General features: G+C 68.7%; 44 protein-coding genes, 1 tRNA gene and 1 pseudogene (1 of these 46 running past the window's edge). 35 read left to right on the top strand and 11 right to left on the bottom strand.

Annotated features, from left to right (window positions below):
- The 21 genes in view from ACIQ09_RS02165 to ACIQ09_RS02065 are tightly spaced (at most 57 nt apart) and all read left to right on the top strand, a layout consistent with a single transcriptional unit that may run on beyond the window.
- Positions 1 to 1,583: the 3' portion of a phage tail sheath family protein gene (locus ACIQ09_RS02165; RefSeq protein ID WP_398305414.1), read on the top strand. The gene continues 259 nt to the left of window position 1, outside the view; 1,583 of the gene's 1,842 nt are visible here — the last part of the coding sequence; the start codon falls outside the window, past its left edge; the stop codon is at positions 1,581 to 1,583.
- Positions 1,584 to 1,629: 46 nt separating this feature from the next.
- On the top strand, positions 1,630 to 2,085 hold the full coding sequence (locus ACIQ09_RS02160) for a phage tail protein (protein ID WP_296404825.1): 456 nt from the start codon (positions 1,630 to 1,632) through the stop codon (positions 2,083 to 2,085).
- A gap of 27 nt (positions 2,086 to 2,112) precedes the next feature.
- Entirely contained in the window at positions 2,113 to 4,194 is a 2,082-nt protein-coding gene (locus tag ACIQ09_RS02155; RefSeq protein WP_398305410.1) for a phage tail sheath family protein, read from the top strand.
- The gene (locus ACIQ09_RS02150) at positions 4,194 to 4,676 is read left to right on the top strand and encodes a phage tail protein (RefSeq protein ID WP_296404829.1); all 483 of its coding nucleotides are present in this window, start codon (positions 4,194 to 4,196) and stop codon (positions 4,674 to 4,676) included. The genes ACIQ09_RS02155 and ACIQ09_RS02150 overlap by 1 nt, the downstream gene beginning before the upstream one ends.
- A complete protein-coding gene (locus ACIQ09_RS02145; protein ID WP_324462214.1) occupies positions 4,673 to 5,935 on the top strand; it encodes a hypothetical protein in 1,263 nt (420 codons plus the stop codon). The genes ACIQ09_RS02150 and ACIQ09_RS02145 overlap by 4 nt, the downstream gene beginning before the upstream one ends.
- 2 nt (positions 5,936 to 5,937) lie before the next feature.
- Positions 5,938 to 6,132, top strand: a complete 195-nt coding sequence (locus ACIQ09_RS02140) for a hypothetical protein (RefSeq protein ID WP_398305405.1) — start codon at positions 5,938 to 5,940, stop codon at positions 6,130 to 6,132.
- Positions 6,129 to 7,211 (top strand): phage late control D family protein, encoded by a 1,083-nt coding sequence (locus ACIQ09_RS02135; protein WP_398305402.1) that lies wholly within the window; start codon positions 6,129 to 6,131, stop codon positions 7,209 to 7,211. Before ACIQ09_RS02140 ends, ACIQ09_RS02135 begins: the two co-directional genes overlap by 4 nt.
- Complete coding sequence (locus tag ACIQ09_RS02130; protein WP_398305399.1) at positions 7,208 to 7,906, top strand: phage baseplate assembly protein V; 699 nt, start codon at positions 7,208 to 7,210, stop codon at positions 7,904 to 7,906. Before ACIQ09_RS02135 ends, ACIQ09_RS02130 begins: the two co-directional genes overlap by 4 nt.
- A complete protein-coding gene (locus tag ACIQ09_RS02125; protein ID WP_398305396.1) occupies positions 7,900 to 10,422 on the top strand; it encodes a hypothetical protein in 2,523 nt (840 codons plus the stop codon). Before ACIQ09_RS02130 ends, ACIQ09_RS02125 begins: the two co-directional genes overlap by 7 nt.
- Entirely contained in the window at positions 10,419 to 10,808 is a 390-nt protein-coding gene (locus ACIQ09_RS02120) for a GPW/gp25 family protein (protein ID WP_398305393.1), read from the top strand. The genes ACIQ09_RS02125 and ACIQ09_RS02120 overlap by 4 nt, the downstream gene beginning before the upstream one ends.
- A gap of 1 nt (position 10,809) precedes the next feature.
- Positions 10,810 to 13,110, top strand: a complete 2,301-nt coding sequence (locus ACIQ09_RS02115; protein WP_398305390.1) for a putative baseplate assembly protein — start codon at positions 10,810 to 10,812, stop codon at positions 13,108 to 13,110.
- Complete coding sequence (locus ACIQ09_RS02110; RefSeq protein WP_398305387.1) at positions 13,110 to 15,530, top strand: phage tail protein; 2,421 nt, start codon at positions 13,110 to 13,112, stop codon at positions 15,528 to 15,530. The genes ACIQ09_RS02115 and ACIQ09_RS02110 overlap by 1 nt, the downstream gene beginning before the upstream one ends.
- The gene (locus tag ACIQ09_RS02105; protein ID WP_398305384.1) at positions 15,527 to 16,765 is read left to right on the top strand and encodes a hypothetical protein; all 1,239 of its coding nucleotides are present in this window, start codon (positions 15,527 to 15,529) and stop codon (positions 16,763 to 16,765) included. The genes ACIQ09_RS02110 and ACIQ09_RS02105 overlap by 4 nt, the downstream gene beginning before the upstream one ends.
- Before the next feature lie 13 nt (positions 16,766 to 16,778).
- Entirely contained in the window at positions 16,779 to 19,616 is a 2,838-nt protein-coding gene (locus ACIQ09_RS02100; RefSeq protein WP_398305381.1) for a hypothetical protein, read from the top strand.
- Positions 19,617 to 19,626: 10 nt separating this feature from the next.
- Entirely contained in the window at positions 19,627 to 21,213 is a 1,587-nt protein-coding gene (locus tag ACIQ09_RS02095) for a hypothetical protein (RefSeq protein ID WP_398305378.1), read from the top strand.
- The gene (locus tag ACIQ09_RS02090) at positions 21,210 to 23,120 is read left to right on the top strand and encodes an ATP-binding protein (RefSeq protein WP_398305375.1); all 1,911 of its coding nucleotides are present in this window, start codon (positions 21,210 to 21,212) and stop codon (positions 23,118 to 23,120) included. Before ACIQ09_RS02095 ends, ACIQ09_RS02090 begins: the two co-directional genes overlap by 4 nt.
- On the top strand, positions 23,117 to 24,013 hold the full coding sequence (locus ACIQ09_RS02085; RefSeq protein WP_398305372.1) for a hypothetical protein: 897 nt from the start codon (positions 23,117 to 23,119) through the stop codon (positions 24,011 to 24,013). The genes ACIQ09_RS02090 and ACIQ09_RS02085 overlap by 4 nt, the downstream gene beginning before the upstream one ends.
- 37 nt (positions 24,014 to 24,050) lie before the next feature.
- Positions 24,051 to 28,994 carry a polymorphic toxin type 4 domain-containing protein gene (locus tag ACIQ09_RS02080; RefSeq protein WP_398305369.1) on the top strand — a complete coding sequence of 1,648 codons (4,944 nt, stop codon included), beginning with the start codon at positions 24,051 to 24,053 and terminating at the stop codon, positions 28,992 to 28,994.
- Between the two features lie 45 nt (positions 28,995 to 29,039).
- Positions 29,040 to 30,176 (top strand): DUF4157 domain-containing protein, encoded by a 1,137-nt coding sequence (locus tag ACIQ09_RS02075; protein WP_398305366.1) that lies wholly within the window; start codon positions 29,040 to 29,042, stop codon positions 30,174 to 30,176.
- A 57-nt stretch (positions 30,177 to 30,233) separates the two neighbouring features.
- Positions 30,234 to 33,752, top strand: coding sequence for a DUF4157 domain-containing protein (locus ACIQ09_RS02070; RefSeq protein WP_398305363.1), 3,519 nt, complete (start codon positions 30,234 to 30,236; stop codon positions 33,750 to 33,752).
- A gap of 13 nt (positions 33,753 to 33,765) precedes the next feature.
- Positions 33,766 to 34,386 (top strand): SMI1/KNR4 family protein, encoded by a 621-nt coding sequence (locus ACIQ09_RS02065; protein ID WP_398305360.1) that lies wholly within the window; start codon positions 33,766 to 33,768, stop codon positions 34,384 to 34,386.
- 119 nt (positions 34,387 to 34,505) lie between these two features.
- Here the strand turns inward: ACIQ09_RS02065 and ACIQ09_RS02060 are convergent.
- From ACIQ09_RS02060 to ACIQ09_RS02045, 4 genes are all read right to left on the bottom strand, one after another.
- Positions 34,506 to 34,582: transfer RNA gene (locus tag ACIQ09_RS02060), tRNA-Pro, on the bottom strand.
- Between the two features lie 110 nt (positions 34,583 to 34,692).
- Positions 34,693 to 35,661: an octaprenyl diphosphate synthase gene (gene ispB / locus ACIQ09_RS02055; RefSeq protein WP_398305357.1), complete on the bottom strand. Its 969-nt coding sequence runs from the start codon at positions 35,659 to 35,661 to the stop codon at positions 34,693 to 34,695.
- A 76-nt stretch (positions 35,662 to 35,737) separates the two neighbouring features.
- On the bottom strand, positions 35,738 to 36,493 hold the full coding sequence (ugpQ, locus tag ACIQ09_RS02050) for a glycerophosphodiester phosphodiesterase (protein ID WP_398305354.1): 756 nt from the start codon (positions 36,491 to 36,493) through the stop codon (positions 35,738 to 35,740).
- A gap of 8 nt (positions 36,494 to 36,501) precedes the next feature.
- The gene (locus tag ACIQ09_RS02045; RefSeq protein WP_398305351.1) at positions 36,502 to 37,794 is read right to left on the bottom strand and encodes an extracellular solute-binding protein; all 1,293 of its coding nucleotides are present in this window, start codon (positions 37,792 to 37,794) and stop codon (positions 36,502 to 36,504) included.
- Positions 37,795 to 37,943: 149 nt separating this feature from the next.
- Here ACIQ09_RS02045 and ACIQ09_RS02040 point away from each other — a divergent pair, with 149 nt between their 5' ends.
- Entirely contained in the window at positions 37,944 to 38,426 is a 483-nt protein-coding gene (locus ACIQ09_RS02040; RefSeq protein ID WP_398305348.1) for a hypothetical protein, read from the top strand.
- 18 nt (positions 38,427 to 38,444) lie between these two features.
- On the opposite strand, the gene ACIQ09_RS02035 is transcribed toward ACIQ09_RS02040, so the two are convergent.
- Genes ACIQ09_RS02035 through ACIQ09_RS02025 form a run of 3 tightly spaced genes read right to left on the bottom strand, consistent with a single transcriptional unit; the run spans position 38,445 to position 42,880 of the window.
- Positions 38,445 to 40,253, bottom strand: a complete 1,809-nt coding sequence (locus ACIQ09_RS02035; protein ID WP_398305345.1) for an EAL domain-containing protein — start codon at positions 40,251 to 40,253, stop codon at positions 38,445 to 38,447.
- Positions 40,250 to 41,785: an HD-GYP domain-containing protein gene (locus tag ACIQ09_RS02030; RefSeq protein ID WP_398305342.1), complete on the bottom strand. Its 1,536-nt coding sequence runs from the start codon at positions 41,783 to 41,785 to the stop codon at positions 40,250 to 40,252. Before ACIQ09_RS02030 ends, ACIQ09_RS02035 begins: the two co-directional genes overlap by 4 nt.
- Positions 41,786 to 41,842: 57 nt before the next feature.
- Positions 41,843 to 42,880, bottom strand: coding sequence for an aldo/keto reductase (locus tag ACIQ09_RS02025; RefSeq protein WP_398305339.1), 1,038 nt, complete (start codon positions 42,878 to 42,880; stop codon positions 41,843 to 41,845).
- Between the two features lie 184 nt (positions 42,881 to 43,064).
- On the opposite strand from ACIQ09_RS02025, the gene rlmM reads away from it, so the two are divergent.
- From rlmM to ACIQ09_RS02010, 3 genes are all read left to right on the top strand, one after another.
- Positions 43,065 to 44,153 (top strand): 23S rRNA (cytidine(2498)-2'-O)-methyltransferase RlmM, encoded by a 1,089-nt coding sequence (gene rlmM, locus ACIQ09_RS02020; RefSeq protein ID WP_398305336.1) that lies wholly within the window; start codon positions 43,065 to 43,067, stop codon positions 44,151 to 44,153.
- Positions 44,154 to 44,233: 80 nt separating this feature from the next.
- Entirely contained in the window at positions 44,234 to 45,727 is a 1,494-nt protein-coding gene (locus ACIQ09_RS02015) for a DEAD/DEAH box helicase (RefSeq protein ID WP_398305333.1), read from the top strand.
- Positions 45,728 to 45,829: 102 nt separating this feature from the next.
- Positions 45,830 to 46,432 carry a c-type cytochrome gene (locus ACIQ09_RS02010; protein ID WP_398305330.1) on the top strand — a complete coding sequence of 201 codons (603 nt, stop codon included), beginning with the start codon at positions 45,830 to 45,832 and terminating at the stop codon, positions 46,430 to 46,432.
- 70 nt (positions 46,433 to 46,502) lie between these two features.
- Here ACIQ09_RS02010 and ACIQ09_RS02005 read toward each other — a convergent pair whose 3' ends face one another.
- Together ACIQ09_RS02005 and ACIQ09_RS02000 are read right to left on the bottom strand one after the other, a co-directional pair.
- Positions 46,503 to 47,780, bottom strand: a complete 1,278-nt coding sequence (locus ACIQ09_RS02005) for an FCSD flavin-binding domain-containing protein (protein ID WP_398305327.1) — start codon at positions 47,778 to 47,780, stop codon at positions 46,503 to 46,505.
- An 11-nt stretch (positions 47,781 to 47,791) separates the two neighbouring features.
- The gene (locus ACIQ09_RS02000; RefSeq protein ID WP_296404904.1) at positions 47,792 to 48,106 is read right to left on the bottom strand and encodes a cytochrome C; all 315 of its coding nucleotides are present in this window, start codon (positions 48,104 to 48,106) and stop codon (positions 47,792 to 47,794) included.
- Positions 48,107 to 48,378: 272 nt separating this feature from the next.
- Between ACIQ09_RS02000 and soxC the strand changes: the two genes are divergently transcribed.
- From soxC to ACIQ09_RS01955, 9 genes are all read left to right on the top strand, one after another.
- Positions 48,379 to 49,725, top strand: coding sequence for a sulfite dehydrogenase (soxC, locus tag ACIQ09_RS01995; protein WP_398305322.1), 1,347 nt, complete (start codon positions 48,379 to 48,381; stop codon positions 49,723 to 49,725).
- Entirely contained in the window at positions 49,709 to 50,794 is a 1,086-nt protein-coding gene (locus tag ACIQ09_RS01990) for a c-type cytochrome (RefSeq protein WP_398305319.1), read from the top strand. Before soxC ends, ACIQ09_RS01990 begins: the two co-directional genes overlap by 17 nt.
- 27 nt (positions 50,795 to 50,821) lie before the next feature.
- Positions 50,822 to 51,289 (top strand): thiosulfate oxidation carrier protein SoxY, encoded by a 468-nt coding sequence (soxY, locus tag ACIQ09_RS01985; protein ID WP_398305316.1) that lies wholly within the window; start codon positions 50,822 to 50,824, stop codon positions 51,287 to 51,289.
- Positions 51,290 to 51,326: 37 nt separating this feature from the next.
- Complete coding sequence (gene soxZ / locus ACIQ09_RS01980) at positions 51,327 to 51,638, top strand: thiosulfate oxidation carrier complex protein SoxZ (protein WP_398305313.1); 312 nt, start codon at positions 51,327 to 51,329, stop codon at positions 51,636 to 51,638.
- A 127-nt stretch (positions 51,639 to 51,765) separates the two neighbouring features.
- Positions 51,766 to 52,572, top strand: a complete 807-nt coding sequence (soxA, locus tag ACIQ09_RS01975) for a sulfur oxidation c-type cytochrome SoxA (RefSeq protein WP_398305310.1) — start codon at positions 51,766 to 51,768, stop codon at positions 52,570 to 52,572.
- 12 nt (positions 52,573 to 52,584) lie between these two features.
- The gene (soxX, locus tag ACIQ09_RS01970) at positions 52,585 to 53,241 is read left to right on the top strand and encodes a sulfur oxidation c-type cytochrome SoxX (protein WP_398305307.1); all 657 of its coding nucleotides are present in this window, start codon (positions 52,585 to 52,587) and stop codon (positions 53,239 to 53,241) included.
- 16 nt (positions 53,242 to 53,257) lie between these two features.
- Positions 53,258 to 54,982 (top strand): thiosulfohydrolase SoxB, encoded by a 1,725-nt coding sequence (gene soxB / locus ACIQ09_RS01965; RefSeq protein ID WP_398305304.1) that lies wholly within the window; start codon positions 53,258 to 53,260, stop codon positions 54,980 to 54,982.
- A gap of 11 nt (positions 54,983 to 54,993) precedes the next feature.
- Positions 54,994 to 55,971, top strand: a complete 978-nt coding sequence (locus tag ACIQ09_RS01960) for an MBL fold metallo-hydrolase (protein WP_398305301.1) — start codon at positions 54,994 to 54,996, stop codon at positions 55,969 to 55,971.
- Positions 55,972 to 55,975: 4 nt separating this feature from the next.
- Positions 55,976 to 56,431 carry a thioredoxin fold domain-containing protein gene (locus tag ACIQ09_RS01955; protein WP_398305298.1) on the top strand — a complete coding sequence of 152 codons (456 nt, stop codon included), beginning with the start codon at positions 55,976 to 55,978 and terminating at the stop codon, positions 56,429 to 56,431.
- 15 nt (positions 56,432 to 56,446) lie between these two features.
- Here the strand turns inward: ACIQ09_RS01955 and ACIQ09_RS01950 are convergent, their stop codons facing one another.
- Positions 56,447 to 56,746: a cytochrome c gene (locus ACIQ09_RS01950; RefSeq protein WP_398305295.1), complete on the bottom strand. Its 300-nt coding sequence runs from the start codon at positions 56,744 to 56,746 to the stop codon at positions 56,447 to 56,449.
- Positions 56,747 to 56,793: 47 nt separating this feature from the next.
- Between ACIQ09_RS01950 and ACIQ09_RS01945 the strand changes: the two genes are divergently transcribed.
- A complete protein-coding gene (locus ACIQ09_RS01945; protein ID WP_398305292.1) occupies positions 56,794 to 57,396 on the top strand; it encodes a rhodanese-like domain-containing protein in 603 nt (200 codons plus the stop codon).
- Positions 57,397 to 57,420: 24 nt separating this feature from the next.
- Here ACIQ09_RS01945 and ACIQ09_RS01940 read toward each other — a convergent pair.
- Positions 57,421 to 57,671 (bottom strand): annotated as a pseudogene (locus tag ACIQ09_RS01940) (LysR family transcriptional regulator); the annotation flags it as partial.

The following is a 57,671-nucleotide window of genomic DNA, read 5'->3' as shown; positions in this document are numbered from 1 at the left end:
AGCGGGTGTATGTGTCGCGCATCTTCACCCCCACCGGGGGCAGCTCGCTGGCGGCCAGCCGCTCGGTGAGCCCGGCAATATCGGTGCAGGGGGTCAATCGCTTCCTGCGTGCCCGCTTTCCGGGGCGGGCCGGCAACGTGGTGGTGCGCGTCAACGCCACCCGCAGCGGCAACCTGCTCACGGGCGCGGCGGGCAGCCGCCGGGTGATGGGCCTGCGCCTGGGCGACGTGGTGGAGGCCGGCGCCCTCAAGGAGAGCCGGGTGGATGCCGCCGGAGCCAACGCGGTCACCGCGGCCAACATCTTCAGCGTCAGCTTCGATGCGGCCGGCAACCCGCTGCTCACCAACGCCGGCGGCAACCTCGACCTCAACGGCGCAGCCCTCGCCGCGGTACAAAAGATCACCCTCGACTTCAGCATCGGCCCTAACCTGGACGGCTCCACGGGCACCCGCAGCGAGCAGATCCAGCGCCTCTCGCCCCACCCGGATTCCGATCTCTTCGTGGGCCGCATCCTGCGCCACGAAGACCCGGACGCCGGCATCGAGCCCCCCGCCGACCGCAGCCAGCGCATCTACTTCGACGCCGTGGCCGCCCTGCCCACGGTGGCAGCCCAGCGCACCACCTTCGCCCGCGACCTGCTCACCAGCCTGGTGGCCGCCTCGCCCCTCACCCTGGCCAACGGCAGTGACGGCATCTCCCCCGACAGCGCCGCCTTCAGTGGCGGTGGCAGCGGCCACGAGGCCACCGGCCTGGCCGCCCTGGGCGAGATCGAGGACATCGCCATCGTTGCCGCGCCGGGCTCCGCCGCCCTCGCCTCGCCCATCGATCAGGCCGTGCGCGACGCCCTCGTGAGCCACTGCGAAAACCTGCGCTACCGCTTCGCCATCCTCGCCGGCCCGCGGGACGCAGACCAAGCCACCATCCGCCAGGTGCGCGGCCAGCACGACTCGAAGTACGCCGCCATCTACTACCCTTGGCTGGTCGCCACCATGCCCGGCAGTGCCCGCGAAACCGTGCTCTACTCGCCCGAAGGCGCCATGGCCGGCATCTACGCCCGCAGCGACATCGAGCGCGGCGTGCACAAGGCGCCGGCCAACGAGACGGTGCGCGGAGTGCTGCGCTTCTCGCGCAATGTGAACAAGGGCGAGCAGGACGTGCTCAACCCGGAAGGCGTCAACTGCCTGCGCTTCTTCGAGGGCCGCGGCTACCGGGTGTGGGGCGCCCGCACCATCAGCTCCGACCCGGAATGGACCTACATCAACGTCCGCCGGCTGTTCATCTACCTGGAACACTCCATCGACCGCAGCACCCAGTGGGCAGTGTTCGAGCCCAACAACGAAGAGCTGTGGCTCAAGATCCGCCTCACCATCGAGGGCTTCCTGTACGACGTGTGGCGCACCGGCGCCCTGCTCGGCTCGCGCCCCGAAGACGCCTACTTCGTGCGTTGCGACCGCACCACCATGAGCCAGTCCGATCTCGACAACGGCCGTCTGGTGTGCCTGATCGGCGTCGCACCCACCAAGCCGGCCGAGTTCGTGATCTTCCGCATCGGTCAATGGACCGCCGACGCTTCCATCATCTAAGCGCCCGCCCTCCCGTCGATAACTGCATCCTCAAAGGAGACCGGCAATGGCCACTCTGCGTGAAGACCCCTACGGCCCGTTCAATTTCAAGGTCACCATCAACCCTGCCAGCGGTGGCGAGTTTCGCGGCGGCTTCTCGGATGTCTCGGGGCTGTCCACCGAGATCACCCACGCCGACTACCGGGAAGGCACCGATGCCTTCAACCGTCCGCGCAAGGTGCCGCTGATGTACAAGGCCGGCGACGTGACCCTCAAGCGCGGCATGATCGCCTCCCTCGACCTGTGGAACTGGGTCAACCAGGTGCGCCGCGGCAACATGGAAGCCCGGGCCACCGTGGTGATCGAGCTGATGAGCGAAGACCGGGCCAGCACCGTGGCCCAGTGGAAGCTCATCAACGCCCGCCCCTCCAAATGGACAGGCCCGACCCTGGCCGCCAAGGGTGCCTCCGACGTGGCCATGGAAGAACTCACCCTGGTCTGCGAAGACCTTGAGTTCGAGTGATTCCAGGCCTGAACTGAGACCCACCCCATGAGCGTCGCGCTGCTTGGCAGCCTGTGGCGTCCCGGTCTGCCGCCCGGCATCTACGAGGAGAAACCTGCCGTGGCCTCCCGGGCGCGGGTGCGCCTGGACGTGGCCGCGCTGATCGGGCTGGCCGAACGCGGGCCGGTGAACACCCCGGTGGTCATCGACGACGCCCGCCAGTTCGAGGCCGCCTTCGGGCGCGCCCTGCCGGGGCTCAAGCTGCCCCTGGCGGTGCGCCTGTTCTTCGCCAACGGCGGCCGACGCTGCGTGGTGGTGCGTTGTGTCGACCACGTCAATGTGCGCACCACGCGCCTGCTGCTGCCCGGGCTGAAGGCCGTGCGCGGCAACTCCCGCAAGCAGGTGCGCCTGGCCGCCCGTAACCCGGGCAGCTGGGGCAACCGCCTGCAAGTGCGCTGCCAGCTCATCCAGCGCCCCATCGCCCTGGGGGTGGACCCGGTCACCAAGGCCCTGCGCATCCCGCCCGACCGCCCCGCCGTCGGCGCCACCCTGCGCCTCACCCGACGCGCCAGCGGCCCGGGCGCCACGCCGAGCAGCCGCTTCTTCCGGGTGGACCTGGATGCCGCCCGCCAGCCCATCCTGGTGCCCACGCCCACCAACCCCTTCCTCGACCCCGAGCTGCTTGCCGCCGCCGTCGAACTCACCCTGCGGCTCGACGTCTTCCTGGACGGCAAGCTGGTCGAGAGCTGGGACGACGCCGCCCTGCACCCCAGCCACCCGCGCTTCCTGCCGCGCCTGCTGGGCCGCCGCGCCGCCGCCGAAGCCCTGCTGCCGCCGCGCACCGACACCGCCAACCCCGAAGACCCGGTCTATGAGGCCGACCGCCGCTGGGGCAGCGCCGACGACCCGTGGGGCTCCGACTTCCTGCGCCCCAGCCTGCAGTTGGCCGATGCCTGGCTGCTGCCCAGCCGGGCGCTGTTTGCCGCGCCGGCCGGTCTGCTGCTGTCCGCCGCCGAGATGCCGCCGTCCCGCCAGGGCCGCGATGCCACCGCCAGCACCGGGCGCAATCACTTTTTCGAGGGCACCAGCATGGCCCTGGCCGATGCCATCGAGGACGCCGACCACCGCTTCGTCGCCTTCAACGCCCGCCCGCCGGCCCTGGATGCCCTGAGCGTGTGGGACCAGGCCCGCCCCTTCGAGCCGGTTGCCCTGGTGAGCATGCCCGACCTGCTCCACCCCACGCCCCCCGAGGCCCTCACCGTACCGCCGGCCCTGCCCGACGAGTTGTGCTTTGCCCCCCAGTGCAGCCGGGGTCAGGCCGAGCGCACCGCCAATGCCTTCGACTGGCCACGCCTGGGCTTTGATGCGGCGGAGCTGCAGGACTACCAGCGCCGCCTGGTGGCCGACTGCGAGGCCCGCGACACCCGCATCGCCCTGCTCGACCTGCCCCCCGGCCTGCGTGCCGGTGACGTGGTGGCCTGGCGCCACGGCGTGGCCAGCCCCCGCGCCGCCCTGTACACCCCGTGGCTGCGGGTAGATGCGGACGGCAACGCCGCCACCGTGCCCCCCTCGGCCGCCGCCTGCGGCATCACCGCCCAGGTCGAAAACGACACCGGGGTATGGGCCGCGCCGGCCAATCGCCCGGTGCTCGGCACCTTTGCCCGCGCCGACGACGCCGGCCTGCCGGAGCCCGGCTTCCTGTTTGAAGAGCGCATCGACGAGATCCGCCGCACCGAGCGCGGCCTGATGCTCCTCGGCGCCCGCAGCACCGCCACGGAGCGGGACTGGACCCACCTGTCGGTACGACGCCTGATCGACTGGCTCAAGGCCCAGCTCGCCGCCGACCTGGCCTGGGCACCCTTCGAACCCAACGACGCGGTGCTGTGGTCGGCCATGGCCGGCACCGCCCGCCGCCGCCTCAAGGCCCTGTTCAATGCCGGCGCCCTGGCCGGCCGCAGCGACGCCGACAGCTACTTCGTGCGCTGCGACGCCCGCACCCACACCCAGGGCGATATGGACGCCGGCCGGGCCATCATGCAGGTGGGCGTGGCCCCCGCCGTGCCGGCCGAATTCATCGTCTTCCGCCTCGTCCGCAGCGGCGCGGACGACCCGCGCATCGAGGTGCAGTGATGCCCGACCCGGCCATGCTCTCCAATTTCAACTTCGCCGTGCATATCGAACTGTCCGGCCTGGGCGGCGACGAAGGGCTGGCCCTGGGCAGTCGCAAGGGCGCCTTCTCGGAGGTGCAGGGCCTGGAGATCACCCTCGAACCCGTAAGCCTGCGCGAAGGCGGCTACAACCGGGGCGCTCGCCAGCTCGTGGGCAAGACCACCAACCCGCCCCTGATCCTCAAACGCGGCCTGTCCCTCGACCCGGCCTTCTGGACCTGGGTACAGCGCTGCATCGACGGCACCTTTCCGCTGCCCTATGTGTCCGGCACCATCCGCGTGCTGCAGGCCGACAGCAGCGCCCCCGATGCGGGGGTGTGGCGCTTCGAGAACGGCATCGTCACCAAGGTGAAGTCCGCCGACCTCAACGCCGGCAACGCCCGCGAAGTGCCCCTCGAAGAGCTGCACATCGTCCATGAAGGACTGAGCAGGGAGGCGGTATGAGCACTGCCCAGTTCTGCCGCGCCAGGCTCGTGCCCTTCGATGCGGGGGGCAAGAACACCGAGGAAGGCCGGATCATCCCCCTCGACTTCAACCCCGAGACCCTGACCCTCAAGGTGTCCGGCGGCGAGCAGAAGGACAAGGGCCGCAAGGGCCGCCAGCAGGTGCAGAACGTCGGCTCGTCCAAGGCCACCCTGTCCTTCGAGTGCGTCTTCGACTCCACCCGCCCGCGGGACGACGACACCGGCGAGGGTGGCGGCGAAGAGATGCTCGACGTGCGCGTGCGCACCAAGCCCATCGCCGACCTGGTGCAGACCTACGGCAGCGGCAAGGAGCAGGCGCCGCGGCGGGTGCAGTTCCGCTGGGGCACGCTGATCTTCAACGGGGTGATCTCGTCCCACCAGGAGGTGTTTGAATACTTCAGCCCCAGCGGCGTGCCCCTGCGCTCCAAGGTGCAGCTGACCCTCACCGAGCAGGAGTTCCGCTACGAGGTGAATGCCAGCGACGCTGCCCAGCGCCGTCAGGCCGTGGAGCAGGCCGCCAGCGATGCCCGCAGCCAGGCCAGCGCGGCTGGCGCCGACAGCCTGCTGGGGGGCGGGGCCAACGGTGGCGCGGGCTTTGATCTCTCGGCCGGTTTCGAGCTGTCCGCCAGCCTGGACGTAAACCTGGACGTGAGCCTGTCGGCCCAGGTGGGCTTGTCGGCCAGCCTGGGCGCCTCGGCCGACATCGGCATGGCGGTGGGCGCCGGTATCCACCTGGACGCCTCGGCGGCCATCGACCTGTTCGGCCCCGCGGCCCTGGGCACATCGGGCGACCTGGGGCGTAGCGGGCTGACAGTTCCCAAGCCCTCCCCCGGCCTTGCCGCGGCCGGTGTCACCCCCAACCCCTGGGCGCCCGACGGCCCCGCCCCCGGCAGCAGCGCCGCCGGGTTGGCCGCCGCGGTGAGCAGCCAGCGGGCGGCCGGTGCCATCGCACCCCTGCCCGCGCAGGGCGGTGGTGCATCCGCCTCCGCCGGCAATGCCCCCCTGCCCGTGCGCGGCAGCCCGCCCCTGGCCCTACGGCGCAGCCCGCCGGCCGGCAGCCCCCTGTTTGCCACCCGGGGCACCCCCATCGAGAGGGCCGCGGGCGAACGCCGCCCCCGCTGGGAGAGCCTGCCCGCCACCCCCACCCCGGCGGCCGCGGCCCATGCCCACGCCGGCCACGCCAATCACTCCACCTGCAGTTGCGGCGGCTGCGGCTGTCGGCGCTGCTGCGGAGGCTGAGCATGCCCGTCTCCATCGGCGAAGTCTCCACCACCATCGAAACCCTGCCGGGGGGCAGCACGGCCGAAGCGGGCAGTGGCGCCACGGCCGACGACGCCCCCTTCGAAGTGCGCATGGAAGACCTCCGCGCCCTCGTCCGCGCCCTGGTGGCCGAAGAGCTCGAACGCCAGCAGCGCCATCGGAGCGACTGTCCATGACTTCAAGCGCGCCTTTCCTCGCCAGCGGCCGCCCGCAGATCAAGGTGGACGGGCGGCGTGCCGAGCGCCTTGAGGCCGACCTGATCCGCCTCGAAGCCCGTGCCGACGCGGCCGGCGTCGCCTCCCTGGAAGCAATCTTCCTCAACTGGGGCAGCCGCGAACCCGGCCAGCCCGTGGATTACGTGCATTTCGATACGGCCGACATTGACTTCGGCAAGCGCCTGGCCATCGCCTTCAGCACCACGGGCGACGAACTGACCGTCTTCGATGGCCTCATCACGGGCATCGGCGCCGCCTACCCGGAGCTGCGCCCACCGGAGCTGACCCTGCTGGCCGAAGATGCCCTCGCCGGTCTGCGTTACCGCCGCCGCACCCGCCTCTCGGAAAACCAGAGCGACGGCGACATTGCCGGTCGCATCCTCTCCGAGGCCGGCCTCAGCCCCGATGCCGGGCGCAGCGGCGCCAGCCACGTGGCCCTGCTGCAGGTGAACGAAGATGAACTCACCGCCCTGCGCAGCCGCAGCGGCGACGCCCTGATCGCCCTGCGCGATGGCACCGTGCATATCAACGAAGCCTCGGCCCTCACCGACACCCCCATCCGCCTGAGCCGCGAGAACGAGCTGATCCGCTTCACCGTACTTGCCGACCTGGCCCACCAGCGCGGCGAGGTGCGCGTGCACGGCTACGACGTGGCCGCCAAGGAGGCCATCCACGAAAGCGCCGGCGCCGACGCCATCCGCCCCGAGGCCGGCCCTGGCCGCCTCGGCCCCGAGATCGTCACCCGAGTGTTCGCCAACGCCGCCGACGACCTCCACCTGGAAGCCCCCGCCACCGGCGCCGAGGCCCGCAGCCTGGCCGAAGCTGCCCTGCGCCGCCGCGCCCGGCGCTTCCTGCGCGGGCTCGGCGTGACCCGCGGCACGCCGCAACTGCATGTGGGCTCGAAGGTGGAGCTGGTCGATCTGGGCCCCTGGTTTGCCGGCACCTACCTGGTCACCGCCGTCACCCACCGCTTCGATCAGGTGGAAGGCTACCGCACCGAATTCGAGGCCCAGCGGCCCAACCTGGGAGAGTCCGCATGATTCCCGGCGCCAGCTCCGCACCCGCCGGTGAGCGCCCGCGCCTTTACGGCGTCTACCCCGCCATCGTCACCGACGTGCAGGACCCGGACAGCCAGGGCCGCGTGCAGATCCGCCTGCCCTTCGTCGAGGAGAGCGACGGCGGCAGCGCCCTGGCCTGGGCCCGCCTGGCCACCCTGATGGCCGGCGCCGACCGGGGCACCTGGTTCATCCCCGAAGTGGACGACGAGGTGCTGGTGGCCTTCACCGCCGGCGACCCGCGCCGCCCGGTGGTCATCGGTGCCCTGTGGAACGGTGTCGATACGCCCCCCGAGAGCATGGACAGCGCCAACAACATCCGCTCCATCACCTCCCGCAGCGGCCACACCCTCACCTTCGACGACACCGCCGGTACCGAAAAGGTGGAGCTCAAGACCAACGGCGGCCATACCTTCACCCTCGACGACGCGGCCGGCGGCACCGTCACCCTGACCCACTCCAACGGCGCCCAGGTGAAGATCGACGTGGTGGGCAACATCGAGATCACGGCCAACGTGCGCGTCACCGTGCAGGCTCCGGCGGGGCTGGAGGTCACGGCGGCCATGGTCACCGTCAATGCGGCCATGTCCACCTTCTCGGGGGTGGTGAAGGCCGACGCGGTGATCACCAACAGCGTGGTCTCCCCCAGCTACACACCGGGCGTGGGGAACATATGGTGAGCCGGGCCACGGGCAGGCGCCTCCTCGTTCCGGCCAACCGCGCCCCCTCGCGGGAGCGGCTGCTGGCCACCGAGCCCTTCTTCCTGCGCGACCTCGCCCAGGTGCCCACCGAAGCAGCGCCGCGCCTCCTGTCCTTCGAGAGCGACAGCTTCATGGACGACTTCCTGGCGACGGCCGCCGGCAAGCGCCCGACCCTGCCCCGGCTGCTGCCCTGGCGCGACTGGTCCGAGCCGCCGGCCGGGCTGGTGGATGCCCATGGGCAGGCCCGCTACGCCACGGCCAGCCTGGCCCGGCGCGTGCCCGGCAGCACCGACATCGAAGCCTCCAGCGGCCCGGCCATGGACGCCGACGGCATCCCCCACGGCCTCGTCGCCGCCGAAAAGGCCGCCACGCCCCCGTGGCTGCGCAAGCTCTATCTGCCCCTGCACGAGCGCTTCAACCTCATCAGCTTCGACGTGGTCTGCGCCGCCGCCGGCTGGCCGCGGGTTGACCGAAAACGCATCAAGGGCAGCGGCGCGGTGATCCGCCGCTTCGTCGCTGGCCCGGCCGGCACCCCGGAACGCTGGGAAGACTGGATCGCCGTCGATGAACGGCACGGCGCCTGGCTGCCCCTGCTGCCCACCGACCTGCAGACCGGTGCCGCCGGTGCCGCGGTGGACCCGGCAAAGCTGCCCGCCCCCAGCGCCACGTTGGAGCTGCGCCTGCGCACCCTGCTCGACCTGGGCGCCGCAGACCAGCTGCCACCCCTGGGCCTCCTTGGCGCGCCCCTTTCCCTGCTGCCCCCCGACGCCGGCAAAGCCGCCGACCACTGCACCCTGTACGGCTACCTGCCGGTGTTCAGCGCCGCTCGTGAGATCCCCACCGAGCAGCGGGCCGGCGACACGGCCGCGGCTGTCGCCACCGCGCTGAGCCAGCACACCCAGGCCCGCCTCGACACCCTTTTCCAGGGCGCCGTCGATCTGCGCAATGCCGCCCTGCCCCACCTGCGCAGCCTGCTCGACGCCACCGTGCTGCCGGCACGGCCTGCCCAGGCCGCTGTCACCGCCATCGCCGACAACCTGATCGCCACCGCCCCCGGCGGGCTTGGCCAGGTGGGCAACACCCTCGCCCACACCATCGACAAGGCCCTGCTGGAGGCCCTGGCCCGGCTGTGGCAGACCGTCACCGCGGCCGCCACCGACGACGCCGACATCGCCGGCAACGTGCGCAGCGGCACCGATCTGTGGGCCGCCAGCACGGCCGCGGACACGGCCAGCGCGCCCGGCCTGTTCAACAACCTGCCCGGCGTCAGCGCCGGCGTCCAGGCCACTGCAGCCGCCGTCTGGTTGAGCGGCGCCGGTAACAACGCCTGGGACACCCTGCTGCGCCAGCGCCTGCATCAGTTGATGGATGCCTGGCTCGCCGGCACCGCCCTGCCGCCTCCGGCCCAGGGCAACGCCGGCCTGGTGGGCACCGACCACCTGGCGGTGGTGGTGGTGATGGCCCTGCTGCGCCTGCGCGGCTGCCGCCTGTGCCTGGCCGCGCGCCTCAACCACGCGCTCTACAACGATACCCTGGCCGCCGACCTGAAAGCCGTGGCCGCCGACGGCAAGCGTCAGATGGGCCTCGCCGCCCTGGCCGAGCTGTCCGAGACCCTGCTCGCCCAGGAGGCCGCCCGGGGCGACATCCAGGCCACCCCGCCGTGGCCGCCGGTGACCCTGCCGGCCCAGTGGATTCTCGATGCCCACGCCCACGGCGAGGCCATCGCAAAGATCTACGCCCGCTTCGACGACGGCCTGGCCGGCGCTGGCAATGGCGCGGTGGATCAGCTCAATGCCCGTATCGAGATCATCGAGACCGAGTTGGGCACCGCCGTGGCCGGCCTGCGCGCCGGCCTGTCCCTGGGCGCGGCCCAGCTCAGCCTCAACGAACAGCCCCCCTGCGGCCTGCTGGTGCTGCCCGGCATCCGGGTGGCGGGCACCGTGCTGGCCGCCTTCCGCACCGCCGCCGCGGCCCGCTATACCGCCGAGCCTGAACGCCTGGCCCTGCCCGAAGCCCGCAGCGGCGATGCCCTGCCGCGCCTGCGCTTTGATGCCGAACACCTCTACGCCGCCTGGGCCTGGGTGCGCGTCGCTGGTCACACCCCCTGCGAGCCCGAGCGCATTGTGTGGACCCGGCGCAGCGAGCCCTTCTCCATCGCCGACCCCACCGACCTCCTCGGCGCCCGCCCGGCCAGCATCCAGATGCCCGACATCCCCAAGCTGCTGCGCGACATCCCGCGCATCGCCCGGGCCCGGGCCAAGCCCTTTGCCAGCATGGCGGCGCCCCCCGGCTCCGGCGTCATCACCGGCGCCGACATGGCCGACACGCGCCGCGATTTCGGCATTGGCATGATCTGCAACTTCGGCATCCCCGTGCTGACCATCTGCGCGCTGATCCTCTTCAAGATCATCTTCACCGTGCTGATCACGCTGCCCTCGTTCAGCTGGATGCTGTTCCTGAAGTTCTGCCTGCCATTTCCCAAGAGGGGACCATGAGCACAGACAAGCTCGGCCAGGGATTGCGCTTTCCGCTGGTCACCGGCGACGGCTTCGGCTGGATCTCCGGTGCGGCGGCGGTGGAACAGTCCATCCGCACCATCCTCCTCACCGAACCCGGCGAGCGCATTGCCCGCCCCAACTTCGGCGTGGGCCTGCGGCGTTTTCTGTTTGCCCCCAACAGCCTCGAACTGCGCACCCGCATCCGGGCCGCCGTCAGCGAAGCCCTGGCCCGGGACGAAGCCCGCATCCGCGTCGAGTCCGTTGCCGTGAATACCGACCCGCGGGAAGCCACCGTGCTGCGCATCGCCATCCGCTACGAAATCCTCGGCGAACCGGGCGCGCAGAACCTGGTGTTCCCCTTCTACCTGAACGGGGGTGCCTGACATGGCCATCCAACCTCCCCGCCTCGACGACCGCGCCTTCGACGACCTGCGTGCCGAGCTGATCCGCCGCATCCCGACCCACGCGCCGGAATGGACCGACCACAACGCCTCCGACCCGGGCATCGCCCTGGTGGAGCTGTTTGCCGCCCTCGGCGACAACGTCCTCTACCGCCTCAACCGTGTACCCGAGGTGGCGCGCCTGGAGTTCCTGCGCCTGCTGGCCATTCCGCCACGGCCGGCGCGGGCCGCCCAGGCCATGGTGCGCCTGGAAGCCCGCCGGGGCATTGCCCCGGTGCCGGTGGATTTTGCGGTCGGCAGCCCGACCCTCGAGTTCACCGCCGGCGACGTCCACTACCAGACCCTCGACGAGATCACCGTCCTGCCCCTGGAGCTCAGCGCCTGGGTCAAGCAGCCCTATTCCGGCCCGCTGCTCGCCGGTGGCATCGAGAACGTCAGCACCCTGCTCGTCGATCACATGGGCAGCGCACCGGCCCTGGCCCAGTACCGGCCCATCCCGCTGGAAGCGCCCAAGGGTGGCCGGCTGCCCGCGCCCATTTCCACCGGGGCCAGCCTGGACGGCCGCATCTGGCTGTGCCTGGCGGCCCCGGAGACCGCCATGGCCGACGCCCTCAAGGCCAACGGCAACGACGCCGCCGCTGCCCGCAAGGCCCTGCGTGCCCAGCTTGGCGGGCAGGTGCTCAACCTGGGCGTGCGCAGTGACGACGCCCTGTGCGGCAGCACCGACCACCACCGCTGCCCCGACGCCGGCACCGACCCCGAGCGCTGGCCCCTGCGCTGGGAGATCTCCACCGGCAGCTTCACGGGCACCACCCAGCACGTGGACCGGGTGCGCTACCAGCGCCTCGCCGTGATCGCCGACAGTACCGACAGCCTGGGCCGCCGCGGCACCCTGCGCCTGCGCCTGCCCGATGCCACCGGCAGCGCCGAGCCCTTCGGCGACTGGACCGCCGCCAGCTTCACCCCGCCCGACCCCGACCTGCTGGGCATTGGCGAACTGCCCCCGCGCATCGACAACGCCAAGCTCGCCGAGCGGGTGCTGGGCTGGATCCGCGTCAGCCGTGCCGACCCCAGCCACCCGCCCGTCCGCCTGCGCTGGATCGACGCCAACGTGGTCCGCGTCGAGCAGGCCATCACCACCGCCGCCGAGCTGCTGGGCTACGGCGACGGCCGCACCGGCCAGCGCCACACCCTGTCGCGTACCCCGGTCATCCCCGGCAGCCCGCAGGTGCAGGTCTTCGGCCCCCTCGGCTGGGAAAACTGGCAGGTGGTGGAAGACCTGGCCCTGGCCGGTCCGGACGACCCCTTCTACACCCTCGACCCCGCCGATGGCAGCGTCACCTTTGGCGATGGCATCCACGGCCGCATCCCCCTGCCGGGCGAGGCCATCCGCTGCCTCACCTACAAATATGGTGGCGGCGTGCGCGGCAATGTGGGCGCCGAGCGCATCAACCGGGTGTTCCGCGCCGCCCCCGCCGCCGCCCTGGCCCTGAAGGCCGCCAACCCGCTGCCGGCCGAGTTCGGCGCCGACGCCGAGACCCTGCCCCAGGCCAGCGCGCGCATCCCCGAGGTGCTGCGCCACAACGACCGGGCCGTGGCCAGTGACGACTTCGCCAACCTCGCCCTGGAAACCCCCGGCGTGCAGGTGGGCCGCGCCCACGTGCTGCCCCGCCACAAGCCCCACGAGCGGGTGGACGGCGTACCTGGCGTGGTGACCCTGATCGTGCTGCCCGCCTACGACCCCCTGCAGCCCGATCAGCCCACCCCCGACAAGGAGATGCTGCGCCGGGTGTGCGCCTGGATGGAGCCCCGCCGGCTGGTCACCACCGAGCTCTACATCACCCCGCCCCAGTACGTGCGCCTGTCCTGCTCGGTGGCCGTCGAGCCGGAGGCCGGCGCCGGCGAAGAGACCCTGCGCCGCCACATCGAACTGGCCCTGCGCCAGCACCTCGCCCCGCTGCCGCCCTATGGCCCCGACGGCCAGGGCTGGCCCTTCGGCCGCGACGTGCGCGACCGGGACATCGAAGCCGCCACCCTGCGGGTGCAGGGCGTGCGGCTGGTCAATGAAGTACGGGTGGTGGGCGAGGAAATCAGCCGCACCGGCGTGCGCAGCCCGGTGGAGGAAAGCGTCACCCTGCTGCCATGGCAGTTGCCGGTGCTGCTGGAGGTGAAGGTCAGCATCGGCGCCGACGCCACCGCCGAAGAACTGCCGCCGCTGGATGAGGAAGCCGAAGCGCCTCCCCTCGCCGGCATGCCGGTGCCCGTGGGCAAGGAGGCCTGCTGATGAGCGGCCCGCGCTTCGCCCATCTGACCGGGCGCCCCATGTGGGAGCGCTGCGATCACGTCGGCACGCGCATCGAGGGCACCCCCGCCGCCGTGGTGCTGGCAACGGCCGCCACGGCCGGTGACGCCGCGCCCGCCGCACCCATCAGCCCGGCCGACTACGCCGCCTGGCAGGCCCGCCTCGGCACGGCCGTGGTCCTGCCCTGTGCGCCGGACCACTGCGGTGCGCAGCAGGTGATCGTCGCCACCCCCAGCAAACCCCTGAGCCTGCTCACCCCGGCCGGCTGGCTCCCCCTGCCGACGCCGGTCGCCGACACCCCGGCCCCGACCCCCGGCCTGGAGTTCGCCCCCGTCGGCCCTGCCCCGGCTCCCGCCGCGCCCGACGCCATCGCCCTCGACCCGGCCGGCCGTTGCTGGCTGCTCGACCGGGCCGGGCGGCGCCTGATCCTGCTGGCCCCGGACCTGCGCGTGCTCTCCGTCGTGCCCTTGCCGCCGGGCATCGACCCAGGCGCCTTCGCCTGCAGCGCCTTTGGCCTGGTGGTCGCCGACCGGGCCGAGCCGCGGCTGCTGGTGCAGCCCTGGGGCGGCGCCTGGCACGGCTACATGCCACCGGCCATCGCGGGCCGGCGCATCGTCGCCCTCACCGCCAACCCGGCCTGGCCCGAGGCCGTGGCCCTGGTCGAAGGCGGCCCCGACAAATGGCAATTGTTCCGCGTCGGGCCGGGGGGTGCCGTGCTGCACACCCTGCCCATGGCCACGGCACCGCTGCCCATGATCCTCACCGCCGCCGACCGGCTGGTGGTGGGGGAGCTTGCCCACCGCCCGGGCGACCCGCTGCCCACGCTCTTCCGCGAGTACACCCTGCGCCCCGACAGCGTGGAGGCCGAGCGCGGCTTTGCCGTGCGCAGCTTCGACGGCCGCGCCCTGTGGCTGGAGCAGGACACCCAGCAGGGCTGCGATGGCGTCCGGGTGATGGCCAGCACCGCCGCCGGTGCCCGCCCCCTCTACCCCCGCGAGGCCGACCTGGCCGGCAGCGGGGTGGTTGAAACCTGGGCGCTGGACTCCGGCATCTTCGGCTGCCAGTGGCACCGCCTCTTCGTGGATCTGTGCCTGCCGGCCGACTGTGCCGTGCACATCGAAGCCCGCAGCGCCGATGACCTGCCACCCTTCGAGATCCGCCGCCGCGCCCGCCTCCCCGCCGACCGGGTGGGCGACACCCGCCCGGCCCCCATCGACGACCCCTGGCCGCCCCTGGGTTCGGTGGTGGATGACGAGGCCGAAGGCTGGGTGCCCCTCGGGGTGGCCGACCGACGCCCGGCCCGGGCCGACGTGGCCTTTGCCGGGAGCGTCGGCGAGCGCCCGTCCGAAGACCCCCTGGCCGCCGCCCGCCAGCCCGCCGCAGCGCTGCCGGCCGGCATGCGCACCCTCGAATACCTGCTCACCGCGCCCCCCGGCCGCTACCTGTGGCTGCGCGTGCGCCTTGCCGGCACCCGGCGCCAGGGGCCCAGCCTGTTCGCCCTGCGCGCCACCTTCCCACGCCCGTCCCTGCTCGATTACCTGCCCGCCTACTGGCGCTCCGACCCGGCCGCCGCCGACGCCACCGAGCGCGCCCTGGCCCTCTTCGAAGGCTGGATGACCGAGATGGACCAGCGCATCGACGTGCTGCCCCAGCTCATCGACCCGCGCCTGGTGCCCGCCGAGGCCCTGCCCTGGCTGGGCAGCTTCCTGGCCCTGAGCTTCGATACGCGGGTGCGCGAAGGGGTACGCCGCGAGCTGCTGCTGCACATGGCCGAGCTGTACCGGGCCCGCGGCACCGTGCCCGGCCTGGCGCGCCTGCTCTCCATCCTCGCCGAAGCCCCGGTGCAGATCATCGAGGGCTTCCGCCTGCGCCGGCCCACCGCCGCCTTCCTGGGCAGCGCCCTGATCGGGCCGGCCCTCGAACTGGGTGGCAGCGAGAGCACCCTCAACGCCGCCGGCCTGGAGGACTGGGAACAGGAACTGGCCGGCGCCCATGCGGCACTGATGCTGCGTCGCGCCACCCAGGACAGCCCCTGCCCGGCCCGCGACCCGGACGACCCCCTGCCCGACGACGCCCTGCTGGCCTTCTACCGCCGTCACGCCCATCGCTTCACGGTGATAGTGCCGCGGGCGCGCTGCAGCACCCTGGCCGCCGTGCTGGAGCTGGCCATCGAGACCAGCAAGCCGGCCCACACCCTGCACCGCCTGTGCTGGCTGGATGCCGGCTTCCGTGTCGGCAGCGCCAGCCTGGTGGGCGTGTCCCACCTGGGGCCGGTGGACAAGGCCGAACCCGCCGTGCTTGGCAGCGCAGTGCTATCCACCTTCACCACCCTCCACCGTGGCCGTCGCGAAGACCGCTACCCGTATTTCAAACCCATGAACCCATGGGAGGCATCGCCATGAGCACCCCCACTGCCGCCGAGACCTTCATCCCCCTCGACGATCCCGATCCGGCCACCCCGGGCGATCCCTTCACCCGGCTGCGCTACAGCTACGGCCAGCTCCTCGGGGCGGAGGACTTCACCGCCGAGCAGCGCTACTTCCTGCTGCGCAGCCGCCTGCACAACGCCGCCCTGCACGGCTATGGCACGGTGTGGGGGCTCAAGGTGGGCAGCCAGGAGAACGAGACATCTCTCACCCTCACCTGCGACACCGGCCTCGCCATCGACCCCCTGGGCCGCGAGGTGTACGTGCCCCAGAAGGTCTGCCTGGACATCACCGGGCTGGCCGCCACGCGCTTCTGGGCCGACCTGGCGGCGCCTCCGCCGGCCCCGGGCGTCGAGGTCACGGCGGACAATCCCCGCCGCCGGGTCTACGTGGTGCTGCGCTACCGGGCCTGCCTGACCGAGCAGGTGCCGGCCATCACCCAGCCCTGCTCCGGCCAGGACGCCGGCCTGGCCCCGTCGCGGGTGCTGGATGGCTACCGCCTGTGCCTGGAGGCCACGGCCCCGGACCTCACCAGCCTGCCCATCCGCGACATCACCACCCGGCCCAACCCGCCGGCCGACACCCGCACCCGCCTCCTCGAACACATCATCAACCCCGACACGCCGCCCCCCGCCCGGCTGTGGAGCGGCGCCGACGACGCGCCCCTGCTCCTCGCCGTGCTCGACCTGGAACCGGTGGGCAACCCGGTGGAACGGGTGAAGCTCTTCGGCAGCATCGACAACAGCGTGCGCGCCCTGCTGCCGGCGGTGCAGGCGGTGGCCGATCTGGCCCTGGGCATCCGCCTCGAAGCCGCCGGCGCCCCGTCACCCTTCCAGGTCGGCAAGCTGCAGAGTCGGGCCGGCGAAGGCGCCGATGCGGCCCGCAGTTTCCTCGACCTCGTCACCACCCGCCCCCTGATGCCCGCCAGTCTGGGACCCGGATCGGTGCGCATACTGCGCTTCGATGAGGCCAACCAGAAGTGGCAGCCGGTTGCCATCGCCGGCCAGACCCCTTCCGCCACCGGCCTCGCCCTGGTGGTCGACGAAGTCCTGCAGGCAGGGGCACCCATCCAGGTGTGCCTGCTGGGCACGGGAGCAGAGGCCATCCTCGACATGGGCGGACAGCCCCTGGCGGGCGCCATCGGCGAGGTCGTCCCCCCGGGCACGGGCCGCGACGCCTGCCTGTTCACCCTCCACCCCACCACCGCCTGAGCCGGAGGCCGACATGAGCACGAACAAGTGGAAGAACATGGACGCCGGCCTGCTGACGATGATCGCCAAGGTCGCCCGCAACGAAGCCCTGAGCGCCGCCGACGAAGTGTCCATCGCCGATTTTCTGAAGGGCTATGCCGGGGCCGGTGCCGAGCCCGGCTTTGCCGGTGGCCCGAGCGGCGACGTGCGCGGCAGCAACAACCTGCGCCGCACCAACTGGTTCAACGGCCGCTACCTCACCGCCGAGGCCCTGTCGCGCCAGGACGTGTACTTCGACACCCGCGCGCGCCTCGCCGCCCATGCCCAAATGCCCGGCATCGCCTGGGGCCTGGGGCTGTCCGCCGACGGTCTCAACAGCACCTCCATCGACACCGAAGGCCGCTTTGGCGGCCTGCCCTCCAGCCGCAGCATCACCCTGCGCCGGGGCCTCGCCTTCGACCACATCGGCCGTCCCATCCTGGTGTCCACGCCCTTCACCTTCAGCATCGACCAGCTCATCGGCGCCTATCGCAAGACGCCCCAAAAGGTGGTGGGCGGCGGCGTGGATTTCATGCCCTGCGTGTGCCTGGTGAACGATCCGGCCGGCCCCACCGGCGGCGGCGCGGCCCTGCCCTCGGGCCCCTTCCTGCTGATCATCCAGCCCGGCGAGACCGAAGAGGGTGGCGCCAAGGTGATGGGTGAGATCTGCGGTGGCGCGGCCTCGGCCAACTGCCGCGCCGACACCTGGCGCGGCGGCTTCGGTCTGTCGCTGGTGCGCTTCCCGGTGGAGCTGCCCTTCCGCCAGGATCTGCAGTCCGCCTGGGATCTGCGCGGCACCCTGTCGGCCTATTTCTTCGACGTCTTCGAGCACGCCCTGTGGAAGCGCTGGGATCCGGACTTTGCCACCCACGGCCCCTTCTGCGCCGACACCGGCCCAGGCCGCCACGACGCCGCCGCCATCGCCCTGGCCATGGTTTACCTGGGCGAGGACGGCAGCGCCCTGTTCATGGACCAGTGGATTCCCCGCCGCACCATCTGCGGCACCCCGGCCGAAGACTGGCACCGCACCCGCTTCGGTGCCCCGCCCCGGGCCGCCGCCTGGGCGCGCATCCACCAGTTCCAGTGCATGCTGGCCGAAAGCCTGGTCATGCGCCCCTCCAATGCGGACAACACCAACCTGTTCGCCCGCGGCTTCCGGCACATCCCGCCAATCGGCTTCCTGCCCGTCAAGCCCGGCCCGGGCGACGAAAAGCGCCCCATGGGCATCCCCCTCTTCGACAAGCTGCTGGGCAACACCCAGGGCGCCCAGTGGCTGGTCTCGCCCCTGGTGCGCAACGCTCTCGGGCAGGCGGAGGACTACTTCCAAGGCACCCGCGTGATCACCTACGGGGTGGTGGCCCTGCACGACGACGACATCCTTGAGGATCTCAACAACGTTTTCGACAAGGACCCGATCCAGCTCAGCCTGCGCCCGCCCCGCAACAACCCGGACGCGGCCACGGCGGTGGCGGGTGCCCCGGCGCCCGGCCACTACAAGGCATCGCTGTATCAGGCCGGCACGGTGCAGACCACCAATGCGGTGGCCCTGCCCGGCTTCCTGGGGGTGCTGGCCAACCTGTTCGATGTGCTGGGCATGGATGAGCTGGTCAATCGGCGCACCGAGATCGTCAAGCTGGTGGTGCCCCTGCAAGGGCTCACCCGGGAACACCCCCTGGTCGGCCGCCTGCAGGAGGATGCCCTCAACCAGGCCCAGTCCTGGGGTGTGAACCCCTTGCTCACCGCAGCCAACCCCCTCGGCCAGCTGGGCACCGTCAACGACACCGCCGAAGCCCTGGCCGGCCTGGTGGCGCGCCTCGGGCTGGACATGCTGCCGCGCCATTTCGTGGTGTACGTCAAGCAACGCCTGGTGCTGCTCGACCTGCTGTTCTACCTGCTCGAAATCCTCCAGTTCCTGCTCAACTTCATGCGCGAGATCCAGAGCCTCAGCAAGACAGGCAACACTGGCAGCACCGGCAACGCCCAGACCAGCGTGTCCACCGAGCAGGTACGCGCCCAATACCTGCGCCAGCCGGCCGAAAAACGCGCCATGGTGGAAGCCATCATGGCCGAGCCCGATGTGCAGACCAGCATCGCACGGGCGGCCGACCTGAGCGGTTCCGGCATCGCCGTGACCACCCGCAATCAGGCCTTCCTGGACAAGGTGCAGAGCACCGAGTCGTCCCTCGCCAACACCATCACCGACCCCGCCGAACGCAAGCGGGTCGCCCTCGGCCAGGTGGCCGACAGCTACGCCGCCGAGTACCCGGACTACCAGCTCGTCCAGGTGCTGGCCGCGGTGCAGCCCCAGCACACCCTGGCGGTTGTCAACAAACTGTCGGTGGCCCGCAGCGCCGAGCCCACCCGCAGCCTGGCCGACGATCTGGTCAAGGACGGCCCCGCCGTGTTCGAGGCCGACGAGGCCCGGCCCCTCTATGCCGACCTCAAATCCAGCCTGGAAAACCGCAAGATGGCCGAGTACGTAAAAGACAGCGACAGCCGGCTGACCGTAAAGGAGGTGCTGGCCAGCACGCCGGAAGAAGCCGAGAAGCTGCTCGGCGCCGAAGGCTATGCCGAGTTCCGCAAAAACTACCAGGCCGACCGGGCCGCCGCCATCGCCGGGGCCGAAGCCCTCGCCAAAGGCGTGCCGAGCGAGCTGGCGGTGAAGGTGGAGGCTGGCATCCAGGCCGGCAAACCCGCCGAGACGGTGGTGGAAACGCTGAAGACCGAAACCGCGATCAGCAGCACCAATCGCCCGATCCTGGACCAGACCGCGACCCTCCTGCGCATCACCGGCGGGCAGGCCGGCTTCCTCAAACTGGTGAAGCGCACCTGAAGCCACCGCCATGAACGACTTCGTCGACATCGGCCAGCTGTCCACCCGCATCCGCAGCGCGGATGCAGAGTACGCCCAGGCGCTCGCCGGGCAGGTGCGCCAGCTGGCCGACCGACAACTGGCCCGGGCCATGGAGGGTACCGGTGCCCGGGCCCTGGCCCGCGCCCGGCTGCCCGCCAGCGCAGTGGTTGCCGTACAGCGCCTTGACCTGCACCTCAAGGTGGCCGCCGATGTGGCCAGCGCGGATCTCGCCACCGGCTGGGCCGCCGCCTTCGAGGCTGGCCTGGCCCGCCTGCTGGCCGCCACCGCCCCCGGCGATGTGGACGACGACGCCCCCGCCGCCTGGTTTGCCGACGCCTGGGCCGCCGAGCAGCGCCACCTGGAGCGCCGCCTCGCCGGGATGGCCGACGCCTGGTGGGCCCCCGATCTGGCCGGGGACGAGGACAGCGCCAGATCCTTCGCCTCCCTCGACCCCCTCGCTCCCCTCGCCATCCTGCAGCGCTGGCTCGCGCGCGACCCTGCCCGCACGGTGAGCACCCTGGCCGGAATGGCCCGCGCCGATGCCCGCGTTGCCACCCTGCTCGCCCCCGACGAAGCCGCCGCCTTCACCCGCGCGCTGCTCCGGCAGCTGGCCCGCCCGGACGCAGAGCGCGCGCTGCTCAAGCCGGTGGCCCCCCTTGCCTCCCACCCTGCCCCCCTCCCCACAGGGCTGACCGGCGGCAACACCCTGAGCTTTACCGCGCTGAGCGACGGCATTCCTGCCCACCTACAGGCGGCCTTGGCACGTCTCGCCCAACATCACCGGCGCCTCAGCGCGGCCACGGGCAACGCGGCCCTGAGCGCCCCCTGGCTCGCCGCCCTGCTGCTGGCCGAGGCACCTTCTGCCAGCGGCCTGCCGGCGGCGGCGCTGGCACGTCTGCTGACGCAGGGCGCTACGACAGACAGCCCGCCGGCCAGTGCGCCATCCATTCAACCCACCCTGGTCGATGCAGGTCAGCCCACCGCGGCGCCATCCAGCCCGCAAGCTGCCACCGCCACCCTGCACCCGATCAACGCCGGTGGCCTGCTGCTGTTGCTGCGCCCACTGCTGCGCCTCGACCTGCTGCCCGCCCCCGAAGCGCTTGGCACCGCCCTGGGCGACCTGGCCCTGTGTGCCCTGCGCCGGGCCTTCGCCCCCCTGCCACCCGGCGAACGGGCCGTGGCCGAAGAACGGGAACGCCCGCTGCTCGCCGTGTTTGCCCCCGAATGCGACTGGCGTGAGCGCATCGCCCTGATCCCCGTGAGCAACCCGGCCACCGCCGACGCGTTGCTGGACGCTCTGGTGGCGGCCATCCCCGCCGACATCACCGCGGCGTCGGGCGCCCTGCGCCAGGTGTTCGGCCCGCTGCCGCCGGCCTTCCCGACCGGTGCGGACACCCGCCTGGCCCGCCTGTTGCTGCGCCCCGGCCTGCTCAGCGTCACCCCCTGGGACGCCGAGCTGACCTGGCCCCTCGCCGCCATCGACCTGGCCCTGCGCCGCGCCGGCTGGGACCAGGACCCGGGCTGGCTGCCCTGGCTAGGCCGGACAGTGCGCCTGCGCTTCGGAGACCCGTCATGACCGGCCCCCGCGGCAGTGCCCTGCTCGACCTGTGGCTGGCCCTGGCCGCAGGCCGCCTGCTGCTGCGCCGGCCGGACGACCCGGGCCTGCTGCGCCTGGCCGCGCCCCACCTGGCCACCGACACGCCCCAGCACCTCGCAGAAGCCATCGCCGGCAGCGCCGACACCCTGTTCGCCGCCCTCGAAACCCGGCCCGACGCCGAGCCTCTGGCGCGCATTGCCAGCGGCTGCCGGCTGTCCGGCTTCGACCTGGACCTGCTCGCCCTGGCCGCGCTGCCGTGCTTTGATGAGGACGCCGCCGGCACCATCGCCACCCTCACCGGCGGGCCGCGGCGCGTCACCGTCGGTCTGGCCCTCAAACTGCTGTTCGGCGATCTGGCCGAGCCACAGGCAGTGCGCAGCGCCTTGCGCGCCTCGCCCCTTTGGCACACCGGGCTGATCCGCTCCGAAGAGAGTCGGCGCCCCCTGCTGGAACGCCGCCTCGACCCCACCGAGACCCTGCTGGCCGGCCTCGATGGCCTGGCCCCGGCCGAGGCCGGCGCCGGCTGGCAGGTGCGCCAGCTCGTGCCCCCGGCCCGCCCGGCGGCGAGCATCCGCCGCGCCGCCGGACTGATCATCGACATACCGGGCGTGTGCCTGCACCTCTCGGGACAGGCGGACCGCGCCGAGGAAGTGCTGGCCGTCGCCGCGGCCCCGGCACCGGCCCTGGTCCTCGACGCCCCCGACGACAGCGCGCCGCCGCCCTGGGCCGAGGCCCACCTACTGCACCTGGCCACCGGCGCCCGGGTCGCCCTGCGCACCGGGGCCGGGCAGCTCAATGCCTCCGGCCCGGTGCCGCCGGCCATGGTCATCGCACCGCCCAGCTTTTCCCTGCACGGCCCCGGCGCTCACCTGCGACGCCTCGAAGTCGGCAACAGCGACCCCATTGAGCTGGCCGACGCCTGGCAGCAGACCCTGGCTTGCAGCCAGGCCGACGCCGACGAGCTCGCCGGGCGCAACTGGATCGACGACGACACCCCGGCCCTGGTCGCCGCGGCCCTGCCCCCCGACGCCAGCCTGCCCGAGATCCTCGACGAGCTGTCGCGCCTGACCCCGCCCCGCGCCCTGCGCCTGGCCACCCGCTCGACCCCCGCCGTGCCGTGGACCCGGCTGGTGCTGCCGCCCCAGACCGGCGACCGCCTGGAAGACCTGATCCGTCGGGTGCGCCGCCGCGTCAGCGTGCAGCTACGCTGGCGCATGAGCACCGGCGGGCGCGGCCGCTCGGTGATCGGCCTGCTGTATGGCGAATCCGGCACGGGCAAGACCCTCGCCGCCGAGGCCATGGCCACGCGCCTGCACCTGCCCATGCTGTCGGTGGACCTGTCCCTGGTGGTGTCCAAGTACATCGGCGAAACCGAGAAGAACCTCTCCGAACTCTTCGCCGCCGCCGAGGGCTACGCCGCCCTCCTGTTCTTCGACGAGGCCGACGCCCTGTTCGGCAAGCGCACCAACGTGCAGGACGCCCACGACCGCTACGCCAACATCGAGGTGAACTACCTCCTGCAGCGCCTGGAGTCCTTCGAAGGCTGCGCCCTGCTGGCCACCAACCTGATGCAGGGGGTGGACGACGCCTTCATGCGACGCTTCGACCAGGTGGTGCACTTTCCCCGCCCGGGCGTGGCCGAGCGCGGCGCCATCTGGCGCGGACAGCTCCCCGCGGCGCACCTGGCACCCATGATTTCCATCGAGCAGCTGGCCGAGCGTTTCGAGCTCACCGGCGGCGAGATCCGCAACGCTGCCCTCTCGGCAGCCTTCATGGCCGCCGACGGCGGCACCGTGGTCACGGAGGGCATGATCGATGCCGCCGTGGCCGAAGAGTTCTGCAAACTGGGCCGGCCTTTCCCACGCCGGCAGGGAGCCTATCCATGACCGACATCGCCACCATCCTGAGCCAGGCCAGGACCAAGCTCACCACCTGGCAGGCCGAAGCCGCCAGCGCCGCCGCCAATGGCGCCTCGCAGACCCAGTCTGCCGACGCCGCCTGGGACGCCGTAGCCGCCATCGAGGCCGCCACCAACCACGCCGACGGCCTGCGCACCCAGGTTCTGGCGCGCAACGACACCCTGGCTGCCGCCCTGGCCGCCCGCGCCGCGGCCCTCGCCGATGCCGAAGCCGCACGCAGCGAAGGCGCCAGCCCACCCCTGGCCGACGCCTCGGCCACCGCCCTGCGCACCGCCGTGGCCGCCGCCGCCGGCGTCACACCGGCCAGCAAGCTCGACGACGCCGCCTTCAAGAGCGCCGCGAGTACCGTGGACACCAGCATCGCCGCCCTCGACGACACGGCCCTCAACGACCTCGCCGCGGCGCTGGTCACCCTCGAGACCAAGCTGCAGGACTACGAGGACGCCGAGGCCGCGGCCGAAGTCGCCCTCACCGCCGCCGAGAGCGCCCCGGCCATCATCGCCGACGATCTGAGCACAGCTCTGGTGCAGCGCGAAGCGGCCGCCACCCTGGCCGCCGCCGGCAACAAGCCCGCCGCCGTGCTCGCCTACGTGGACTACCAGGCCGCCCGCACCCGCCTCACCGCGGCCACCGCTGCCGCCGCAGCGACCAAGCTGCAGACCGACTGGAACACCGCCCGCGACGCCCAGTTGTCGGCGGCCGCCGACCTGCTCGCTGCCCAGCTGGCCGTCATCCAGGGCCAGCTCACCCTGGCCCGCAAGCGGGCCGAGATGACGGCCAGACTCACCACCCGGGACGCGGTCGCCAGCGCTGCCATGGACGCCGTGCTCAACCCGCCGCCGGCCCCGCCGGGGCCGTAGTCCGCGGGCCCGTCCGCCAGGCCCCGGTGGCCCCACCATGAGCCGCAGCACGCCTCTTGCCGAGTCCAGGCCGGCCCGCTCGACCGGCCCGTCGCCCGTGGCCGAATCGGCCCACTCGGCCAAGTCGCCTGCCGCCGCGGAGCCCGCCAGGGCATCCGCGGGTTCGGGTGCGGGCCCGACCCCCGCCAGTGGTGCCGCGGCACCGCCTCCCCAACCACCACGGGGGGGAGACCAGACCGACTACCTGCAGCGCCGGCTCGGGGCAGCCCCCCGCTTGAACCAGACGGACAGGGGCCAGGCGCTCCCCCAGCGCCCTGCCCTTGAACGACTGTTTGGCGAACCCATCACCGGCCTCGACCTGGCCTTTGGCGTCCCCGCCCCGGGCGGACGGCGCGACGCCCACGCGGCGGCCCGGGGAAACCGCGTGGAGTTCGCCGACCAGGCGCCCCCCCTCGACCTGCTGGCCCACGAGCTGGCCCACACCGTGCAGGCCCGACGGGGCGCCGAAGGCCCCGGCGACAGCCGCGACAGCCTGGAAGCGGAGGCCCGCCGGGCCGCCCGCAGCGCATCCGGCGGCACGCCACTGCAACTCAAGGGGCGCGCACCGGATGCCTGGCTTTACGACGCACCCACCTCTCCCCGGGGGGCCGAGGCCCTGCGCACGGCGATCAGAACGCCGGCCACGGATGGCCCCCCCAGCGTCCGCGTGCTTGCCATTCTCCGGGAGAACGCCGCCCCGGCCGACATGGCCCGCCTGCGCACTGACTACGGCGCCAACTTCTTTGGCGATCTGAAGAAGTGCCTCGACGACACCACCTGGGGCGAAGCCCGCGCCTACCTGGGCGCCCAGCTCACCCTGGCCGAGAACATCCAGACCCGCACCGGTATCCTGATCGACGATCAGGCAGGGGTTTTCGAAACCCTGGAGCGCTGGCCGGAAGACGACGCATTGCGCATGATCGAGGACGCCCAGGGCGTCGCCGCCCCCGGCGTGGCGCCCGGAGCAGCGGGGCCGGCGCCCTCCGCCCGTGCCAGTTGGGCCGAGGTGCAGGATGCCCTGAGCCACGCGCTCGACGCCGACGGCCAATATCGGGCCACCCAGATTCTCCTGGGCAAGGCAGAGCGCGCCCGCGCCAGCCGGCCCCCACCGCCACCGGGCAGCCCCGCGCGGGAAGACGCCGTATCGAAGCAGCGGGTGGCCTATGCCCATACCCGCATCGTCGCCGCCGAAGGCGCGGGGCGCGCCCGGGATGCCTTCCTCGCCATCGCCGATCTGAACGCCGCCCAACGGGCCGCACTGCGCCCGCGCCTGGACGGCGGTAGCTGGCCGCGGCTGGGCGCGGCCATTGGCCGGGTCCGGGCCATCGCCAGCGAACCCGACGATGCCGCCGCCCTGGCACAGGCCCTGCGCGCCGCGGGCGAAGGCAGCGGAGACATCTCGCCGGCAATGCTCCAGCATGCTGCGGGGCGGGCCGGCGACATGATTGCAACAGCCCGTGCCCGCCTCGCCGCCCTGCCGCCCACGTCCAGCGAAGAGCGCAACCGCCTCACCGCCGAGCTGGAGAGCCTTGAACGGCGCTTCCACGAAGGCACCCTGGTTCAGTCCCTCTACTTCGCCTCCCATCAGACGGGGGGCGAAACCCTCAAGGCCCTTGGCGCACCCGAAGAGCTGGCGGCCCAGTTCACCATCAACAAGGTGGGCAACTTCGACGAGCTTCTGGCCTTCATCCGCAAGGTGCCGGCCGCGCGCCGCCTCGCCATCACCGAGTCGCCCTGGTATCAACCCAAGCTGACTCAGGTGATGGGCATCAACCCGGACACGGCCCGCATGAACCTGCTGCTGGCCGCCCTTTACGAGGGCAACCCGCAGCTCGCCAATACCGACTTCCTGCGCCGGCAACAGGCCATGCTGGACGCCTACGATGTTGAACGGGCGTGGGATCCGGACGATCCGGTCAAGGCGTGGATCATCCTGTCCCGCAAGACCCCCGCTCGCTGCCAGGCCCTGGTGGAACTGATGAAGTTTCAGCCCGACCCGGAGCAAAAGGCGGCGAAGCCGCCCCCACCGCTGTATGCCCTGCTCCAGCGCCTGGAAGCCGGCCTCGCGCGGGAACGCGTCCTGGCCACGCGCCTGCGGCGGGGGCTCGCCGGCGATGGCGCAACGCTGCTCCGGGAAGACGCCATCAAGGTCCGCGGCAGTGCAAACACAGCGCTGATCGACAACCCCCGGGCCTATATCGAGAGCGTCATCAACACGCCGGCAGCCCAGGCCGAGCTTCGCCGTGGCATGGTGATCCGGCGCCGGCTGACGGAGAACCCGAGCCTGCCGGTCTCGGCCGAGGATCGCGCCCTTGCCGCCAAGTACGATGGCGCGCGCCAGGCCGCCGAGCAGATCGGCGACAAGGACCCGGCACTGCGTGAAGCCTTCGAGAACGTGGCCTTCGGCGAACCGGACCTGCAGGGCACCCAGCCCGGCCAGGACCCGGCGGTCGAGGCCGACTTCATGCACTACCGGCTGGAGGCCCGCCTCGCGGCCGTGCGCACCCAGGGCTCCAAGGCCACCACCGACGTCGTGAGCTGGGCCGGCCCGACGGTGGACGAGAACGCCGCCCGTTTCCGCGTCTACTACGATCAGGTGCGCCTGCGCGGCATCGGCCGCCCCGAACTGGCCCAGCTCGCCGACTTCTACTACCGGACGATGGCGGCGCTGGATGCCTTTGCGCCGGCCAACCGGGCGTTTGCTTCCACGGCCGCGCAACTGGTGGCGGCGGTGGCCGCCACCGTGGTGGTCTCCGCCGCCAGCGGTGGCAGCCTCGGGCCGGTGGCCGTGGGCGCCCTCGCGGCCTTTGTCGGCGGGGCCACGGCGGGGCTCACCGGTGCCGCCATCCGCGGCAATTCCACCTCAGGTGAAGTGCTGACCGACGTGGCGACCGGGGCGGTGGAAGGGGCTGTTTCGGTGGTGGGCTCGGCGTTGGCGGCAAAGGCCGTGCATGGCGCCACCGCCGGCCGCGCGGCGGGGCAGGCAGCACGCATGGCCGGCGGCCAGGCCGTGCGCACCGCCACGGGCGGCGCCGGGGCCGCCGTGGCGGAGGCCGTCATCGACGGGGCCATTGGTGGCGCGGCGGGCGAGCTCTTCCAGACGGCCATCGACGAAGCCACCTGGGACCGGGGCGTCGCCTCCGCCCTGGCCGCCCTGCTCGCCGCTTTGGCCAGGGGTGCGGCGATGGGTGCCGGTGCCGGTCTGGTCGGCGGCCTGGCCACGACGGGCCTGGGCGCAGCATGGCGGCGCGTGGCCGGCAGCCATGGCCCGCAGGCGGTGAGCGAAGTCCTGAGCGCCTTCGACCACATCTCGATCGGCAAGGCCGACCACCTCGCCGGCCTGTCCGAGCCCCAGCTGGAAGCCCTCTTCCGCGCCCGCCGTCTGGCCCTGGCCGGTGACGACGAGTCAGCCGTGGCCCTGCTCCGGCAGATGAACGTGGTGCCCGAGGGCAAGGCCGGCGAACTGCTCGATGCCTTCCGGGCGCGGCGCAAGCTGGTGGAAAAGGCCTCCGCCGAAATGGGCATCTCCATCGACGACCCGGCCCTGGCCGAACGGCTGCGCGTCGGCAACGTGATGGTGACGTCGGATCTGCCCGCGGGTGCCGCCCAGGTGCGCTACGCCGTGGGCCTGGACGGCGTGAAAAAGCTGGAGCTGTGGGTGGGCCGCGGCACCCGGCTGGGCGACGTCACCATCCACCAGGCCACGGCCGACGCCCTGCGCCGCTGGGGCGAAGACACCGCCAACCTGCGCGGCATGCTGGAACGGGTGCGGGCCTGGGCACGGGGCGGCACGCTGTCCAACGAGGAAGAGGTCATCCTTGAACTGCAGAAGCACGCACACATGATCGAGGCCCGGGAGCAGGCCCTGTCGGGTCTGACCCCCGGGAGCGACACCGCCCACCGCCTCGACCGCGAGATCGCCACCCTGCGCAGCGATGCGGAAGCGCTGCAAGGCCGTCTGGGTGGATTTGGCGTTCCGGAGGGGGTCATTGCCGGGTATGGCGGACGCAACTCGGGCGACACCTCCCTCCGCCCACCGGTGCGGGTGACATCCGAACCCCCCATCACGTTCAGGAGGCGACGCTTCAATGACATCTCGCAGCTACCCCGCAACGCGGATGGTTCCATAGCGCCCATCCCCGACGGCGTGGTGTATGAATTCCCCGGCGGGAACCGGGTCTGGCGGGAGGGTGACATCTATCGCCACGACACGGTGCTGGGGCCGTCCACGGGCAGGCGCCAGACCGAGCTTGAGATGCCCAGCGCCTCCGAGCACGGCCGCCCCGAGGTGGCCAGCATGGAGCGCGCCCACACCCTGGGCCAGGGCACGGGCTTCGAGAGCCCCTTTGCCATCTTCTACGCGCCCCGGGAGGTCAATCAGATCATCCAGAACAACGGCGTCGAAGAGATGCTGCGGGGCCTGCACAACAGCGCACGCCCCGGCGAGAGCTTCCACGTGTCCACCCTGACCAAGCCCCACCCGGGCACCCAGCGGCTGGCCGAGATCCGCTACCGGGTGGAGGTCAAGCGCGGCGCCGGCAGCCCGGAGTTTCTGTTCGAATACCAGATCACGGTGGGCCGTGAAGCGCCCTTCCAGGTCAACCATGGCCTCGCCAACATCACCGAAGATCCGGACCTGGCCCAGTTCGCAGACATGGTGGATGTTCCCCAGCGCCTGCGCTCGCGCTTTGCGATGCACTCGGGCGGCGCCGGCAGCGCCCCGGTTGTCGAGGCCCGCAACTGGCCCAGTGTCCAGCACCTCATTGATCAGCCCGTCGCCACCGCGGCCCTGCCCGCCGACTACATCCGCCAGCGCAGCTCGGACGGCACCTCATGGATCATCCGCCGCCGGGATGCCAATGACGCGGAGTTCCAGCGCCTGACAGTCAGAACCCGCGCCGATGGCGTCCCGGTCATCGCCGTCTGGCGCGCTTTCGAATAGGCCCTGCGATGACCGCCCCCAATCAACCCGCCTGGTGAAATCATCATGGCCCGCACACCGATCCGCCATCCCCCCGTCACCCGCGACCGCCCCGCCGAACAGCGGGCCGACCGGGTTGCCCGGGGCGAGCGCCCGGCCCGCAGCAGCCGCGTGGCCCGGGATGCCGCCCCATCCAGCCTGGGCCTGGGCGCCGGCCAGCCCCTGCCCGCCACCGAGCGCCGCTATTTCGAGAGCCGCCTCGGCGCCGACCTTGCCGGGGTGCGCATCCATCCGGATGCCGAAGCTGCGACCAGCCTGCGTGCCAACGCCTTTGCCGCCGGCCGCGACATCGGCTTTGCCCCCGGGCGCTGGCAGCCCGGCACGGTGGAGGGGCGGCGCCTGCTGGGCCACGAGCTGGCCCATGTGCTGGAGCAGGGCCGCAGCCGGCAGCCGGCCGTGCAACTGGAGGACGCCGCCAAACCGGAAGACGCCGACAAGGCCGCCGACGCCCTGAGCGAGGGCGTGAAGACCGTCGTGGAACAGGCCAAGGAGAACGAAGGGGTGAAGAGCGCCCTGCTCGACCCGGCCAAGAACTACGCCCTGCGCCAGTGGAACCCCCTGGGCACCGCCGAGAAGGTGGGGGTGGCCGGCTTCGGAGCCGGCACCTATGGCCTGGCCCTGGGCGCCGGCCTGGCCGACCCCGCCGGACGCAAACTGCTGTCGGACGTGAACCTGGTGGCGCCCCTGGGGCTGATCCCCTATTCCACACTCACCGGCTTCAGCTATGTGCTGCCCGCAACCCCGGCCAGCCCCACCCTGTTCAAGGCCAGCTTCTCGGGGGACGATCTGCTGGGTCTGGCCCATCAGAAGGTCTCATGGATGCCCCCCATGACCCTCAGCCTGGACCTGGGCTGGAGCGTCGATCCGTCCGGGGCCGTGAGCCTGAGCACCGCCAGCGCCGTATGGGGGGTGATGCCCGGCGTGTCGCTGAAACTGGGCAGCGGCGCAGCGCCCGAATGGAAGCCGCTGGTCAGCGGCCCCGATGGCCAGACGGCGACCGTCATGAAGTCGGTGCCGGCCCCGGCGGGCAGCGCCGCAACGCCGGCCGGCACCGGCGTGTTCGTCACCGTGGATCTGCTCAAGGCGCCCTTTATCCCCGCACCGATCCGTTCGGCGCTGGGGGGAGACACAAAGGGGAAGTGAGGCCATGGACACCCGCAGCCCACCCGCCCCCACCCTGGTCGCGCGTCAACGCCCGCCATGCCCGTCAAAGCCGACCTCACCCACGCCGACAAGCCGGTAAAGGTCGGTGCCACCCACGACCCGGCGGAGGCCGAGGCCGACCATCTGGCCGAGTTTCTGATCGCCACGCCGGGCGCCCAGCCACTCGCCTGCAGTGCCTGCGCCGCCGGTGACGCCCCCTGCCCGGCCTGCGCCACCGGTGCCGCCACCCTGCGCCGCAAGGCGCTCGGCGGAGAACCCGCCGGCAGCGCCATGTCGCCAGCGGTCGGCCAGGCCCTCTCGGCACCCGCCACACCACTCCCGGATGCCGCCCGGCGACGCTTCGAACACCGCCTCGGTACCGACCTGGCGGCACTGCGGGTGCACACGGGCACCGCCGCCGCCCGCGCGGCGCACAGCATGGGCGCCCGTGCCTTTGCCCTGGGTCACGACATCGTCTTCGGTGCTGGCGAGTACCGCCCCGACACCCGGGACGGTCAGCGCCTGCTCGCCCACGAGGTGGCCCACGTGGTGCAGGACGGCCCGGGCGGCACCCTGCGCCGCAAACCGAGCACCCCGCCCGACCCGGTGCAGGACGCCAGCGACGACGAGCGGCAGCTCGAGAAGATGCAGCTGTTGCCGGAGAGCAACTTCATCAATGGCGCCGCCAGCGTTGGCGGGCTGAAGGCCTGGCAGGCCCGCTACCCCCTGTCATACGAAGAGATGAAGAAGCGGGCCGTCGCCCTTTACGGCGAGGCCGGCTACGAACGCCTTCTGGCCGCCGACGGCCAGGTGCTGCCGCTGGTGCAGAAATCCGAAATGCTGATGACGCGGCTGACGGCGCTGCGTGACCGCTACGACGCTGAAGACGAAGCGGCCCACACGGTCATCGACGCCTACGGTGGCACCAATTTTCTGATCGGCGACAACGTCCGCGGCTGGTTCGACCTGAACTACGACTGGCTGGGCCAGCAGTATTCCAAGTACGACAATTTCGACCTCGGGCTCTTCCAGGCGCTGCTGTCGGAGGATGTGGACACCCTGATCGAACGGGTGGCCGAAAACGCCGACGCCGCCAAGCTGGAGGCCGACGAGGAGAAGGAGCGCAAGGAGGGCTGGATCGAGGACGGTGCCGACGTGCTGGGCAGCGTGGTGGCCAGGCGGGACGACGTGTTCTTCGATGACGAGATCGCCCTGGAGAGCGTGCTCGACCCGCCGGAAGGCAGCGACAAGGCCGACGAGATGCTGGCCATGGCCCGCTACGCCGGCCGCATGTCGGCCGTGGTGAAGGTGAAGGAGCGTTATTACGCCTACAGCTTGTCGGAAGATTTCGACCAGTCGAACGTGTTCTGGGGCAAGGAGCTGGATGCTTACTCCCGCGTGGTGCCGGCCGGGCCCCTGGGCGGGGCGGTGGTGGCCCTCACCACCACCAGTGGCCTGCCCCTGAAGGGCGAGGATGGGGGGCGTTTCAAGGGCGGCGACCAGCTCAACAACCCGGAAGCCTATCTCGACACCGACACCGAGATGCTGGCCTCGGGCAAGGCTGACGCCCTGGGGCTGAGCCCTTCGGTGATGTTCCGCAGCATGGTGCGCAACCTGGCGCTGGTGAACCTGAAGCAGGCGGAAGCCAACCTGCAGGGCATCGAGAATCAGATGATGCCCGACTTCGGCATCGATCCGGCGGCCGGCGCCGCGTTGCAGAAGGACACCGCCCGCCTGCGGGAGCTGACCGTTCAGGTGGCAGGCCTGGCCGTGGAGATCGGCGACGGCGAGGCGAGCGAAGAACAGATAGACCGCCGCGATGCGCTGCTCTCGGAAATCGGCACCATCAACGAGCGCAGCCCGGCCGCCGCGCTGATGGTCAAGAGCAGCCGCAAACCGGACGACCAGGACCCGGTCGAGGAAGACCAGATCGAGGACACGCTGGCCGACAAGCGGAGTGGCGATGCAGCCATGGCCGCGGTCAATGAAGCCCGTGACCGCAAGGCCAACATCAACAAGGTGCGCCTCGCCCTCTTTGATGACCCGGATTTCGTGCTCGGCCTCGACGTGCTCCACGACGCAGTGCTGGCCCACTTCTCCGAAACGGACCGCCTGCGCATCAAGGCCGAGCTGGTCTTCAACACCATTGCCTCGGTGGCCGGCACCATCGGCCTGCTCGGGCTCGACCTGGCCCTGCTGGTGGCGGGCTTCTTCACCGGCGGCCTCACCTGGCCCGGCCTGATGCTCCACGGCGCCGGCACTGCCCTCGGGCTGGCCCAGGCCGGCCAGCAGATCAAGCACGCCCAGATGGTGTCGGCCATGTCCGAGCTGGACCTGGAAGGCGGTTTCCAGCTCGCCAGCAAGGACCAGGCCAAGAGCGCCCGCAACTGGGCACTGGTGGGTTCGGCCCTGAGCTTCCTGTCGGTGATCGGGCTGGCCCGCACCGGCGCCAAGCTCCTGGCCGCCACCGAGCGCGAAGCCAACCTGGTGGGACGCATCGCGCACCAGGCCGGCGTGACGGAAGAGGTGATGGAAGGCGCCCTGCGCACAAACTGGCGCGGCATGCCCAACCCTGACAAAGGCGCCCTGCGCAGCCTGGTGCTGGCCAAACTGCCGGAACCCCTGGCCAAGCGCTACGGCAACCTCGCCATTGAAGTGCTCAGCGAGGAAGACTGGGCCCGCCTGTACGGGCCGAAATCACCCTCCCAAGCGGCTACCGAGTTCACCCGCAACGCCGCCGGTCAGCTGGTGCCCACCCGCATCCTGTTCCGCCGCAATGGCAACATTTTCGCCCTCCATGAAGAAGCCATGCACATCGCCCAGGCGGCGGAAAGCCCCGAGATGGCCAAGCGCATCGAGGCGGTGTCTGGGCTCACCAAGGGCATTTGGGCCAGCAAGAGCCTCCCGGAAAAGCTGCAAGCCGTGCGCGGCGTGCTCGAAGTGGAGCTGGACGCCCAGGAACGCATCCTGGCCCGCGCCCAGCAGGTGGGCGACACCGAGACCATGGACGACGCCTTTGCGCAAATGGAGAACCTCTCCATCAAGCTCGCCGAACTGGACCAATCGGTGGCCAACCCGGCGTCGCGCCTGCCTGCGTGGTTCGACGCCGCCGAGGTGCCGTCGATCTTCGCCAGCCCGCGCTTGCCCCGCAGCCGGGGCAGCTGGAGCGGCGCCCCGGGCAACTCCATCTGGAAATCCACCAACCCCAAGGTCAAGGCCATCGTCGGCAACAAGGGGGTGCGCTTCAGCAATGGCTACCCGGATTTCCGGGAGTACTCCATCGGCCAGGTGAACATCGGCCAGACGGGCCATGCCGGCGACTTCGCCGAAGCCGACATCAAGTTTGCCGAGGGCATCGCCAACGGCACCCGCAAGCCCCCGGCGGGCTACACCAAGGCCGACTTCATGACGAACGGGCAGCCCGTTGCCGCTGCCACCGAACGCTTCCGCCGTGCAGAAGGCTTCACGTGGCATCATCACCAGGGCGGCAACCAGATGATGCTCGTGCCCACCAAACTGCACGCCAACGTGCCCCACACCGGCGGCGCCTCGGCCGCCCGGGCCGGTGGCCCCTGACAGGAGACAGTCCATGCCCGGCAACGCCGCCGTCGAAGCTGCCATCACCCGTTTCGGCTTCTATCCCCTCGCCCCCCGGGCACCGCGCCCGACACCGGACGCCCTGCGCCAGCAGGCCGCCCAGGCCGGCGTCACGCTGCCCGAGGCCTTCATCACCTTTTCTGCGGAGCACGGTGCCGGTGCTTTCGAGCAGCGGGTCAGCATCGGGTTGCCCGCCGGTTGCCCCCTGGGGCCGGTTTTCATTGTGGACATCCTCTACGCTGTCGGCGCCCCCGAAGACTGGGACGCCCTGGCCCTGCGCGACGACACCTACGACGGCCGCCTGCCCCTCGCCGCCCTCCCCATCGCCACCGACGCAGGCGGGAGCCTGCTGCTGATGGCACCAGAGGACGGCGCGATTTACGCCTGGGACCACGAACACCTGGAACTCGACGACACCGCCGTCGACCGTATGGTTGCGGATCTGCTTGCCGACGGTGTTCCGGTGGGAGAACACGACATCGACCAACTGGTGCTGATGTGGGAAGAACGCCACCCCGGGCAAGTGGCCAACCCAACGGGGCATGGCAACCTGTACCCGGTGGCGGAATCGTATGAGGCGCTGTTTGGGGGGATGCGGATGGCGAAGAACTGACGTGCCATGCGGTCGAAGACCACATGGCGGCCGCGCAAAAGAAAAATGGAGCAAAGTCGCGAGGACTTGCTCCATTTTCTTGCCTGCCGGTTTCGGGATACCGGTGTGGCGGGTATTGGTGGTCGGGGAAAGAGGATTCGAACCTCCGGCCCCTGCGTCCCGAACGCAGTGCTCTACCAGGCTGAGCTATTCCCCGACGCTTTCGCTACCAGGTCAGCGATGTTTTGCTAACCTTCAAAACTAAACAGCCGCACATTATATTGTAGAACCGACGTTTTGTAAAGCTTTTTTGAATCACGTCGGACTTCAATACTTCCGTGCGACTGCGAACTTTGACAATTCTATCAAGGATTCCTTGAAAATGGAAGCAGGAAGCGCTTCCAGCGCGTTCAAAGCGAGTTCTGCCTCGGCTTCAGCCACTTTTCGGGTCGCTTCGATGGCGCCGGTGGCACGAATTGCCTCCAGAACAGCCGGAAAATCGTCGCGACCGCCATTTTCGATGGCACTACGCACACAAGCCGCGTGTTCGGGGCTGCCGTGCTTCATGGCATGGATCAGCGGCAGGGTCGGCTTGCCCTCGGCCAGATCGTCGCCGATGTGCTTGCCGGTATCGGCTTCGTCGCCCGAATAATCGAGGACGTCATCGATCAGCTGGAAGGCGGTGCCGATATGCATGCCGAAGGCCGCCAGCTTGTCTTCCATCTCCTCCCCTACGCCACCCAGGATGCCGCCAAGCCGGGCCGCCGCTTCAAAGAGCTTGGCCGTCTTGTAGCGGATCACGCGCAGGTAGTCATCGACCTCGACATCCGCGTTGTGACAGTTGAGCAGCTGCAGGACTTCGCCTTCGGCAATCACGTTGGTGGCATCGGCAAGGACGCGCATCACCTTCATGTTGTCGGCGCCGACCATCATCTGGAAGGCACGCGAATAGAGGAAGTCGCCCACCAGAACCGAGGCGGCATTGCCGAACATGGCGTTGGCCGTCTTGTTCCCGCGCCGCAATTCGGATTCGTCGACGACGTCATCGTGCAGGAGGGTTGCGGTATGGATGAATTCCACCACCGCCGCCAGCTCGCGGTGATAGCTGCCCCTGTAGCCGGCGGCACCGGCAGTGAACAGCACCATGGCGGGACGCAGGCGCTTGCCGCCGCTGCCGATGATGTACTCGGCCACCTGGCGGATGAGAACCACGTCGGAGTAGAGACGATCCCGGATGACGGCATCGAGCGCCGTCATGTCTTCGGCGATCGGCGCGTAAAGCTGCGAGAGAGACAAGGCAATGCCCAGACTAGAAAAAACGCGATGGTAGGGGCCGACTGCGATCCCGTCAAGCCGCCGGGATCAATGCAATTCAGCGAAATCCGACTTCGGTATCGAGGGCCCGCAACAAATCAGGCCGATCGGAAAAAAGACCACAGACGCCCCAGTCAACAAGGCGCCTGGCTGCTTCCTGTGTATTGACGGTATAGACCATCACCCGCAGCCCGGCGGAAAGGACTGCTTTCACATGCACCGCCTCAAGCCCCGACAAGCCCATATTGAGTGACACGCAGCCGAGCTGGCGGGCAAACACCAGGCTTTCCGGAGAATACCCTTCGACAAGCAGGGCCCGGGGCAGGCCCGGCGCCCGCTGCGCCGCAGCTTGCAAGGCCTCGGCACAGAAGGAGGACAGCAACACTGCGGGGCACTCGTCCGCCGGCATGGCCTGGATCTGCGCACCGACGACTGAACCTGTTTCGGCCTCAAGACCAACTGCGGGCTTGATCTCAACATTGGCGGCTAATCCCAGCTGGCGGCAGGCAGCGAGGGCGGCTTCCAGGGTGGGGATCATCTCGCCGCCAAAGGCCGGATGAAAATGCTGCCCCACGTCCGTGGCCTGCAACTGCACGGCGCTCAGGTCGGGAACCGCTCCGGGAACCCCGGCGGTACGCATCAGGGTCTCATCGTGAATCAATACCGGGACCTTGTCCCGGGACAGCATCACGTCGAACTCGACCGCCCGACACCCCAACCGGGCGGCAACAAGCAGCCCGGCCAGGGTGTTCTCGGGAGCATGGGCGCCACCGCAGCGATGGGCCAGCAGCAGCGGCCAGAGCCACCCGGACATCGACGGGATCAGTCCAGCTGACGGGAGCGGGCCACTGCGGTGTCGAGGGCCAGCTTGGAAGGCTTGCGGTCTTCCCAGACCGACTCGAGCTCCTCCTCGATGATCTTGCGCACGGCAGCGCGCTGGGGATAGGCGCTGGCCTTGCTGATCGCCGTGACCTTCTTGTGGGTGAGTTGCTGGACACCGACATGGATGTTGAGCAGATCGGCCGCCAGCAGGCGGCTCTCGGAGGCCAGCAGACCCGCACGGTTGAGGGGTAGGTAGCCCGCATTACGCTGCCACTCCACCTGGCTCTCGGCTGTCAGCCAGAAGTTGATGAAACGCGCCACGGCCTTGTACTCGGCAGGGCTCTTGCCCGCACCGATCCACATGGCCGGGCCATCGGCGAGGGTGTTCTGGGGCGCACCGTAGTAGTCCTCGTGGTAAGGCAGGCTGGCCACACCGACATCGAAGGACGCCTGACGCTTGAGCGTGGGCCAGGCACCGGACGGCGCCGTCAGCACGGCACACTCCCCCTTGGCGAAGCGCTCGGTGGCCTCATCCTCGCGGCCAAAGAGGTGGAGGTAGCGGGCCTTGACCCACGAGGACAGCATGGCCACATGCTTGACTTCGAGCATGCCGTTGATGGCGAGGGAGGCCTTCTTGCCTTCGGTGACCACCGGCTCGTTGTGCCAGGCACTCATGTTCTCAACAAGAATCCACGCCGGCTGGGCAGTGGTATAGGGGCAGGCCTGGCCGGCTGCCACCAGCTTGCCGAGGTCAGCCTGCAGGCCCTGCCAGGTCTTGGGTGCGGTTTCGGGGTCGAGGCCGGCTTCGCGGAATGCCTGCTTGTTGTAGAACATCACCGGGGTAGACAAACCTACCGGCAGGGCGACCAGACGGTTGGCGCTGTCGATCGGGGTCGGCGTCATCATGGCCGGGGCGCGCAGGGTTTCGAAGCGCTCACCGGAATCCTTCATGACCTGGTGCAGCGGACGGTAGCGCTGCGGGCCGGCGAGGAAGCTGGTCAGATCACGCTCACCCAGGATCATCAGGTGCGGGAGGCTGCCCTCGTTCCAGGCGCGGTCGTGCAGCACAACCTTGGCCTGGGGATGAGCCGCGTTATAGCGGTCCACCAGCTTCTGCAACTGGGCCCCCTTGTCGGCGCCGAGCGTATGCACCAACTCGATGTCCTTGACGGCAACCGGGGCTGCCGCGGCAGCAGCCGGCTTGGCAGCGGGTTTCTTGGGCGCCGCCACGGCATGGGCGGAAAACAGGGTGGCGATGGCAACGCACAGGGCGCCGCGATTGAGCATATTCATGGGGATCCTGTCCACGGACGGAAGAAGGTAGGTCAGCCCATAATTATAAGGAGAACGAGGCTCGAACAGCAGGGCTGTTTGCGGGAGCGGGATTCAAGTCGGAAGCCTCGGGGCCGTAGACCCTTCAAAGCAACATCGCCCCCTGCGCCATGACAAAACCGTCTCTTCGCTTCATGCTGGCCCTGGCTACCTGTGCTGCCGTCACGGGGGGCTGCGAGCAGCTCGGGATTCCGGACCCTGCCAAAGCCAGTGCCCAGGCCGAAGCCGACGGCAAGGCCATCGGCAGCGCCTGTCGCCATGCCGGGCGTGCCATCGAGGACTGCTACACCCTCAACACGACCGCGTCGAAGGCGGCCGTGTTTGCGGGCTGGAAGGAAATGAACGACTACATGGTGGAGAACAAGATCGCCGAAGTCGTACCTCTGCTTCCGCCTCCCCCGCCGCCCGCCCCGCCCTCGTCCAAAAAGAAGAAGAAAGCGGCAGATCACGGCGACACCGATGCCGGAAAAGATCACTCTGCCTCGGCGGACGGCGATGGCGGCGACCATGCCGACAGCGAAAGCGCGGCCAAGGCGGAAGCCGATCCTGCGCCCGAACCCGAAACGCGCAAGCGGCGTAAACCCCGGGAATAAGCCGAAACAGAACGTGGCTCAGGGCGTCTCGGTGCCCACCAGCGCATCACGGCGTGACTTCCACCAGGCAATGAACTGCTCGATGGGCATGGCAGGCGCATAAAGGTAGCCCTGAGCCCGGTCACAGCCCATCTCGTTGAGTACCGCCTCGGTGGCTGCGTCCTCAACCCCTTCGGCCACCACCTCAAGACCAAAGGTGTGGGCAATACGCACCATCAGTTCGACGATCGCACGATCGTTATCGGTGATAGTGATGCGTTCGACAAAGGATTTGTCGAGCTTGAGTTCGTCCACTGGCAGGCGACGCAGATAGTCCATGGACGAATAGCCTGTCCCGAAATCATCCAGGGCCAGACGGCCGCCGCCCACACGCAGGGCCTCCAGGTTGCGCGCGGACATCCCGTCCCGAGATACCAGACCACCCTCGGTAAGCTCGAAACACATGCGGGATTCCTGTACCCGCCAGGTTTCGCAGGTTTGCCGGATAAAGAGAGGCAGTTCCGGATCCTTCAGATCTTCGGCCACGAGATTCACGGACACCGCCACCTCGCACCCGGCCGCAGCCAGCGTGGCCAGCACCTGGGCGGCCTGCTGGATCACCCAGCGCGACAGCTCCGCCATCAGACCGATACGCTCAAGAACCTGCAGGATGTCGGGCGGCGATGCGAACCCCCGCCCCTCCCGCCGCCAACGCAGCAGAGCCTCGGCCCCGACGAGCCGGCGCGAAGGCAACTCGACCTGGGGCTGGAGGTGTAACTGAAACTGGCGTGCCTCCAGGGCCCGGGCCACTTCCGACTCGAAACCCGCATCGCCATGGCTGCGGGCGGCCGTTTCTGAACAATAGAGGTCAAAGGCCCGACCGGAAGCCTTCGCCGCCACCAGGGCCGCTCGCGCCGCATGCACCAGACCGAGCGGGTCGGCAGCATGCTCCGGCGCCCAGGCGCCACCCGCATGGAAGCGCCCCCGCTGCCCGGGGAAGTTGTTACCGCGCAAGACTTCGCAGGCGTCAACCAGCTTGCTTCCGGCCAGGGACACCTGGGCCGGGTGCTGCAGCGCCGGCAGGATGACAGCCCATTGATCGTCGCCGAGGGCACACAGGATATCGTTCGATCGCAGCACCGCCCGCATGGCATCCGAGAGGGCCAGGCGCAGGTGATCGCGCTCGTCCATGGCCAGGACATCCACCGAGCGCCCCCACTCGATGTCCAGCACCAGCAGCCCCACCGCCTGCCCATCGGCAACACGTGACAGACCATCGGCAAGCAGCGTCAGAAAGCGTCGCCGGTTGGGAATGCCGAGGACCGCATCGCCGTCCTCGGCATTAAGCCGGAAGGTTTGCTCATGATCGATGGACACCTCGGACAGCAGGCCCCCCAGGCACCACCCCAGACGTACGAGGGCTGTCAGGATGTCGAGCTCAAGGCGATGGACCATGGCTCGATCGCTGAACAGATGCAGCTGGCACGACGCCATCAGGGCCTCGATGGCGATGAAGGGAAACTCCGCCACAGCCCCGCCCAGATAGCACTCTGACCACAGATCCACCAACCGGGCCGGCCAGGCGGGGGTGAAGTCCCACTCGGTGATCCGTGCCAGTTCAGTGCAGAAAGCCCTCAGGGAGGGCTCAACACCCACCGCGGCCTCACCAAGATCGAAGCGCGACAGGAGGGCCTCCTCCAGCTCGCCGGCGCGGATGATCCGCCCGAAGGCCCGCACAGCCGCCTGCTCACCCTGCCCGACGCCATAGCGCAGCAGGAGACGCGCGAGGGCGTCCTCGTCCATGGCCGAATTAGGGGGCCGCACCAGATGCGGCGCAAGGGTATTCATGCGAGATAGAAAGCCGACGACTCAACCCCGAATGCACCGGGCGGAAGCGCCCGGACAATTTCATAGGGTTCGCCGGTGGCACAGGTTGGGTCGTAGAGGAGATCCAGGGTCTTTGGATAGGCGTTCGGCTTCTTGTCAGGTCCGAGCAGGATCATCACCCGGGGCTTGAGGCGGCGGATCCGGTTCTGGGAGACAACGACCGCGACCTCGCCCGAATTGAGCTCAACCAGCGTACCCACCGGGTACAGGCCGATGCACTGGACGAACTGATCCACCGTACTGTCCGAGAAACTCTTTCCCCGCAGCCCCCGAACGACATCCAATGCATCCTGAGAACTCACCGCGACGCCATAGGACCGCTCCCGGGTCATGGCACAGTAAACATCGCAGATGCCGGCAATCTCGGCCATCAGCCCAAGATCATCCCCCTTCAGCCCGGCCGGGTAACCACTGCCGTCGCACCGCTCGTGATGACGCGCGATGATATCGATCATCTGGGGCGTGGCATGGGGACATGCCGCAAGGATATGCAGGGAAAAATCCACGTGGGTTTTGAAGATCGCATACTCGCGGGGCGACAGGGGCCCGGTCTTGTGGAGCAGGCGCGGGGGCAGGCGCAGCTTTCCGATATCCTGAAGCACCCCGGCCATCCCCAGAGTGGTGATCGAATCCTCGCCGAGCCCCAAGGCGCGGCCAAAGATCATCACGTGGGCAGCGACGTCCAGGGAATGGTCGTAGCTGTACTGGTCGGTCTTCTTCAGGCGCAGCAGCCACAGCAGCGCGTCCGGATTGCGGACGATGCTCAGCACCATCTCCGAAACCACACCGCGGAGGCGCTCCAGATCCGGGCTCAGGTTGCTCTGGACATCCTTGGCGATCTCCGCCAGCAAGCCCTGCACCCGGGTCACCACGGGCAGTGCGGTGATGATCTCCTCATCCAGTGACGTGCTTGGCTCTACGAAACTCATCCCGGCAGGCCCGGAGCCCTTGGCGCTGGCATCGTAGCCCCCACTCCTTCCCGAGGGACGGCCAGGACGTTCATCGTAGATGGTCACCAGCGGCGACGCGGCCAACGGGCTTCTGGCGCGACGCTCGGGGAGTCGCTCGCCTACAACTTGCCGGCGGGGATCACCCGCCTGGGGATAGCGCCGGAACCATGGCGCTGCGTCACCCTCATCACCCTCCCGCGGCGTGACGACCTCTGCTGTCAGGCCTCGCAGTGACTTGAGCAGGGCGAAAAAGTCGAGTGGCTGACGTCGCTGCTCCGGCTTGATTACGAAAGATCCCAACGCCGCCGGCTGCCGCTCCGCAGCACCTCCCGCAGGTGCCTCAGGTGCACTCCGCCAGGCATCCCCCACCGACCGGGCACGATCCACGTAAACAAAGCGACACACCTGCCGGAGCTGCAGCAATGTCGCCTCGTCTTCAATCAGGAAACCCTGCATCAAGAAAGGCGACTCCAACCACGGACGATCAAGTTCCGACACAAACATGCCAGCACGCAGATCCTGCGCCGCCACGATTTCCTTCAACACATCCTCCGTGCAACCATTTCTGCTCCGCAACGCTTTACCGCAGTCAATATGAATTTACGGCGCCGGGCTGGGAAACTGGAGATGAACGGCCTCGATCTCCCGCAGGATCCCGGCATCCAGGCGGCGCGCGCAGGCATCAATATTGGTTTCAAGCTGCGCCAGGGTGGTTGCACCCAGGATCACGCTGCCCACGAAAGGCTGGGCGGCAACAAAGGAGATCGCCAGTTCGGCAGGCGTCATCCCGTGCCGACGCGCCAGCTCTGCATAGGCCGCGACGGCAGGCTGCACCCCAGGTTTGTCATATCGCTGGCCGAAAGCCGGAAACAGGGAAATCCGCCCCGGCGCCCCGGGGTTGTCGAGATATTTGCCGCTCAAGTGCCCGAAACCGAGCACCGAATAGGGCAACAGGCTGACCTTCTCGCGAAAGCACACTTCCGCCATACCCTGCTCGAACACCCGGTTGATCAGATTGAAGGCATTCTGCACTGACACCACGCGGGGCAGCCCGAGGGAGTCTGCAAGCCGCAGAAAGGACATCAGGCCCCAGGGGTGCTCGTTGGACAGGCCCACGTAACGGATCTTGCCCTCCGCCACCAGCTCGGCAAGTGCCGCCAGCTGCTCCTCGATGGGGGTCGCCGGCCGCTCGCCCTCCGGGTCGAAGCGCCACTGGCCGAACATGGGCTGATTGCGGGCCGGCCAGTGAAGTTGGTAGAGATCGATGTAATCGGTGCCCAGCCTGGCCAGGCTGGCCTCGACGGCCGCGCGGATGTTGGCCCTGTCGAGGGACGCCGGCCCACCCCGGATCCACGCCATGTTGCGCCCGGGCCCCGCCACCTTGGTCGCCAGCACCACACTGTCCCGGGGGCGCCCGCGCAGCCACGAGCCGACGATGGATTCGGTGCGCCCATAGGTGTCGGCCCGGGCCGGCACGGGGTACATCTCGGCAGCGTCAATGAAATTCACCCCCCGCGCAAACGCCATATCCAACTGCGCGTGGGCCTCGGCTTCCGAGTTCTGCTGGCCGAAGGTCATCGTTCCCAGGCAAACAGAAGACACCTGCAGATCGCTGGCGCCAAGCTTGCGAAACTCCATGAACACTCTCCGGATCAATGGAAAAAAACCGCTATGCGGCGAGTGGCCCGACTGTCAAAAGACGCTTGCCCGGGATCGGGTATCATGCCCGCCGCAGGCAGGCGCCGCACCACGCGTCAGCGCTGGCAAGCAGACCCCTCGCCGAGATTCTACACACCCACCGCTGCCTTCAGTCCCTTACTCCATGCTGCCCGCCCCCACTCCTTGCCTTGCCATCGGCATTCTCGTCCAGTGCCGCCCCGGGTTCGAGCCCGACGCCAGCCTCGAACTCCAGGCCGCCGCCCGCACAGCTCGCCTCGAAGGCAGTATCGCCGATGGGGGCAGCAGCGGTTTCACCCTGTTTCAACTGAGCACCCCCACGCCCCACGACGAGCTGAGACGCCGCTTTGACCTCTCCAGACTGATCTTCTCGCGCCAGGGTTGCCAGCTCGTGGGCAGCCTGGACAACCTGCCCGAGAAAGACCGCCTGAGCCCGCTGATGAGCGCCATCACCGCCCTCGGCGAGCGTTTTTCCGCGCTCCTTCTCGAAACACCCGACACCAACGACGGCAAGCAGCAATCAGGTTTCCTGCGCCGTTTCGGCCCGCTGCTCGAGGACGCCCTCAACCAGGCCGGACTGCTGCGCAGCGACTCCCCTCACCTGCCGCGCCTGCATGTGTTCCTGGCCGATTCGAAACGCGCCCTCCTCGGCCTGAGCGTGGCCAGCGAGGGCTCCGCTTGGCCCATGGGCATCCCGCGTCTGCGCATGCCCAAGGACGCCCCCAGCCGCTCGACTCTGAAGCTCGCCGAAGCCATCATGTGCCTGCTGACGCCCGACGAGCAGAAGGCCACCCTCCGCCCCGGCCTGCAGGCCGTGGATCTGGGCGCCTCGCCCGGCGGCTGGACATGGCAGCTGGTGAGCCGCGGGCTGCGCGTCACCGCCATCGACAATGGCCCCATGGCCCCCTCAGTAGTCGCAACGGGCCTGCTGGAGCACCTGCGGGTGGACGGCTTCACCTGGAAGCCCCGCAAGCCGGTGGAGTGGATGGTGTGCGACATGGTGGAACAGCCCTCCCGCATCGCCCCGCTGATGGCCGAATGGGTCGCCGGCGGGCGCTGCCGGCGCAGCATCTTCAACCTCAAGCTGCCCATGAAACGCCGCTACGACGAGATCGAGCGCTGCCGGGCGCTGATCGACCAGCGCATGCGCGCCGGCAACATCAAATACATTTTGAGAATCAAGCACCTTTACCATGACCGGGAAGAGGTCACATGCTATCTCACGCGGCGCTAACAGCGCCCCGATGTATAATGTCGGACTATTCAAATGGTGCAGTGCACTAAATCTGCCGCACCCAGATTGTGATCACATCCATGTCGTTCTCCGAACTCGGACTCATTCCTGAAATCCTGCAGGCCGTCACTGAAGCCGGCTACACCGAACCTACGCCCATCCAGCGTCAGGCCATTCCCGTCGTTCTCGCCGGGCATGACGTGATGGGCGGCGCCCAGACGGGCACGGGCAAGACCGCCGGCTTCACCCTGCCGCTGCTCAACCGCCTGGCACGCCATGCCAGCAGTTCGACCAGCCCCGCCCGCCACCCCGTACGCGCACTGATCCTTGCGCCGACACGCGAGCTGGCCATGCAGGTGTATGAGTCCGTCAAGATGTACTCGAAGCACCTGCCCCTGCGCAGCACCTGCATCTATGGCGGGGTCGACATGAACCCGCAGATCCAGGAACTGCGTCGCGGCATCGAGATCGTCGTCGCGACACCGGGCCGCCTGCTCGACCACGTCCAGCAGAAGACCATCGCCCTCGGTCAGGTCGAATTCCTGATCCTCGACGAAGCCGACCGCATGCTGGACATGGGCTTCATCCCTGACATCCGCCGCATCCTCGCGCTGCTGCCTGCTGCCCGCCAGAGCCTGCTGTTCTCGGCCACATTCTCGGACGAGATCAAGAAGCTCGCCGACCAGATGCTGAAGAACCCGCAACTGATCGAAGTAGCCCGCCGCAACATGGTCAGCGAGACCATCACCCACATCGTCCACCCGGTCTCCAGCGGCCTCAAGCGCAACCTGCTGGCCCACATCGTGCGTCACGAGGACGAGGCCAACCAGGTGCTGGTCTTCGTGGACACCAAGTTCGCCTGCAGCCGCCTGGCCCACTTCCTTGAGCGCCATGGCATCTCGGCCGACGCCATCCACGGTGACAAGACCCAGCAGGCGCGTACCGAGACGCTCGAGAACTTCAAGTCCGGCAAGGTCCGCGTGTTGGTGGCCACCGACGTGGCCGCTCGTGGTCTGGACATCGAAGACCTACCCTCGGTGATCAACTTCGAGCTGCCCCACACCGCCGAAGACTACGTCCACCGTATCGGCCGCACTGGCCGTGCCGGCAAGTCGGGCAAGGCGGTCTCCCTGGTCAGCTCGGAAGAGCGACATCGCCTCGCCGACATCCAGAAGCTCATCAAGCTCGAGATCAAGCAGGAGATCGTCCCTGGCTACGATCCCGAACCCGATTTCTTCGATGCCGACGGCAGCCGCCGCCGGCGCAGCGCCCCCGCGTCACGGCCCGCCGACAGCACGGCAGCCCCGGCGGCACCGGGCGGCGAACGCCGCAAGCGCAGCGAGCGGCCGGAACGCAGTGAGCGGCCGGAACGTTCCGAACGGGAGCGTAGCCCCCATCGCGGCCGCCAGCCCTCACACATCGCTGCCGACGGTTTCGACTTCAGCAAGCCTTACCAGCAGAAGGACGGCGTGGCCCCGATCGCCGGAGAAGGCAGCACCGACGAATCTGCACTTCCCCAGAAGAACCAGCGTCCGATCGCCTTTCTGCTCGGCGGCCTGGGCCGCAAGCACTGAAGGTTTCTAAACCGGCCCGATGCAGGGCGCCCCGACCGAATTCAGTGTATTAACGAATTCTGATAGTCTTCTCTCCGGACATACAACAAGGAGGAGAGAAGCATGAAGGGGAGATTTGTTGCTGCAGGATTGTCCTTGCTGATGGCCTTGCCTGCAGCCGTTCAGGCGGCCGATCTGAAGCGTGCAGAGGAAATCGTCGGGGGGCGCTGCTTCCTGTGCCACGGCATGGAAGGCGAGGCCGCCTCGGCCCTCTATCCGCGTCTGGCCGGTCAACATGCCGAGTACATCGCCAAGCAGCTGTCTGATTTCAAGACAGGCAAGCGCAAGAGCGACACCATGTCCGGCATGGTGGGCGACCTGAGCCCCGAAGAGATGAAAGCGCTCGGCGCCTTCTTCGAACAAAAAAAGCCCAATCACAGCAGCCGTGCCGATGCCGATCTGGCAGCGGTGGGGCGCTACATCTTCACCCAAGGCAACCAGTACTCGGGCGTTGCCTCGTGCACGTCCTGCCACGGCCCCAAGGGTTACGGCACGCCGCAACTGCCTCGCCTGGCGGGTCAGCAACCCCTTTACCTCGAAAACCAGCTAAAACAGTTCAACACCCGCGAGCGCAACAACGACAACGCTGTGATGCACTCCATCGCCTCCAAGCTCACAGAGCTGGAGGTCAAGGCAGTCTCAAGCTACATCTCAACCCTGGACTGAACGCTACTGCGTCAACGAAAACGAGCCACCCGCGAGGTGGCCCGTTTTGTCTTTACGTGACGATCTCCAGTCAGACCAGCATGTCGGCCCAGATATTGCGGGCCCAGGACAGCGCGTACTTGCCCTCCAGCTCATTGGCGGCCGCAGACACACCACCCGCCCCCGCCACCGGCATCACCGTCTTCTTCGCCGCATCGTACTGATGAACTGATGCCACGTGGATCACGTTCTTCGAATCCACGAAGCTGTAGCAGGTGTTCATCACCAGAGGCGTCGAACTGGGCGCCTCGCCCGCCAGCAGATTGATGATGGCTGCTGCTGTCACCTTGGCGTGCTGGTTGGCCATGTGACCCGACTTGGGCATGGTGGGTGCCGGGAAGATGGCGTCGCCGATCACGTGCACGCCCGGGGTATTCACCGACTCGAAACTCAGCCAGTCGATATCCACCCAGCGGTTGTTGATCAGCTTGATCCCCGACTTCGCGGCAATGTCACCGGCACGCTGGGGCGGCACCACGTTGAGCACATCCGCCTTGACCTTGTCGAACTCCAGCACGGCCGTCCGGCTGGCCGCGTCCACCTCGCGAAGCTCACTGCTGGGGCGATATTCGAGAATCCCCTTGTACTTCTCGAAAGCCTTGGTGAACAGCCCCTTCTTCGAGGTGATCTCCTCGTTGGCATCCAGCACCAGCACCTTGGACTTCGGCTTGGTCTTCTGCAGGTAGTTGGCCACCAGGCAGGCCCGCTCATAGGGCCCTGGCGGGCAACGGTAGGGCGCCTTGGGAATGCTCAGGGCATAGACCCCACCATCCTTCATGTCCTCCAGCTGCTTGCGCAGGGCCACGGTCTGGGCACCCGCTTTCCAGGCGTGCAACACGGTGTCGCGGGCAGCCTCGGTCTCCAGCCCCGGCACCTGGTCATACATGAACTCGATACCCGGAGAGAGTACGAGCCGGTCGTAGGAAAGCACGCCCCCAGACGCCAGGGTGACCTTGCGGGCACCGGCATCCACCGCCGTCACGGTGTCCTGCAGCACCTTCACGCCCCAGGTGTTGCGCAGTCCGTCATAGCTCATCGTGATATCGGCCATCTGCTTGTCGCCGCCGATCACCAGATTGGAAATGGGGCAGGAGATGAACTGGGGACTGCGCTCGACGAGGGTCACATCCACCCCCATCTGGCTCCACATGCGCAGGTATTTGGCAACGGTGGCGCCGCCAAAGCCGCCCCCCACCACGACCACATGGCCACGGGCCTTGGATCCCATCGCACAGCCGGACAGCCCCGGCAAGGCCACCACGCCACCGGCCAATGCGGCGCCCTTCAGAAACTCACGTCGATTCCACATGCTGCGCCCCTTCACTTGCGTGCGGCGAAGTAAGCCGCCACCAGCTCGAGTTGTGCCTCGGTATAGCCCTTGGAAATCTGGTGCATGATCGTCGCGGGCTTGGCGCCCGAGCGGAAATCCATCAGTTTCTGCATGAGCTTGGCCTTGTCGGTACCCGCCAGGGCCTCCGCTCCGGAGCCGGCCACTGCCTTGCCGTCGGTGCCATGGCAGTTGGCGCAGGTGGCGGCCAGATTGCGGGCCAGGTTGGGGTCGGCTTTTTCCTCGGCGTGCACGGCGCCCATCGCACCGATCAGCCCCACGGCCAAAGTCCATCGAAGCAGCTTCATTGTCTCTCCTCCTTGATTCCGCCGAAGCGGTAAGCGATCAGTGTGTCTTGCGTATTGTTCTCCGCAACAACCTGCCGCAGCAAGCCGCCATGGCCATCGAAACGCGGCCTATTTCGTTCATGTCGTATTGCAATGCAACAATATTAGCAATTGACGATATTAGTGTATGGTTATAAATTGTTTTAGATCAAGGGGGGCGAGACCGGTCGACGGCACGCACAGACGATTCCTCCCGTGATTCCAACATCTGGAGACTGAGGGAGAGACAATTTATGGCCGACCAGCCAACCCAGAGGGGCCGGGTACGTCCCGCGCCCGAGAACTTCCTGACCGAGACGGACATCATCGCGGTCAAGGAAGGCCGACGCGACTTTCTGCGCAACGCCCTGCTCACCGCCTCCGCCACCCTTGCCGGTGGCGCCACGGCCCGGGCGGCCGAGGGGGATCCCAACATCCTCACCCTGCCCGCCTGGACCACCAGCCTCGGCCAGCCGGTCGCGGCGCGCCCCTATGGCCTGCCCTCCCAATACGAGAAGGGCCTGCAGCGCCGGGAGTCCCCGGGGTTGACCCGGATGCCACAGGTATCCGTGTCCTTCGCGCCGCTGCAAGGGCTGTTCGGCATCATCACCCCGTCCGGCCTGCATTTCGAGCGCCATCACCAGGGCTGGGTAGACATCGATCCTTCCAAGCACCGCCTGATGGTGCATGGCACCGAAGACGGCTTTGTACGGCAACCCAAGGTCTATACCGTCGACGACATCCTGCGCCTGCCCCCGGTGTCACGCATGCACTTCATCGAGTGCGGCGCCAACACCGGCATGGAGTGGGGCAACGTGGCCGTGCCGACCGTGCAGTACAGCCACGGCATGCGGTCCTGCTCCGAGTTCACCGGCGTTCCCCTGCGGCTGATCCTCGAAGACTGCGGTATCGACTGGAAGAAGGCGAAGTACGTCCTTGCCGAAGGCGCCGACGGCTCGTCCATGACCCGCACCATCCCCATCGAACTGGTCCAGTCCGACGAAGTCCTCGTCGCCTACGGCCAGAACGGCGAAATGCTGCGCCCCGAAAACGGCTACCCCCTGCGCCTCGTCGTACCCGGCGTCCAGGGTGTCAGCTGGGTCAAGTGGCTGCGCCGCATCGAGGTGGGCGACAAGCCCTGGGCCACCAAAGACGAGGCCATCCACTACATCGACCTCATGCCCGACGGCCAGCACCGTCAATACACCTCGGTGCAGGAGTGCAAGTCGGTGATCACCACCCCGTCGGGTGGCCAGATCCTCCTCGACAAAGGCTTCTACAACATCTCCGGGCTAGCCTGGTCCGGGCGCGGCAAGATCAAACGCGTGGATGTCTCCACCGATGGCGGCATCAACTGGCGCCCGGCCCGCATTGAAGGCCCGATCAATTCCAAGTGCCTGACCCGCTTCAACATCGACTGGGTGTGGGACGGCAAGCCCGCCATCCTCCAGTCCCGGGCCATGGACGAAACCGGCTACGTGCAACCCGGCTACGGCCAGCTACGGGCGGTGCGCGGCAGCAAATCGATCTATCACAACAACGCCATCCAGTCGTGGAAGGTGACCGAAGGCGGGGAGGTGAGCAATGTCCAGGTTCTCTAAGGCCTCTCTGAGCGGTGCCCTGGTGCTGGCCTTCGCCACCCTCGCAGGTAGTACTGCCCTGGCCGACGGAAAGTACAGTGGTGTCGGGCGTCCGGCCACCCGGGCCGAGATCCACGCCTGGGATATCGACGTGCGCCCCGACTTCAAGGGCCTGCGCCCGGGCAGCGGCAGCGTGGACCAGGGCCAGGAAGTGTGGGAAGCCAAATGTGCGTCCTGCCATGGCAGCTTCGGCGAGTCCAACGAGGTGCACACCCCGCTGATCGGCGGCACCACCAAGGACGACATCAAGACAGGCCACGTACTGTCCTTGGTCAAGGGCGACGCCCCCCAGCGCAGCGCCATCATGAAGGTCGCCACGGTATCCACCCTGTTCGACTACATCAACCGGGCCATGCCCCTCACCTCGCCCAAGTCCCTGACCAACGACGAGGTATACGGGCTGGTGGCCTATCTGCTCAACCTGGCGGAAATCGTGCCCGCCGACTTCGTGCTAAGCGACAAGAACATCGCCGAGGCCCAGGCACGCATGCCCAACCGCAATGGCATGAGCACCGACCACGGCATGTGGCCGGGCGCCCCGGCATCAAAGGGTGGCATCGGCAACGGCGGCAAACCCGACGTGAAGAACACCGCCTGCATGAGCAATTGCAAGACCGAGGTGAAGGTCGCCTCCTTGCTACCGGTCTATGCCGAAACCGCCCACGGCAACCTGGCCGAACAGAACCGTGCGGTGGGTCCGGTGCGGGGCAAGGACACCAGTGGCAAGGCAGCCGCAGTCGCTGCAGCCCCCGCCCCCCTGAGTGAGAACGCCGCAGCAGCCAAGCTCGCCAACGACAGCGGCTGCATGGCCTGTCATGGCGTGGCCAACAAGATCGTCGGCCCCGGCTACAACGAGGTCGCGGCCAAGTACAAGGGGCAGGCCGATGCCGAGGCGAAGCTCGTCGCCAAGGTCAAGGCCGGCGGTCAGGGCGTGTGGGGTGCAGTCCCCATGCCCCCCCAGGGCCACCTCAAGGATGGGGACATCCGCAGCCTCGTCAAATGGATTCTGTCGGGCGCCAAGGCCCAGTAAATGCCGATCAACCAAGGAGAGAGACACATGAACATGCAACGCCGTGAAGCACTCAAGGCGGGTGGCGGGCTGGGCCTGTTCGGCCTGCTGGCCGCCGCCGGCCTGATCACCCCGAGCCAGGCCCGCGCCGAATGGAACAAATCGGCCTTCGACGCCAAGACCATCGAGGAAACCCTCAAGGCGCTGGGTGCCACCGGCGCCCAAAATTCCACCGACATCCAGATCACCGCCCCGGACATCGCCGAGAACGGCGCCGTGGTGCCGGTGGGGGTGGTGTCGGCCCTGGCCGGCGTCGAGGTCATCGCCCTCCTCATCGAGAAGAACCCCAACCCGCTGGCGGCCAGCTTCACCCTGCCGGCCGGCACGGAAGCCTCGGTGCAGACCCGGGTCAAGATGGGCCAGACCTCCGACGTCATCGCCGTCGTCAAGGTCGGCGGCAAGTTCATCATGACCAAGAAGGAAATCAAGGTCACCCTCGGCGGCTGCGGCGGCTGAGCCTCGGCAAGAACCCGATTCGGAAAAGGAATAGAAAATGGCAGATCCCATGAAGATTCGCGCCAGCGCGAAGGACGGCATCACCGAAGTGAAGGTGCTGATGAGCCACGAGATGGAAACCGGCCAGCGCAAGGATTCGTCCGGCAACCTGGTCCCGGCCCATTTCATCACCGAGCTGTCGGCCGAACACAACGGCAAACAGGTGCTGGCAGCCCAGTTCGGCACCGCCGTGTCCAAGAACCCCTACCTGGCCTTCAAGTTCAAGGGCGGCGCCAAGGGCGACAAGCTGGCCGTGAGCTGGATGGACAACAAGGGCGAGAAGCGCACCGACGAAGTCCAGATCAACTGATCTGCAGCCCTGCTCCCGCAGCCCGGGCCACACCGGGCCTGCGGAGCACCTTGGCTCCACGCACACTGCGCCCGACCACCAGACCGCTCCGAAGCGGCAGGGGCACCCCCAAGAAGGAGGAAGAACGATGAGTACAAGACTGCGTGCGGTCCTTGTCACGGCAGCCCTCGGCCTGGCCGGCACAGCCACGGCCCAGGGGTCGACCATGGACGAAATCGCCAAATACCGGGAGATGCTGGCCGACGGCAACCCGGCCGAGCTGTTCGAACTCAAGGGCGAAGCCCTGTGGAAAAAGGCCCGCGGCCCGAAGAACGTCAGCCTCGAGCAATGTGACATGGGCCTCGGCCCCGGCAAACTCGACGGCGCCTACGCCCAACTGCCGCGCTATTTCCCCGACACCCGGAAGGTGATGGACGTGGAGTCCCGCCTCGTCCACTGCATGGTCAGCCTGCAAGGGCTTAAGGAAGAAGACATCACCCGGCAGTGGTTCTCCCGCCCGGGCAAGGAATCCGAGATCGAGGCGCTGGTCACCTATATCGGCGCAAAATCCAACGGCATGAAGATCGATGTACCGGCCCGCCACCCCGAGGAAGCCCGGATGGCCAAGGTGGGCGAGTACATCTTCTACCGCCGCAGCGGCCCGCAGGATTTCTCCTGCGCCATCTGCCACGGCCAGGACGACAAGCGCATCCGCTTGCAGGATCTGGGCAACCTCACCACCCAGGCAGGTGCTGGCGTGGCCATGTCCACCTGGCCCTCCTACCGGGTGTCCCAGGGTGCAGTCTGGACCATGCAGCGACGCCTCATTGACTGCATGCGCCAGGCCCGCTGGCCCGAGCCCAAATACCTGTCCGACTCGGTGATCGCCCTGCAGGTGTATCTGCAGAAGAATGCCAGCGGCACTGTCATGCAGACCCCTGGCATCAAGCGCTGAGAGGACACCACCATGCACAAGACCCTCATCGCCGCCACCCTTGCCCTGCTCGCCAGCCTGCCCGCCCATGCCCAGGAACGCACCCCTTCCGGCGCCGTCAGCGTAAAGAACGACGTGGCAAAGCAGGCCGAACAGATCTTCCGCAGCTCCTTCCGCGGCGACAACCCCAAGTACTGGATGGACCGCCTCGATCAGGACGAAGCCATGCGCGTGTGCAGCCAGTACCGGGACAATCCGCCCGCCAAGCTGCGCCAGAAGATCGAACTGGCTCAGAAGGCCACGATCCGTTACCCCGTGGATGGCAAGCTCATCGGTGACTGGAAGGAAGGCGAAAAGCTCGCCTCCAGCGGCCGCGGCGGACACATCGGCTTCATCCAGCCCGACGCCCCGATGACACCCCGTGGCGGCAACTGCTACGCCTGCCACCAGCTGGCCAAGAAGGAAGTGGCCTACGGCACGATCGGCCCCACCCTGCACCACTTCGGCAAGCTGCGCGGCGCCAGCGACGACATCGTCAAGTACACCTACGACAAGATCTACAACTCCAACGCCTTCACCGCGTGCACCAACATGCCCCGTTTCGGGCTGCACAGCTGGCTCACACCGGAGCAGATCACCCACATCGTCGCCTTCCTGGTCGATCCCGAATCGCCCGTTAACAAAGACTGACAATGGAGCCCACCGCATGTCCATGAATCGCCGGGATTTCCTCCAGGTGCTGGCCGTCGCCGCGGCCGGCGGCCTCAGCCTGCACAGCAACCCCTCCGAGGCGGCCAAGGCCGCCACCCGGATGTATGACCTGCCCCGCTTTGGCAACGTCAGCCTGCTTCACATGACCGACTGTCACGCCCAGCTGCTGCCCATCCACTTCCGCGAGCCGGACGTGAATCTGGGCATCGGCCCCATGGCCGGCCAGGTGCCGCACCTGGTGGGCGACAAGCTGCTGCGCCACTTCGGTATCCGCCCGGGTACGCCGGAGGCCCACGCCTTCACCTACCTGGATTTCGTCAAGGCTGCCAAGACCTACGGCAAGGTCGGCGGCTTCGCCCACCTGGCCACCCTGGTCAAGCAACTCAAGGCCAGCCGCCCGGGAGCCCTGCTTCTTGACGGCGGCGACACCTGGCAGGGCTCCGGCCTGGCCCTGTGGACCAACGCCCAGGACATGGTGGATGCCTGCAAGGCCCTCACCGTGGACGTCATGACCCTGCACTGGGAAGCCACCTATGGCGAGGCCCGGGTCAAGGAGATCGAGGAGAAGGACTTCAAGGGCACCGTTGACATCGTCGCCCAGAACATCAAGACCGCCGACTTCGGCGACCCGGTGTTCAAGCCCTACGTGATCCGCAACATCAACGGCGTGGCCGTGGCCATCATCGGCCAGGCCTTCCCCTACACCCCCATTGCCAACCCCCGCTGGCAGGTGCCCAACTGGAGCTACGGCATCCAGGACGACAACCTGCAGAAGGTGGTGGACGAAGCCCGCGCCGCCGGCGCCCAGGCGGTGGTGGTGCTGTCCCACAACGGCATGGACGTGGACCTGAAGATGGCCAGCCGGGTGCGCGGTGTGGACGCCATCCTGGGCGGGCACACCCACGACGGCGTACCCGCCCCGGTGATCGTGAAGAACGCCGGTGGCCAGACCCTGGTCACCAATGCCGGCTCCAACGGCAAATACCTGGGCGTGCTCGACCTGGAGGTGAAGGGTGGCAAGGTCACCGACTTCCGCTACAAGCTGCTGCCGGTGTTCGCCAACCTGATCCCCGCCGACCCGGCCATGGACGCGCTGATCAAGAAGATGCGCGCCCCCTACGAGGGCAAGCTGGCCGAGAAGCTTGCTGTCAGCGAAGGGCTGCTGTACCGCCGCGGCAACTTCAACGGCTCCTGGGACCAGCTCATCCTCGACGCCCTGCTGGCCGAAAAGAACGCCGAGATCGCCTTCTCCCCCGGCTTCCGCTGGGGCACCAGCCTGCTGCCCGGCGACACCATCCGCATGGAGCATCTGCTCGACCAGACCGCCATCACTTACCCATGGACCACGGTGACCATGATGACCGGCGAGCAGATCAAGACCGTGCTCGAAGACGTCTGCGACAACCTGTTCAACCCCGACCCCTACTACCAGCAGGGCGGCGACATGGTGCGGGTCGGCGGGCTTGAGTACACCTGCGACCCGATGGGCCGCATGGGCGGCCGCATCTCCGACATGCGCCTGGGCGGCAAGCTGCTGGAGGCCGGCAAGACCTACAAGGTCGCCGGCTGGGCGCCAGTCTCGGAAGACGCCGCCAAGGCCGGCGGCGAAGCCGTGTGGGATCTGGTGGCCCGCTATCTCAAGGGGCAGAAGGTAGTCCGCGCCCGTCCGCTCAATCTGCCGACCCTGAAGGGCATGGCAGGCAACCCCGGCATGGTTTGAGGAGAACGACGATGGCCTGCAGCAGACTCCCCCTCCCTTCCCGGCTACATGCCATCGTCGCCCTCACCCTTGTGATCCTGGCCAGCCTGTTGCCGGGCGGGCAGGCTGCCGCCGAAACGCTCAGACCGGTCCGCGTCTCCGAACACGCCTGGTATGTGCTGGGCGACGCCGGTATGGCTTCAGCGGCCAACAAGGGCTTCAACAGCAATGCCGGCTTCGTCGTCACCCGGGACAGCGTAATCGTCATCGACGCCCTCGGCACCCCGCCCCTGGGCGACGCACTGCTGGCCGCCATCCGCCAGGTCAGCAGCAAGCCGGTGAAGCGGGTCATTCTGACCCACTACCACGCCGACCATTTCTACGGCCTCGCAGCCTTCAAGGCAGCCGGCGCCGAGGTGTGGGCCCACGAAGGTGGCAAGGAATACTTCGGCAGTGGCGAAGCTGCCGCCCGCCTGGCCCAGCGCCAGAAAGACCTGTTTCCCTGGGTAGACGAGAACACCCGTCTGATACAGGCCGACCGCTGGCTCACGGGTGACACCCGCTTTGAAGAGGGTGGTCTGCACTTTCGCATCACCATCCTCGGCCCCGCCCACGCCCCGGAAGACCTGGTGGTGACCGTGGAAGAAGACGGTGTGGTGTTCTGCGGCGACATCCTGTTTGCTGGCCGCATACCCTTCGTCGGGAACGCCGACAGCAAACGCTGGCTGGCCGCCATCGACACCCTGGTGGGGCTCAAACCCAAGGTGCTGGTCACGGGGCACGGCAATCACTCCACCAACGCCGCTGCCGACCTCAAGCTGACCCGCGATTACCTGCTCTACCTGCGCGAACAGATGGGTAAAGCGGTGGAAGAGATGGTGCCCTTTGAGGAGGCCTACGCCCGCACCGACTGGAGCCGCTTCAGCAAGGTGCCCGCCTTCGAGGCCGCCAACCGCATCAACGCCTACGGCAGCTACCTGACCCTGGAGCGCGAGTCCCTCGCCCGATAAGTCCATGAAGCTGCTCGCGCGCCTGGCCCTGCTGGCCTGCCTGCTGCTGGTGGGGGGCGTCGGTGTGCATGCCCGCGGCACCCTCGAATCCAGCCTGCAGGAGGTCGGCGGCAACCGGCGGGATCTGCTCTACGTGGTCCTGTTCAGCCTACCCGACTGCCCCTATTGCGTCGCGGTGAGGGACGCCTATCTCCCTGCCCTCCTTGATGACCCGCGCTTTCGGGGGCGGGTGCGCATCCGCGAGGTGAGCATCGGCAGCCCGCGCCTGCTGAAGGATTTCAATGGGGACAGGATCAGCCACGCCGACATCGCCCGTCGCTACAAGGTGAAGTTCGCCCCCACGGTGCTCTTCCTGGACGCTCAAGGCCAGCCCCGGGCCGACGCCCTGCTGGGCGGCGACAGCGTGGGGCTGTATGGCGGCTACCTCGAAAACCGGGTCACGCAGGGGCTGGCCCAATGAGCGTTGCCCTTCGTGTCATTTGAAGTGGTAGTAGCGGTGATTCAGCCACGCCACCACATGCTCCTCGTCCTCAGGAAACCAGCCGGTCTTCAACTGATTGCTGCAGAAGCCGACCTGGGCAGCCAGCTTGGCCTTGCTGGTCACCTTGCGATCACTGCGGGTGTACAGGGCCGAGCCATCCCCGCCCACCAAGCGCTGATGGCAGGTGGCACAGGCATGCTCCGTCACCATCTTCTCGCCAGTCGCCGGATCGCCGGCCCGGGCCAGACCGGCAAGGAGCACACCGGCCAGCAGGAAAAACGTTCTTGAACGCATGATCAGCCTCGACAGGGGTTGGCACAAACAAATCATCTGGAGGAAGTATGAGACATTTTGCGATCGCTGCACTGCTGGCATTGAGCAGTCTCTCCCTGTCGCTCCCGGCCCTGGCCGAAGGCGTGGACGCCAGCACCCTGCCCGATTACAAACGCTCCCGTCTGCAGCTTTACTTGACGCCTCAGGAGGCTTACAAGATTGTCGGCGAGGCCTCGGCCCAAACCCTCTTCCTCGACGTGCGCACCCGTGCCGAAGCCATGTACGTGGGCATGCCCAATGCCGCCGACGCCCTGGTGCCCTACGTGGAACACCAGGAGCTGATGACCGACTGGGACGAGCGCCGCCACATGTACCAGCTCGAGCCCAACAGCGACTTCATCCAGGAAGCCGAGATCCGCCTCAAGGAAAAGGGCCTCACCAAGACCGACCGGGTCATCCTCATCTGCCGATCCGGCGACCGCAGCGCGCGGGCCGCCGACCTGCTCGCCAACGCCGGCTTCACCCGCGTCTACAGCATTGCCGAAGGCTTCGAGGGCGACTCGACCAAGGAAGGTCCGAAAGCCGGCCAACGCATTGTGAACGGCTGGAAGAACGCCGGCCTGCCATGGACCTACAAGCTGGTGAAGGCGAAGATGTACTTCCCCCGCTGAGCCCCTCTCCCGGTTCGGCCTCGCCTAGCCGAGCCCGGCGCTCCGGTTCTCCTGCTCCAGCATCTCCCGCACGGTGTAGCTGGAAGTGCGCTCGGGATAGCGGCACTCGCCGGCCGTGAAACCAACCCCGTCGCTGCCGTTGAGCAGAGGGCATTCGCTGAAGAGCTCGGCCACCCAGTCGGCAAAGGCCCGCACCTTGGGGGAAAGGTGACGGTTATGGGGATACAGCACCGACATGGGCAAGGGACGTGGCTTCCAGGCCGGCAGGATCTCCT

The sequence above is a fragment of the Zoogloea sp. genome, assembly GCF_044344315.1.
Taxonomy (GTDB): domain Bacteria; phylum Pseudomonadota; class Gammaproteobacteria; order Burkholderiales; family Rhodocyclaceae; genus Zoogloea.
This window is presented reverse-complemented; position numbering and strand designations above follow the sequence as displayed.

Bases quoted from the DNA above. Each gene is read 5' to 3' on its own strand.
- ACIQ09_RS02160 (WP_296404825.1), top strand. From the start codon at position 1,630: ATGGCCACTCTGCGTGAAGACCCCTACGGCCCGTTCAATTTCAAGGTC.
- ACIQ09_RS02155 (WP_398305410.1), top strand. From the start codon at position 2,113: ATGAGCGTCGCGCTGCTTGGCAGCCTGTGGCGTCCCGGTCTGCCGCCC.
- ACIQ09_RS02150 (WP_296404829.1), top strand. From the start codon at position 4,194: ATGCCCGACCCGGCCATGCTCTCCAATTTCAACTTCGCCGTGCATATC.
- ACIQ09_RS02145 (WP_324462214.1), top strand. From the start codon at position 4,673: ATGAGCACTGCCCAGTTCTGCCGCGCCAGGCTCGTGCCCTTCGATGCG.
- ACIQ09_RS02140 (WP_398305405.1), top strand. From the start codon at position 5,938: ATGCCCGTCTCCATCGGCGAAGTCTCCACCACCATCGAAACCCTGCCG.
- ACIQ09_RS02135 (WP_398305402.1), top strand. From the start codon at position 6,129: ATGACTTCAAGCGCGCCTTTCCTCGCCAGCGGCCGCCCGCAGATCAAG.
- ACIQ09_RS02130 (WP_398305399.1), top strand. From the start codon at position 7,208: ATGATTCCCGGCGCCAGCTCCGCACCCGCCGGTGAGCGCCCGCGCCTT.
- ACIQ09_RS02125 (WP_398305396.1), top strand. From the start codon at position 7,900: ATGGTGAGCCGGGCCACGGGCAGGCGCCTCCTCGTTCCGGCCAACCGC.
- ACIQ09_RS02120 (WP_398305393.1), top strand. From the start codon at position 10,419: ATGAGCACAGACAAGCTCGGCCAGGGATTGCGCTTTCCGCTGGTCACC.
- ACIQ09_RS02115 (WP_398305390.1), top strand. From the start codon at position 10,810: ATGGCCATCCAACCTCCCCGCCTCGACGACCGCGCCTTCGACGACCTG.
- ACIQ09_RS02110 (WP_398305387.1), top strand. From the start codon at position 13,110: ATGAGCGGCCCGCGCTTCGCCCATCTGACCGGGCGCCCCATGTGGGAG.
- ACIQ09_RS02105 (WP_398305384.1), top strand. From the start codon at position 15,527: ATGAGCACCCCCACTGCCGCCGAGACCTTCATCCCCCTCGACGATCCC.
- ACIQ09_RS02100 (WP_398305381.1), top strand. From the start codon at position 16,779: ATGAGCACGAACAAGTGGAAGAACATGGACGCCGGCCTGCTGACGATG.
- ACIQ09_RS02095 (WP_398305378.1), top strand. From the start codon at position 19,627: ATGAACGACTTCGTCGACATCGGCCAGCTGTCCACCCGCATCCGCAGC.
- ACIQ09_RS02090 (WP_398305375.1), top strand. From the start codon at position 21,210: ATGACCGGCCCCCGCGGCAGTGCCCTGCTCGACCTGTGGCTGGCCCTG.
- ACIQ09_RS02085 (WP_398305372.1), top strand. From the start codon at position 23,117: ATGACCGACATCGCCACCATCCTGAGCCAGGCCAGGACCAAGCTCACC.
- ACIQ09_RS02080 (WP_398305369.1), top strand. From the start codon at position 24,051: ATGAGCCGCAGCACGCCTCTTGCCGAGTCCAGGCCGGCCCGCTCGACC.
- ACIQ09_RS02075 (WP_398305366.1), top strand. From the start codon at position 29,040: ATGGCCCGCACACCGATCCGCCATCCCCCCGTCACCCGCGACCGCCCC.
- ACIQ09_RS02070 (WP_398305363.1), top strand. From the start codon at position 30,234: ATGCCCGTCAAAGCCGACCTCACCCACGCCGACAAGCCGGTAAAGGTC.
- ACIQ09_RS02065 (WP_398305360.1), top strand. From the start codon at position 33,766: ATGCCCGGCAACGCCGCCGTCGAAGCTGCCATCACCCGTTTCGGCTTC.
- ugpQ (WP_398305354.1), bottom strand. From the start codon at position 36,493: ATGTCCGGGTGGCTCTGGCCGCTGCTGCTGGCCCATCGCTGCGGTGGC.
- ACIQ09_RS02045 (WP_398305351.1), bottom strand. From the start codon at position 37,794: ATGAATATGCTCAATCGCGGCGCCCTGTGCGTTGCCATCGCCACCCTG.
- ACIQ09_RS02040 (WP_398305348.1), top strand. From the start codon at position 37,944: ATGACAAAACCGTCTCTTCGCTTCATGCTGGCCCTGGCTACCTGTGCT.
- ACIQ09_RS02035 (WP_398305345.1), bottom strand. From the start codon at position 40,253: ATGAATACCCTTGCGCCGCATCTGGTGCGGCCCCCTAATTCGGCCATG.
- ACIQ09_RS02025 (WP_398305339.1), bottom strand. From the start codon at position 42,880: ATGGAGTTTCGCAAGCTTGGCGCCAGCGATCTGCAGGTGTCTTCTGTT.
- rlmM (WP_398305336.1), top strand. From the start codon at position 43,065: ATGCTGCCCGCCCCCACTCCTTGCCTTGCCATCGGCATTCTCGTCCAG.
- ACIQ09_RS02015 (WP_398305333.1), top strand. From the start codon at position 44,234: ATGTCGTTCTCCGAACTCGGACTCATTCCTGAAATCCTGCAGGCCGTC.
- ACIQ09_RS02010 (WP_398305330.1), top strand. From the start codon at position 45,830: ATGAAGGGGAGATTTGTTGCTGCAGGATTGTCCTTGCTGATGGCCTTG.
- ACIQ09_RS02005 (WP_398305327.1), bottom strand. From the start codon at position 47,780: ATGTGGAATCGACGTGAGTTTCTGAAGGGCGCCGCATTGGCCGGTGGC.
- ACIQ09_RS02000 (WP_296404904.1), bottom strand. From the start codon at position 48,106: ATGAAGCTGCTTCGATGGACTTTGGCCGTGGGGCTGATCGGTGCGATG.
- soxC (WP_398305322.1), top strand. From the start codon at position 48,379: ATGGCCGACCAGCCAACCCAGAGGGGCCGGGTACGTCCCGCGCCCGAG.
- ACIQ09_RS01990 (WP_398305319.1), top strand. From the start codon at position 49,709: ATGTCCAGGTTCTCTAAGGCCTCTCTGAGCGGTGCCCTGGTGCTGGCC.
- soxY (WP_398305316.1), top strand. From the start codon at position 50,822: ATGAACATGCAACGCCGTGAAGCACTCAAGGCGGGTGGCGGGCTGGGC.
- soxZ (WP_398305313.1), top strand. From the start codon at position 51,327: ATGGCAGATCCCATGAAGATTCGCGCCAGCGCGAAGGACGGCATCACC.
- soxA (WP_398305310.1), top strand. From the start codon at position 51,766: ATGAGTACAAGACTGCGTGCGGTCCTTGTCACGGCAGCCCTCGGCCTG.
- soxX (WP_398305307.1), top strand. From the start codon at position 52,585: ATGCACAAGACCCTCATCGCCGCCACCCTTGCCCTGCTCGCCAGCCTG.
- soxB (WP_398305304.1), top strand. From the start codon at position 53,258: ATGTCCATGAATCGCCGGGATTTCCTCCAGGTGCTGGCCGTCGCCGCG.
- ACIQ09_RS01960 (WP_398305301.1), top strand. From the start codon at position 54,994: ATGGCCTGCAGCAGACTCCCCCTCCCTTCCCGGCTACATGCCATCGTC.
- ACIQ09_RS01955 (WP_398305298.1), top strand. From the start codon at position 55,976: ATGAAGCTGCTCGCGCGCCTGGCCCTGCTGGCCTGCCTGCTGCTGGTG.
- ACIQ09_RS01950 (WP_398305295.1), bottom strand. From the start codon at position 56,746: ATGCGTTCAAGAACGTTTTTCCTGCTGGCCGGTGTGCTCCTTGCCGGT.
- ACIQ09_RS01945 (WP_398305292.1), top strand. From the start codon at position 56,794: ATGAGACATTTTGCGATCGCTGCACTGCTGGCATTGAGCAGTCTCTCC.